Here is a 57,671-nt window from a genome sequence, read left to right on the forward strand (position 1 = left end):
TGGGTTTATTGCCCAGAGAATGTTTAGTCATCGAAGATGCCGAATCTGGCATAGAAGCGGCTTTAGCTGCGGGGATGTGGGTGGTGGGTCTCGGTCCTGGGGATCGCGTAGGACAAGCGCATATTGTGTTACCAAACCTGGAAGGAGTTCACTGGTCAGATTTGCTTTTGGCTATTCAAAGTCTGCGGTGAAAAATACAATAAAATGTAATATATGTCTCTGGGCGGCAATTTAGCATTAGCTGGCGATCGTGCCTTTTACTTGCCCTCATTCCGCTTGAATAAATTGCCCACAGAAGATATTAAATTATTGGACAAAAAAATTATTGGGCAATCTCTGAAAATATTGGCAATATTAGCTCATATATTTTATAATATTTTTGGAGATTGTCCAATTTGTATTTAAGTGTGATTAATTAAATGACATCTAGCATCAAACTACCAGAAAATCGCCCGCCACATCGCTTACTGGTCACGGGAGGCGCCGGGTTTATTGCTTCAAACTTTGTCCATTACTGGTGCCAACATTACCCTAGCGATCGAGTGGTAGTGTTGGACGCTTTAACCTATGCGGGAAATCGTCAGAATTTAGCGGCGTTAGAAGAAAAACCAGAGTTTCGGTTTGTAGAGGGAAATATCTGCGATCGCGCCCTGGTCAGTCGCCTTTTAGCCGAAGAAGCCATTGATACTGTAGCCCACTTTGCCGCCGAATCCCACGTCGATCGCTCCATCCTTGGCCCCGATGCATTTATTCAAACCAATGTGGTAGGAACTTTCACCCTTTTAGAAGCATTCCGGCAGCATTTTGGCAATCTCAATTCACCGGAAAATCTGCGTTTTCTCCACGTTTCCACCGACGAAGTTTACGGCAGTCTTGGCCCAGACGATCCGGCTTTTACGGAAACCACTCCCTACGCCCCAAATAGTCCTTATTCTGCCTCTAAAGCCGGTAGCGATCACCTAGCCCGCGCCTACTATCACACTTACAAACTGCCCACCTTAATTACTAATTGTTCCAATAATTATGGGCCTTATCACTTCCCCGAAAAGCTGATTCCTTTAATGTGTATCAACATTTTACTAGGCAAACCGTTGCCCGTTTATGGCGATGGGCAAAATGTAAGGGATTGGCTGTATGTGGAAGACCATTGTAGTGCTTTAGATCATGTGATTCACCTCGGTAAACCAGGGGAAACTTACAACATTGGCGGCAACAATGAGGTAAAAAATTTAGACTTAGTAAAAATGCTCTGTAAACTGATGGATGAAACGGCAGAAAATTTGCCTGTTAAGCCCAGCGATCAGTTAATTACTTTTGTCACGGATAGACCAGGACATGACCGGCGTTATGCCATGAATGCCACCAAGATTAAAACTGAATTAGGCTGGAGTCCTTCTGTCACCGTTGAAGAAGGTTTACGCAAAACCGTTCAGTGGTTTTTAACCAATCAAGATTGGTGGCAACCCTTGTTATCGGATAAATATCAAGACTATTACAAGCAGGTTTACGATCAATCCTGGACAGCCAAATCAGAGAAATAGGATAGTTGATGGTTGATAATTGATAATTGATAGTGCGATTCGTTCACGCGGAAAGCGGAATGCCAAAGCCTGAAACGTCCGCGTGGTCTAGGTTAGGCCATCTTAAAGAAGGATAACTTTCAGGATGTGTAGGACAGTGCGTAAGACCTGGATTCCAGAGAAGGTAAAACTTCTCTAGGTCAGAGGCACCGCGCCCCACGGGTGAGACTCATTATCTTCCCTTGTGAAGCCGGCCGGAAAGCTAGGTGAGGGTTAGTAGTAGGATTGCCCGGTAAGCAGGCACAGCCAGGAGCTACGTGCCGTGAAAGTGGCACGCTCCGTTCTGAATGGGAGGGGGAGGTTGTGAAGCCTCCTTCGACCCCTACCATTATCAATTATTTTCCGCCGTTGCCCGTTGCCTGTGCAGCGTTGCCTGTGCAGCGTTGCCTGTGCAGCGTTGCCTGTGCAGCGTTGCCCGTTGCCTGTGCAGCGTTGCCCGACACCCGATACCCGACACCCGATACCCGATCGCAGAATTTGGGTCTGTCTCCCTTTTCCGATAAACTGGGGATTACTTTATTGTTGTCTTGTTAATCTGAATTTAACGTCTGTGAGAAAAATTATTCTGGCCGGTAACTGGAAAATGTATAAGACTCAGGCAGAGTCTCTGGAGTTTGTGGACGGATTTATGCCTGAGCTAGAGAATACTCCAACAGAGCGGGAAGTGGTGTTATGTGTTCCTTTCACAAATTTGAGTGTAATGGCGGCGAATTTGCAGGGAACTCGCGTGAAACTGGGGGCCCAAAATGTTCACTGGGAAAATGAAGGCGCTTATACCGGAGAAATTTCGGCTCCAATGCTGACGGAAATTGGCGTGAATTATGTGGTGATTGGTCACAGTGAACGCCGTCAGTATTTTGGTGAAACTGATGAGACGGTGAATCGGCGCATTTTAGCGGCGCAAAAACATGGCCTGACCCCGATTCTCTGTGTGGGTGAAACCAAGCAACAGCGGGATGCTGGAGAAACGGAATCTCATATTTTCAGCCAGTTGAAGCAAGATTTGGTCGGGGTTGACCAAAGTAATTTGGTGATTGCCTACGAACCGATTTGGGCGATCGGCACTGGAGATACTTGTGCCTCCGAGGAAGCTAATCGCGTGATTGGTTTGATTCGCTCCAAGCTGATTAATTCTGATGTACCGATTCAATATGGCGGTTCTGTGAAGCCAGAAAATATTGATGAAATTATGGCTCAGTCAGAAATCGATGGCGTATTGGTCGGGGGTGCCAGCCTGACGCCGAAGAGTTGGTCACGCATTGTGAATTATCAATAAAATTTGTGGTTGGTTATTTGTTATTCGTTATTTGTTCGCAAATTACTCCAATAACGAATAACGAATAACAAGGCAAAAATAGCAAAGAATTATGCACAATCAAAATTCATTTCCTTGGGGCGATCGCACCTATATTATGGGTGTGTTAAATGTCACCCCAGATAGTTTTAGTGATGGGGGTCAATTTAATACCAAATCAGCGGCGATCGCACAGGCAAAATCCCTGATTGCCGGTGGAGCCGATATAATTGATATCGGTGGGCAATCCACTCGACCCGGTGCAGAAATTATCTCCCTTGATGAAGAATTAAACCGGGTTGTGCCCATTGTCCAAGCCTTACGTTGCGGCGACGATGAGAATCCCCCAATTCCCGATCGCATTTTAATTTCTGTGGATACATTTCGCTCTGAAGTAGCCGCCGCTGGGATCAACGCTGGGGCAAATATTGTTAATGATATTACGGGTGGTATAGCCGATCCGCAAATGTTACCGTTAGTCGCAGAATTGGGAGTGCCAGTAATCTTAATGCATACGAGGGGAACCCCGCAAAATATGCAACAGATGACGGATTATCAAGATTTAATTGGAGAAATTTATCAGTTTTTTCAAGCAAGAATTGAATCCGCGATCGCCCGGAGGATAAATCGGGAGCAAATTATCATTGATCCGGGCATTGGTTTTGCCAAAAATTATGAACAAAATTTAGAAATACTCAGACGATTAAGTGAGTTTAAATCCCTGGGATTACCGATTTTAATTGGCGCTTCTCGGAAAAGCTTTATTGGCAAAATATTAGACCAACCTGAACCAAAAAAACGAGTCTGGGGAACCGCTGCCGCTTGTTGTGCCGCGATCGCCAATGGAGCGAATATTGTCCGGGTTCACGACTTACCAGAAATGTGGGATGTTTGTCGGGTGGCTGATGCGATTTGGAAAGAAAAATCACTATAAAATAAATTAAACTAAATTCAACTAAATTATTAGTCTCGATTAATCATAGACCGATAGAAAAGATCGAGCCAGAAATAGGACAGAAATAGGACAGGGTTTAGAAACCGCTGACCTCTGTCTTTAAAAATGGTTACATAAATTTCCCAACACTTACGGGGTGAAAATGATACTTCCATGAACTGATGCCCAGAATTGATGCCCAAGTAAATGACAAACTATAACAAACTATGACAATTTTACCCCGAAGGATAGCCATCCGCGAATTTTGAGGATAAAATTGAACCAGCTTTGATTATTTGCTGGTGTCGGTTAATGGTGGGTAAAACCCCCTAATCTATATTATCGATAAATTTTCGCTTGTTTTCAGTAGTTTTCCAGTAGGTTTTTCAGTAGTTTTACGTAAATCCCCGATCAGTATTACGGATGGCGCCTGTTTATTTTACTTTTCGGTAAACACATCATTCGTAAATTTGCCGAAATTTGCCGATCGCGGTGACAGACCCAGGAACATGGGACAAAAGATCGGGTTCTTTACCTTCTGGACTAAGGAAAGCCGCTGATTGTCCAGCAAAGCAAACCGCTTTCCCGCCCTGACAACAGCAACCGTGGATCCATTCAGGGGCAATTATCTAACGGCATCGGTACATCGTGATTTTTACTGAGAAAAGTCTCAGGTTTTTAAAGCTTTTATAAAGCTGAAACAACTTAATCCAGTAAAACACGGAAAAAACTTAAAGCTTTTGTAAAGATATTCAGCTTTGGGGTGGATTTGTTTTCAATTTAGCTAAAATTAAAGCAATTGAAGATTAAGATAGCCAAATAATCCGTATTTTTTTGGAGTATAACCACCAAATCATCATCCCAAAAAATATCTCCGAATATCTCCGAGTCACTCAGTGGACAAAAAACATCTATTTACCTAAGGAAACCAAGTAATTTAAGGAGGTTTTTTTATGAATAAAGTTAAGATTCTTAATGTATCATTTGACAATTTTTCTAAGATAGAACTTTTAGAAAAGCTCAAGCAGGGTGGATTTGTGATCACTCCGAATGTAGACCACTTAATGAAGCTACAAAAAGATCCGGATTTTTATCACATTTATCAAGAGGCTGATTACTTAGTTTGTGATAGCAAGATTTTAATGTATGCCTCAAAACTATTAGGCAGACCCCTGAAAGAAAAAGTGTCTGGTTCAGATTTATTTCCAGCTTTTTACCAATACTATAAGCATGATGAATCAATCAAAATTTTTCTGTTAGGTGGGGCGGAAGGGGTTGCCCAAAAAGCCCAGGAAAATATTAATAAACGAGTCGGCAGAAAGATGGTGATTGGCGCTTATTCACCATCTTTTGGGTTTGAAAAAAACGATGAAGAATGTGAATATATTATTGATTTAATCAATAAATCCAAAGCCACGGTTTTAGGGATCGGCGTGGGGGCGCCTAAACAAGAAAAGTGGATTGCTAAGTATAAGCATCGACTGCCTCATATTAAAGTGTTTTTGGCCATTGGTGCGACCATTGATTTTGAAGCGGGTTATCGGGCGCGATCGCCTAAATGGATGAGTGAACTCGGCATAGAATGGCTGCATCGGTTGATGTCTGAACCCCAGAGATTGGCCAAACGTTACCTAGTCGAAGATATGCCCTTTTTCTGGCTATTATTGCAGCAAAAACTCAATTGTTATAATTACAAAGTTCCCCTAGGGGTGTATTTGCGACAGGCGGGCTTAATCTCGGATGCACAATTAGAAATCATTATAGAACAGCAACGTAAACGGCCAAATTTGCGTTTAGGAGATTTTTTGACGATGTATGGGTGGCTGAAGCCGGAAACTGTTGATTTCTTTGCCGAACAATTCCCTCAATTACCCCGAATGAACCCACAACCCTTGGGTCAATATCTCAAAGCCGCAGCCTTGTTAGATGATGTACAAATCAGCAGAATTTTAGAAGAACAAAACCAAGTCAATTTACGATTTGGCGAACTGGCAGTCCGCAAAGGATGGGTGAGACAGGAAACTATAGACTTATTCCTTTCATCTTTGAATGCTGAACAAAAATCTTACTCTTCCATCACGGCGGGCGATCGCGATTCGTCCTGGCAGAATCCAGTCCCAAAAAAGGTTAAATTATCCTAGGTAAATCCGTCTCGATAAAAATTAATCAGTTCAGTCCAGTTCAGTCCAAGGAGTGTTGAAGCAAAGAATCAACCTCCTTGTGTCTTTTTAGGGTGGTTTACTGGAACAAAAAAGTGGCCATATGCTGCCTAGAATTCGCCCCACTCACCAGAATGGGAGGCTTGATTGTCAAAAAAACTTGAAGATCGCCGCAATCAAGCGTATATAAGCTGTTTCATCTCCGATGCGAGGGTGCATTTTTCAGCCAAACCCCAGAACGGTCGGCGATCGAGTGGTCAACGGATTAAAAGCCTACAATAATAGTATCAAGGGCTTAAACCTGACTCCACTAGATCAAAATGCCCAGCTTGGATCTGGCTTTTGTCTAGTGCTTATCGCAGTGGCTGACCAACACAGAGGTGACAATGGAAACAAAACAATACAGTGAAAATAAAATCGAACCAGCACAGGATTTTGAGCAACTGTCACCGCTTCAGCCGGTAGCGCCGCAGTTGCCGCCACCATTGCCATATACAGACGATGAGGTGGATGAAGAAAACGCACCCAAGCAGAAAAAAGCCAATATCATCTTCCCACTGGTCAGAATTTTATTAAGAAAAGGGTGGCTAAGTCTGATTCCCACCATCTTATTTGGTGGGCTGGCATTCAAGTTCGTTCCCTCATCCCCTCTGGGATTCACCGGGTCTTTTCAGTTATTAGTGGAACCTTTAACTTCTGAAGGCGCTAAGGCTGAACCCGGTGCCTTAACGGGAACTAATAGAATTGCCGGAGCCACTGGGCTGGATTATGTGACTCAGCTACAAATTTTACAAAGTCCTCAAATATTAGAAGCAATTCTGAAACAAGTTCAAACTAAGTATCCAGATTTTCAAAAATTTCAACTCAGACAAGGTCTGATAGTTCGGCAGGTTGTTGTCGGCAAGAATGCCAGAGAGGGGGCGACAAAATTAATCGAAGTCGTATATCAAGATACACAATTGCCTACGGAAGGTCAGGAAAAAACCCAAGAAAGAGTTTTATTTATTTTAGATGCTATTGCTAATAAATACTTACAATATAGCTTAGATGAACGCCGCAGTCGCATTAGTGAAGGGGTGAAGTTTATTGATGAACAACTGCCCGGATTAGAGGCAGAAATGAATCGCATTCAAAACCAAATTCAAGAACTTCAGCAAAAATATAATTTGACAGATTTGAGTGTTTTAGCCACTGAGTTAGCGGGTCAAAGAAGCACTTTAAATGGTCAACTGTTTGAAGTGAATCAGTTACTCGCTGAACAAAGAACCCTCTATCTAAACTTAAAACAATCCCTGGGAATCACCACCAACAATGAAGCCGTAGAAGAGTTTACCATGCTCCAAAGAACTCGCTATCAAGACCTGTTGGCACGGTTACAAGCTGTAGAAACTCAGATTTCCACGGAGTTGGTGCGTTTTAAAGAGGAGAACCCGGTGATTTCTGTGCTCAGGGAGGAGCAACAAAATATTTTAGCCGCCCTGAGAGCGGAGGCACAGACGGCTTTGGGAGAAAACCTCACAGATACAGAAAATAATCCACAGTTGCTGGGATTGCCGAACGAGATTCGTCAGGGTCGGATTGTTCAGATCGTGGATACATTAACTCAAATTGATATCTTGGAAGTCCGTAAAAGAGTATTAGAGCAAGAACAACTTGTTTTACAACAAAGAACTCGTGACTTTCCCGAAATTTCCCGTCGATATAATCAATTGCAAAATAAATTACAAATTAGCAACCAAACGTTTTATCAACTTTTGGACAATCGTCAGAAACTACTGATTGAGGCAGCCCAAAAAGAAGTTCCTTGGCAAGTAGTTTCTAAACCAGATTTACCTCGATACCCCGATGGTTCGGTGATTCCGGTTTATGGAGAATCTCGAAAAAAACTCTTGATGATGGCAGCGATCGCCGGTCTAGGATTAGGGTTGGGGGTGGTTTTGCTGATCGATATCGCTCGGAATATCTTTTTTACCCCTCAAGATATCGACGATCTGGTTCCATTTCCCATGTTGGGAATTATTCCCCGCGATCGCGGCGTCACAAAATTGACGATATCCTCAGAAGATACCAGTTCTTTATCCTTGACCAATTCTGGCGCCGCATCGGATGCCAATCAACCCGTGGGGGGCTATTCTGACAATCCTGAGTTCCTGGAAGCCTTTAGTTTGCTATTTGCGAAACTGCGGTTTCTCGCGGCGGATTTCCCCATCCGTTCTTTGACCATTGCATCCGCGCAAGTGGGGGATGGTAAGTCTACCGTTGCTTTGCATTTGGCCCAAACTGCCGCCCTGATGGGTCAACGAGTGTTATTAGTCGATGCGAATTTACGCCGACCAGCCCTGCACCAGATGTTAGATATTCCTAACTTCAAAGGACTGAGTGATGTGTTGATTAATAAAATGTCACCCAAAGAGATCATTTCGCGATCGCCTCTAGCGGATAACTTATTTGTGCTGACTGCCGGTGCGCCCACCCCGGTTGCCCCCAAATTACTGGCGTCTCCGCAAATGCGTTATTTAATGGAAGAATTAGAATCAATGTTTGACTTGATCGTCTATGATACTGCTCACCTGCTGGAGTTAGTGGACACGAATTTTCTGGCTGAACATACCGATGGCATTTTAATGGTAGTGGCAGTGAAGAAAACCAAACTTTTGGCGGTGAACCAAGTCATCAATGACCTGAAGAATTTTAATTTGTCGATTTTAGGGACTATTGCCAACGATCTAAGATAAAAACGATCAAAAAATCAGTTATGTTCAAAATTAAAAGCATATGAATAGGCAATTTTCCGTTGATAATCGAATGAGAATCGAAACAGGGTGCTGGCAACAAATACCGCAATAAATTAATTTAGCAAAGGCGATTTATGGCTTGTAAAAAATTTCTTTTTCTGTCGCTACAAAAGAGGGGGCTGGGAATAGGGGTTTGCTTTTTTTTCCCCACAAAGCATCGATACTATCGATGCTTTGGAGACCAACCGCCTACTTCCGTAACGCTATATATTATAAATAGTTAGTAATCAGTAATATTAAAACGTCAAATCCGCAAGTAATTTTCAGCGATCGCACCCCAGAACCCTAAACAAAACCCCGGAAAACTCTAGATATAGAGGGTAAAAATCCATCGCTTGCCTAAATCTGCACCGTAGGTGACAAGCGCTACAATTTTTTTTCGGGAAATGCTCTAGTCATGGATGACAATCCTGCCTAAAATTTGGAAAAAAACCTACCAATTTTGGCAATCACGGATTAGCATATAAGCGTGAGCAATCTTAATTCTCCTTTGAACTCATTGAAACAAGGCCATTGGTTTAAACTGATTTGTGGTGCAAGTTATCAACACCTGCCATCGGTGCGAAATCTGACTTTGGCCTACGCCCTCGCAGGCGCTGACTGTATTGATGTCGCAGCAGATCCGGCGGTGATTGCCTCTGCAAAAGCAGCCCTACAAGTTGCAGAGCAAATTGAGGCGCAAATTGTGGCGCAAATTGTGGCGCAAGGAATTTTCCCCCATGCTGAAGATATTTCCCAGAAAAGAGCGAAATTTTTTGGCCGCACTCCCCTGCTGATGGTGAGCTTAAATGATGGAGAAGACCCTCATTTTAGAAAAGCGGAATTCGATCCAGCATTTTGTCCGCCAAGTTGTCCCCGTCCTTGTGAAAAAATTTGTCCCGCAGAAGCGATCGCCTTCCCCAAATCTCCGACCGATGCCGCCTTTGCTGGGGTGATCGACGCCAAATGCTATGGTTGCGGGCGTTGTGTCCCGGTTTGTCCTCTGGGACTAATTCAAACTCGTTCTTATGTCTCCACCCCCCAAGCGGTGGCGGAATTAGTTTTACCTTGCGGGGTGGATGCGGTAGAAATCCATACCCAAGTTGGTCGCTTAGAAGATTTTAAACGGCTATGGAGTGCGATCGCTCCTTGGGTACATGGACAAGGCGATCGCCCACCCCTCAAACTCATAGCCATCAGTTGTCCCGACGGAGAAAACTTAATTGACTACCTATGGTCAATCCATCAAGTCATCTCTCCCCTCCCCTGTGCCCTGGTTTGGCAAACCGACGGTCGTCCCATGAGTGGCGATATCGGCGCAGGCACCACCCATGCCAGCATCAAACTCGGCCAGAAAGTTCTCAGGGCGGGACTTCCGGGGTACGTTCAACTAGCTGGTGGCACCAATCACCACACAGTTAGCAAACTGCGATCGGTCAACTTGCTGAAAAGCAGCCATCCAGGAAATCACACTGAACCAAAAGATCAAGCAACGGAGCAACCAACCATCGCCGGAATTGCCTATGGCAGCTATGCCCGCGTCTTGTTATCTCCGTTATTAGATCGCCTGGAACAACTCAGTAGCCAAGAACTCCAGAGCAACATTTATCTGGAAAATTACCCCAATTTGCTGGTAGAGGCAGTTAATTTAGCCAACTCCCTTGTTTCTCAACTCAAAATGGGTTTAGAATTACAATGTAGTACACATAATACAAAGCCATGACCAAACCACCACTCACAACCCCTGATTAACCAAAACCTTCTCTCGTTGTCTTTTATTTACTGCCCACTTCTCGACACGACTTATATATGGTGAATTCCAACGGTATGCAAATCGTCCACAAGCAAAATAATCGGCCAGCATCAATGGTTGGGTCGGAAAACGTCGATCTCGGGCGGACTCAGATGACCGACGATCTGGACATTTTGCTGGAGATTTTTCCTGATTCCATTCGGAAACACTTAGAAAAGCATCCGCAGCTTGGCAACTTAGTAGAAGTAGTCATGGATTTGGGACGACTGCCGGAAGCTCGTTTCCCTGGTGGAGCCGAATATCTGTCCCAGACCCCCATCTCCAAAGCGGATTTAGAATACTCGATTTCTCGCGTTGGTAGCTTCAGTGGAGATAACCGAGCCGGAATAGAGAAAACCCTGCATCGGATTAGTGGAATGCGGAATCGCAAAGGCGAGGTAATTGGTTTAACTTGCCGGGTCGGTCGGGCAATTTTTGGCACCATTAACATGATCCAGGACTTAGTGGAAAGTGGCCAATCGATTCTGATGTTGGGCCGTCCTGGGGTTGGCAAAACCACCGCTTTACGGGAAATTGCGCGGGTATTAGCAGATGATTTGCACAAACGGGTGGTGATTATTGACACCTCCAATGAAATTGCCGGAGATGGGGATATTCCACATCCAGCCATTGGTCGAGCCCGTCGGATGCAAGTGGCAACCCCGGAACTTCAGCATAAGGTGATGATTGAAGCGGTGGAAAACCATATGCCAGAAGTCATCGTGATTGATGAAATTGGCACCGAACTGGAAGCCCAGGCCGCCCGAACCATTGCCGAACGGGGGGTACAGTTGGTGGGCACCGCTCACGGGAATCAGATTGAAAACTTGATTAAAAACCCCACCCTGTCCGATTTAGTCGGGGGAATTCAGTCTGTCACCCTGGGAGATGATGAAGCCCGTCGCCGAGGTTGTCAAAAAACCGTGTTAGAACGCAAGGCGCCGCCGACCTTTGCCATTGCGGTGGAGATGTTGGAACGCCAACGGTGGGTCGTCCACGAACAGGTCAGCGAAACCATTGATGCCCTGCTGCGGGGCCGCGAACCTGTGCTGCAAGTGAGAACGGTCAGCGATACGGGTGAGGTGACGATTAGTCAGCAGGGAGGTGCTGAATCCTCTGGGAAAATTCCCGTGCAACCTTTTGGGGTGAGTGGTTGGCGGTCTTCGGGGAAGATGAAGCCATTGCCCAATCAAATGGACTTGAATGTGGGCCGTCAGACTCGTGCCGACCGAGGGAGTGAACCCAAGTCTTTTGAGCAATTGCTGAATGAATCTTTGCCCCCCTCAGACCATCTATTTAATCGGGCTGTTAATCAGGCTGATTTTGATTACGATTCGGTAGAAAATTATGCCGGTCCAAATGGGGAAGATTTGCCGATTCATGTCTATTCTTATGGGATTAGTCATCAAAATTTAGAGCAAGTGGTGAAATCTCTGAATTTACCGATCGCGATTACCAAGGATATTGATAGCGCTGATACGGTTTTAGCGTTGCGATCGCACGTCAAAAACCACTCTAAACTGCGACAAATGGCCAAAAATCGGCAAGTTCCCATCTATACGATTAACTCCAGCAGTATTCCCAAAATCGCTCATTCTTTGCGGCGAATGCTGCACATGGATGACGCAGAAATGACGGAATTAACTGACCTTCAGTTATTCAGTGAAAGTGGCAGCGAACATGAGTTAGAAGCCCTGGAAGAAGCCCGGTTAGCAGTAGAACAAATCGTCATTCCCAAAGGGCAGCCCGTGGAATTATTGCCGCGATCGCCCAAAGTGCGGAAAATGCAGCATGAGTTAGTGGAACATTATCGGTTAAAATCTGCCAGTTTTGGCGATGAACCTAACCGCCGTCTGCGGATTTATCCGGCTTAATTTATTACTTTACTCACTTTACTCACTTTACTCAAAAAAACCCGGTTTCTTGTTTCTTGGTTCCCTGCCAAGTCTTAGGGTGCGTTAGGCGGCCATAATATTTGAGCCAAAACCAGTTATATTTATCCGCCGTAACGCACCTTTATTTAAGCAACTAAGAAACCCGGTTTCTGAGATGAGAATAATATATAACTATCCGTGCAGAATTTGTGAAATTTTCAGATTCCCCTCTCCCATGATCCGCCCCCCGCGAGGCGGCAGGCGTCGGTTAGGGGTGAGGGCAAATTTTAGATTTTGTTTTAGGATTGCTATATATGCGGTCATGTTTCGCCCGTGCAGTATTCTATTAACATGAAACCCGCTGTCACCCCTGTAAATAGAATTATGATATATGATAATATTTCAAGCAACATAATTAATTTGAAGCGTGATTTGAAGCGTGATTTGAAGCTTGAATATACGTGATTCCAGAATTTGATGAAAACGGCAATCTACCACCAGGAGTTCATTTTTGCGAATGGGAGGAGTTTAAAGACCGATTTGCCACAAATTTGACTAGCCAGCGGATGATCGATGGTTTAGAATTGGCAATGACCCAGTTAAAAGCAGCAGGCTGTAGAACTATTTATATTAATGGTAGTTTTGTCACCAGTAAAGAAAAACCTGGTGATTTTGATGCTTCCTGGGACGACAATGGGGTTGATCTTAATTATTTGAAAGCGATCGCTCCTACTTTATATAAGTTTGCTGGACGACGTGCCGAACAAAAAAGCAAATACAGGGGAGAGTTTTTTCCCGCTAACTATCCAGCTAATGAAGACGGGATAACCTACATAGACTTTGTCAATTGGATACAAGAACAAATAACCGCAAAGGAATTATTGCCATAGATTTATCGAGGTGGAACCCATGATTATTAAAAATGAGCAATAATATCAGAAATATCAGAACACTTTAGATTGCTTGAGACGATTTGAAAAGTCTGTAGCGGAATTGGCAGTTAATGAAAGTTTAAAAGCCGAGCCTGTGCGTTGGCAACTTTACCGAGATGCCTATCAAAGTAAAGTTGAAGAATTAAAAGCAGAAATTGCTGAATATGAAATGCTGATTAATTGTCACCAAAATCAGCCGATTTATATTCAAGTTGAAAGCATGAATAAGCTGCCTGATGCTTTAATTAAAGCCAGAATAGCCGCCCAAATGACTCAGCAAGAACTGGCTGATATTTTAGGGATTTCTGAACAGCAAGTTAGGCAGTATGAGGAAACAGATTATCAATGTGCCAGCTTTGGGGAAATTCTGGAAGTGAGTACGGTTTTGGGGGTAGAATTTAAAAGCGCGATCGTGCGGGTAGATTTTGAGGAAATAGCAGCGGTTAAACAAAGTGCAGCTAAATGGCGTCAGGAAAAAGTTAGGATGATGGCTAAACTTTGATAAATTAAACCACTTGCAAAAATTTTTGCTAAAATTACGCGATTAATTTGGGCGTATGTAGGGGCGCTTCGGCTTGCGATCGCGGTGGTCGGTCCTCTTATAGTAGGGTGTGTTAGGCGGCAAACATTGACAGATTTTCACCAAAATTTTATTAACCAAGCTGCCGTAACGCTTATTTTAATAATTTAATAATTTAATATCTTGAGGTTTTGGTGCGTTACGGCGCTGAATTGAACTTAATTATATTCATGCAGAAATTACTCCAGCGCAAAGACATACCCTACTTTTTCTTTCTTTGTGTCTTTGTGGTAAAAAAATATTGTTTGGTGCGTTACGGCGCTGAATTAAAATTAATTGTTTGAGGCAAAAATCACTCCAGCGCAAAGACACACCCTACTGCTGCGTATATGCTTTTAATGCCGCAGCTTTCACCGCGTCCTGGACAATGGGAAAAGTATTCAGAATATGTTGAAATTCCGTTTCGGTGAGTTGATAAAAATGGGCAATCATGCCATCAAGTTCTGCCCGCAGTTTTGCCCGTTCCATTTCATCAGTCACACCGTTTTTATGGGAACCTAAACCCACTTCTGCCGCTAAATCATCAAATTCTGGGGTGGTACAGATCAGTTTGGCTGCCCGTTCCACAATTTCGGTAAAATAAGGGTCTCCTTCCGTGAGTCGAGGGACGGGTAGTTGGTAAATGTAGAACATATTAATATTTGCAGATACCATCGATCTTAGGTAAGCATCTATGACAAATGAGTTTCCCAAACTTAGCATTGCTAACATTTCAAATCCTGAAAGATTTAAATTACAAGTTGATAATACTGAATTACCACAAAAAATATTTGACGGCATCATACTAATAATTAATGTTCGGATATCTGTGTTGCGAGCAATGGCTCTAAATCCTAAACGATAATTTTGATAATCTAATTTTTCACCGATATCTGTACCTTTTTTCCCAATAATTGCTTGTCGTCCTTCTTTTTCATCCACCCAATATCTCGGTTCAGCAAACTGGTGAGTAAACTGATGAATCATCTTCCCTTCATAAAGTGGCAAACGACCTGGCTTCGGTTCCGTTTTAAACAGATGACTATCAGTGGTCATATTAAACTCTTGCTTTAACTTCAAATTCCACTTACCGGGAATTTGTTCGCCCAAGAGGGGAAAACGAGTCATTTTTTCAGCAATTTGAATATCCAACGGATTCTGAAACTCCATCACTGAAATAGAATCCGGTGATAGTTTACGAATTAGCGGCACAGAAATTTCTACTTTTTCACTTTCATCTTTTAAAAAAATATCTAACTGTTCTTTGCGGATGGCTTCGCGTGGATCGATCCGAAAAGCTGCGTTAAATGATTCAGTCTGACCCCCTTTTTCAAAATTCAGTAGGCAAAACTTGAAGCGATGATCCACTTCTTCAAAAATAAACCTTTCATTAGATAAACCAAATAATGTACCAAGGCGACATTGGGAAAACAACATTTACCTTAGCTGCTTGCTGCCTAAATCTGTATAAATTCCACTGGGAATCACCATCCCACATTGCCCACGGGGATGCAGCAAATTAAAACATTGTTCCACAAATAGAGAATATAAATTAATTTTTCTGGCTACAGTCTTGCCATTCATAACAGAATTTTGATTTTTGTACTGTTCGGCTTGTTTAAAATAAGCACTCACATGAGGATATCCACTGCAATAATCTAACCAAGCTTGGGCTATATCTGGATCTTCTAAAAGTTGTTTTTGCTTTTTTTTCCAAGCGTGTATATCCAGTTTTTTCTTTTGAATTAAATTGTCATAATGCTGAAAAAACTCTTTTTCATCAGTTTGAAACACTTCCCAGGGTGGATTAGCAATAATCACATCAAAGCCGCCTTTTTACTGAAGAATTTTATCGAAGTGATAAACCCAGTGAAACGGCTTTAACTGTTCCATATCTGCAATGGATAAAACTCGCTTTTCCCCCTTGCTTTTTAACTGGGCTGCTTCATACTTAATTTCCAACTTTACACTAAACTAATCTAACAATAACTGATTTAATTTAGCCATTGACTCGCGGTTCACATCTTCTATATGATTTCGCAAGATTTGCAGCCGGTTTTCCTGAGAAGTTCCCCCAACTTATCCCAACTGAAAAGCGTGTTGTTTATATAACTCAATACTGCGATTTTTTTCCGCTAAAATAGCTTGATAATCACTCGCAACCAAACCCTGTAGTATATCTAGATTGCCAGCCGTATCAAAACTTTTATCGTCAACCCGAATCAAACCAATCAAAGAATTCCCCGCCATAATATTAAAATCAATATTCGGCAACGGTTCCAACTCTGCCACGGACTGCGCGGAAAAAGCCACAAAAATAACCGTAACTTGGCAATTTTTGTGGCTTTTTCCATAATATCCACCCCATAGAAATTATGGGTAATAATCCGCTTTTTGATAAAATAAATTAAGGACGGATGCTGCTTTTCCGTTTCCTTTAACCACTGCTTTAACTCGCGGCTACCTTTTAGCTGAATTGTGCCAATTACTGCACTATAAATCCCGATCAGAGTCTTCATTGCTGCCACCAAAAACGCCCCCGAACCACAAGCGGGATCTAATATTGATAAATGGGGCAATATTTCCTGAAGTAGCAATTGACAGCGATCGCTATCTAAATTTAGCAATAGGTGATTAATATCTTTAAATAAAAAACTGTGATTATGGGCATTTACCCGATCCAAAATCTACTGATAAATCGTCTTTTTACATAAATATTCGGTAATTTACGGGCGAGTATAATACGCCCCAAATGCTTTCTGGTTAATATATTTTTCAAAAATATAACCCAATACATATGGGTTAATTTCATCATCCCGTTTCCCTGGGGTGTCATTCAGGTTCCAAGAATACCGAGAAAATAAGTCTAAAATTTGCTCAAATGCCGCATCCGCAATATTAATTTGAGGATAATCTTGTTCTATTTTATGCTTGAGAAATAATCCCCCATCCAGATATGTCACCTCACCGACTAAGGCTTTCACCTGTTCATCCCGGTGTTTCTCCGGTTTGGCAAAAGCTTCAAAAAATAGGGTGTGTAAAAATTCTCGATAAAATAAGTCTTTGCCCCGCTGCTGACTGGCTTTTAACTGATTTTGCAGATAGTCCAAATTGCCGCGATCCAAAAATCCCTTACGCTGCAAGAAATAGACAAACATCAAGCGGTTTAACATGACCGAAGTGTACCAACGGCGATCGCTTTCTCGGTCAATTCCCTGGATATAGGCTAAAAAATTATAGTGTTCTTCTTTAAACTCTTGATAAAATTTCTTGGTGACTCGTTCAACATCAAAGCCAGTTTTTAACTTATCGGCAATTTGGATAACTGACGGTTCTCCCAGTTCCCAGTCAGACAACTCAACCACCAGAGAACTTAACTTACTTAAAAATAAATATCCGGGCTGCCCCTTAATATATAGATGGTCGCGAATATATCGTTTTGTCCCGTCCCGCTTCACCCAATACCATAAACTCCGACTGCGATCGCGATCGACAAAAATCAGCAAATTTTCCCGATAAAGCTGTTCAATTTCCTGATAAATTGCCTTGCATAATTTTTTATCAGCAATTTGCTCATTATCTGCGTTAAATTCAAACACTAACACCCCGGAAAATTGGGCAATCATCGAATAAGCATAAGTCTGAGATTCTATTTTTAAAGTTATAGGTTTTGTGGTTGCCGGTTGCGACCAGCCTAATTCTTGAATAAATAGATCGTCAAAGCGAAAATCATTTAGTAAATCGCGGCTTTTTGGGAAAAAGTTTTCACCTAGGGACATAACTTATTGCTTGAATTGGGGTTATGGTTGTTATTATACAATAATATAGTATAAAATCTTATAACATAAGATTATAGTTATCGTAGGGTGCGTTAGGCGGCACAAATTAACAAATTTTCCCCAAAATTTTATTAAAACAGCCGCCGTAACGCTTAATTTAATCGAGAATGAGAAAAATTTGTCGGTGGTTATCTATCGGTGTTTGGTGCGTTACGGCGCTGAATTAAGATTAATTATTTGAGGCAAAAATAACTCCAGCGCAAAGACACACCATACTTTTCTCTTTATTTCTCTTAAATAAAAGTAAATCACATCCGTCGGGGGTTAAAACCCCCGCCTCATAGCGAAAGTCGGTTAAAACCGACTACAAGCATTATATTAAAAGCATTTCAGTCGGTTAAAACCGACTTTCGCTCTCTAGCGGCGGGAAGACGATTCCCAGGCGGTTAAGGTAGTTTATTAACCTAAAAACCGCTATAATATAGTATAAAATATTATAGGGTGCGTTACGCCTAACACACCCTACGGCTATTATTTCATCGGGGTAAATAATCCCAGGGAACAGATAATTTGTGATTGTTGAACTGCGGCATCTTGGTTAATTAAACAGAGGCGATCGCTTTGAAAAAGGCAAATGTTTGATCGCATTTAGCCATTCATCCATTTCAGAGCCTTGAGCAATTATCTCTAAATCTCTGACATACTATCCAATTGTTCCTCCCATTTGATGTCCAAAAATAAAACCAGCAAATTCTCGACCTTGACGTTGCCAATTTTCAGCGAGGGCTTTAAACAGAATATCTTGGGTAAAAATAACTCTACCAAGTGTTCTAACTCGTTCCAGTAATTCTTCATCGGTTAACGTCGCTGATTCATCATCGAGCGCCGTTAAAACATCAACCCCACGACGACGCAACTGATCGGTAATTGCCTGGGGAACATGAACATCCATATAAAGTTTTAGAGAAATTTATCGTAATCCTTTGGCTTGTATCCGAACAAAAAAGGGCGATCGCGGCAACTGGGATTTTGCTTGTTCTGCTTGTTCCCATTCTGTGCGAATTTCTTGGTTAATTTCTTGTTGATGCTCGAAATAGTAGGTCATTGCTGCATGAGCTTCTGATAATTTTAAATATGGATGTTGACGGCAAATTTCCTCAACTGACCATCCATAAGCTAGATAGTCCATCACAATTTGAGCTACAAGCACGCGGGGAATTCTTTGCAATTTTGCGGGTTCGCCAGAAACTTTCTCAATATGAGGATAAGTTACAGTAGAGGTCATAGGATTTTCTCAATAGACCTTATAATAGCGATTTTTCAACCATTGGTGGGGCTATGGATATAACTGGAGCGGATTTTTATCAGACTTCTGGCACAATGCCGGAGCGATCGCCCCAACCCCCCTTAAAAACCTCACTTGGCTTTTCTTTCTTTGTGTTTCTTTGTGTCTTTGTGGTAAAAAAATATTGTTTGGTGCGTTACGGCGCTGAATTAAAGTTAATTATTTCATGTAAAAATAACTCCAGCGCAAAGACACACCCTACTGCCAGAAATCGATTGGAGTCTAGATGAAATAAAAGACATTCTTGCTTTAAAGGATGGGCGATCGCTCACCTGTCAGGCGGTTTGGTTTATGAGCGTCTCAGCAAAAAAGTTATCCCATTTACAAAAATTCATCCCACAGCCCCTAACATTCTTCGGGTGGGTATTTTGCCCACCCTACCATATATGATGGTGGAATGCCTGCCCACCCTACAATATAAATACTCATAAAAAGCCCCAACCAGGGAATCAGGGCATTTAACGTTTGAGTTCAGCAGCGGTAGAGAAACTTGTGTATCCCCTCAATAATCTGTATTCTGCCGCTGCAACAATTTTTTGGGCTGCTGACAGCGATCGCGACCCCCGATCGCTGGCTTCGCAGTGCCAGGGATCTAAGAACCATAGAGCAAAACTTATGCAAACAGAATTTTTTTCTAATTGCTAAATCAATATAACTAATCAGAGTAGTGTAAAGTTAACAACATCCAAACGATAGGGCGAACTTTATGCAAACATAATTTTTTTCTAATTGCTAAATCAATATAACTAATCAGAGTAGTGTAAAGTTAACAACATCCAAATGATTTAACTATCATTACTTAGTTTTTGAAAGCTTGAAGTCGTTAGGCAATCATACTCAATAGTTTGTTGTTGAGTATTTTTTGAGTGCGCGATCGATCGCTGATGCCAGATTCATTTCCCCGCCGATATTTATCGATAGCGGCTCCCGCGTACAGTTCATTGATTATTCTAATATTCCTCATCAGAGGAGACACAAGGAGGTAGGTATTCGTGGATTTTTTGTCGCTTTTTCTAATGGACTTCGTTAAGCAGTTGCAGTCCCCAACCCTGGCCTTTTTGATTGGGGGGATAATCATTGCTGCCCTTGGTAGCGAATTGGTAATTCCAGAGTCGATTTGTACGATCATCGTCTTTATGCTACTCACTAAAGTCGGTCTGACTGGTGGAATGGCGATCCGCAATTCTAATCCGGCGGATGTACTGTTACCTGCATTGTTTGCCGCAATCACAGGGATTGTGATTGTATTCGTCGCCCGCTACACATTAGGCAAGCTGCCCAAGGTCAAAACCGTGGATGCGATCGCGACTGGGGGATTGTTTGGCGCCGTCAGTGGTTCTACGATGGCCGCTGGTCTGACGGTACTGGAAGAACAAAAAATCACATTTGAGGCATGGTCTGCGGCACTTTATCCCTTCATGGATATCCCTGCGCTCGTAACTGCGATTGTTGTGGCCAATATTTACCTTAACAACAAAAAGCGTAAAGAATTAGCCCGCGCTGCTATGGAGGGGTCTTTGACCAAGCAACCCGTTGCCGCAGGGGATTATCCCAGCACTCGGCAGGAGTATCTCAGCCAGCAAAAGGATCCTGATGATAACAAAGTCAAGATCTGGCCGATTATCGAGGAAAGCCTCCGGGGTCCTGCCTTATCGGCAATGCTGCTCGGCCTCGCCCTTGGCCTGTTCACCCAACCAGAAAGTGTGTATAAAAGCTTCTACGATCCCCTCTTTCGTGGCTTGCTTTCGATCTTGATGCTGGTCATGGGGATGGAGGCTTGGTCACGACTTGGGGAACTGCGTAAGGTGGCTCAGTGGTATGTTGTGTATAGTTTAATCGCACCGTTTGTCCATGGGCTGATCGCCTTCGGTCTCGGCATGATTGCCCACTACACCGTGAACTTCAGCATGGGCGGCGTCGTGATCCTGGCCGTTATCGCCTCCTCCAGTTCAGATATCTCAGGTCCGCCCACATTGCGAGCCGGTATCCCGTCGGCCAATCCATCGGCCTATATAGGTGCGTCCACAGCAGTTGGTACGCCAGTGGCGATCGGCTTGTGTATCCCGTTCTTTATCGGTCTTGCCCAAGCGATCGGCGGAATCCAACCCTAGACGGGTCGCGGTCTGTCGGCGCTCCCTTGACCGGGCAGACCAATTAGATTAATGTACTTAATTTAAGGAGATAACCAATATGGCCAAGAAAGCCAACAAGCTCGTCATCGTCACAGAAAAGGTTTTAATGAAAAAGGTCGCCAAGATCATTGATGAATGCGGGGCGACTGGTTATACGGTGGTAGATACTGGCGGTAAAGGCAGTCGCAACGTGCGTTCTACGGGTAAACCCAGCACAGCCGACACTGATTCTAATGTGAAGTTCGAGGTACTCACCGAAAATCGGGAGATGGCTGAGGATATTGCGGATAAGGTCGCAATAAAGTTTTTCACCGATTATGCGGGCATTATCTATATCTGTGAAGCAGAGGTACTGTACGGGAGACATTTCTGTGGACCAGAGGGCTGTTGAGTCGAGACGACGATGGCGGTTCGCCCGCGTCACTCATTGACGACTAGGCTCGTCTCAATCCAGGCAACCGCATCCAAAGCATGACCGTGGTCGATGGGTTGCCTTTTTCATACCCCCCAGTTTTATGAGTTCCTCAAACCCTTAACCTTCATCGCTTTAAACTTATGATTTTGTCCCAAATTCTGCCTCCTTTTAGTGAGGGGATAGCCGCTCTCATGGCTCCGATGCCATTCCTGGCGACCGTTGTTGCTGAGGATTCACCCATTATTCTGTCTGGGGTATTGCTGACGCTGGTGGTGATTTATCTGGCCAGCAAGTTCGGGGCAGAGGTCGCCAGAAGATTGGATTTTCCGCCCGTCCTGGGGGAACTGGTCGCTGGTGTGATTGTCGGCGTTTCGGCGTTGCACCTGGTGATCTTTCCCGAAGGGGGGCTGTCTGCCTCTGACTCGGTGATTATGACGGCGCTGCAAAGATTGAATCAATTAGCACCGGATGCGCTGACCCGGATCTTTGAGTCGCAAAGTGAAGTGATTTCGGTTCTGGCTGAAATCGGCGTGATTATTCTGCTGTTTGAAATTGGACTGGAATCCGATCTGCGGCAACTGAAGCAAGTGGGAATTCAAGCCACGGTTGTCGCCTGTGTCGGAGTCGCGGCACCTTTTGCCGCCGGTACAGCAGGATTGATGTTGGTGTTTCATGTTGCGGCAATTCCAGCAATTTTTGCGGGGGCAGCGTTAACGGCAACGAGTATCGGCATTACTTCTAAAGTGTTGTCAGAGTTAGGTCAACTCAAATCCAAAGAAGGGCAAATCATTGTGGGCGCGGCGGTGATTGATGATGTCCTCGGCATTATTGTCTTGGCAGTGGTGGCAAGTTTAGCCAAAACTGGTGAAATTGATGTCGTCAATGTCATTTACTTGATTGTCAGTGCCACGGCATTTTTGATTGGCTCAATTTTGTTGGGTGGTGTCTTTAACAAGACTTTTGTGGCGATTGTGGATCGGCTCAAAACCCGTGGGAATATCGTTATTCCAGCATTCATCTTCGCTTTCTTTATGGCATTTTTAGGCAACGCCATTCATCTCGAAGCGATTTTGGGTGCCTTTGCAGCGGGTTTGGTGCTGGATGAAACCGATGCCCGGAACGAGTTAGACGAATTAATCAAACCTATCGCCGATTTGCTAGTACCCATCTTCTTTGTGACGGTGGGAGCGCGTGCCGACCTCGGTGTTTTGAACCCGGCTGTACCGGAGAATCGGGCGGGACTATTGATTGCTGTCTTTTTGGTCGGGGTGGCGATCGTTGGCAAACTGGTGACGGGCTGGGGAGTGTTTGGCATACCCGGAATCAACCGCGTCGCGATCGGGGTTGGCATGATCCCTCGCGGTGAGGTGGGTCTAGTGTTTGCGGGGATTGGCTCGGCGAGCGGCATTTTGGATAAGCCCTTGGAGGTGTCGATTATTATCATGGTGATCTTGACCACTTTTCTGGCTCCGCCTTTTTTACGGGTTGCCTTTGGTTCATCGACAAATCCCATCCCAGAATCTAGCACTGCTGAATAAACAGCGAGTGAGTAAAGGTTTTGCCACGGTTCTCACCATTAGACATTTCCATAAATCAGATATAAAGCCTTGATATGGCTTTGTGACGGGCAATTATTGGAAATGTCTATTGTGCTGGGGCGAAGCATTAGCGCCGATAATTTTTTGGTTGATAGTGAAGATTTATCCGCGAATGCTTCGCCCTTATTGGCATATTTACAAAGTCAATGTTTTTAGAAAAAATTATAAATTTACCGTCAACATTTTTTACTAAAATTAAAAGCTATAGTTAAATTGTAGTTATAGTCATTTCAATTGTGCTTGATCCAATGCTGTAGGGGCGAGCAAGCGAATCGCCCCTACAATATCTGTTGATTTGCTTCTTTGGGCGCAATGGTTGCGCCCTTGATGTATTGTCTCAAGTACACTGGAAATAACTATAACTGGGCTTTGCTAGGATGCCCGATCGCCTTTGGAAATGTGAAAATGAGAGTCCCCCTGGATGGATCTGAAACCCTGGAAAACCTTGTTTCACGGTCAGGCATAATTTTAATAATCAAACCCATAACTAAATTAAACATTCAACAGGTAAAAAATAACCACCCTTTGAATTATGCTCAAATTATCACCTTCTCAAGGTTGCATCCATGCAAAATTTCCTAGATAATCCTTCGTCCAAATCTTACGCCTGGTTAAATCGCACCAAGATTGTGCGATTTTTAGAAACCATCCAAGACTTGATCGTTATTTCTTTGTGTCTTGGCTTATTCTGTTTCATGGTGTTGGAGTTGCGAGAAATGTTTTTCTCCCTCTTGCCTCCCATCGAATTTCAAGAGGTAACGGCTGATATTCTGTTTTTATTAATCTTAGTTGAATTATTTCGCCTGCTGATTATTTACTTACAAGAACAGCGGGTTTCAATTGGCGTTGCGGTGGAAGTTTCTATTGTTTCGGTTTTGCGAGAAGTGATTGTGCGAGGAGTTTTAGAAACCCCTTGGGTGCAAATTCTGGCCACAGGATCATTTTTAATAGTTTTGGCCGGATTGCTCTTAGTGCGTGCCTGGATTCCGCCAACTTTTGAAGGGATCGATCCAGAAAGAACGATTGCTAATCGTTACAAAAAAACCGTCAAAAGCTCTACGATGGCAGCAGAAGAATTCCCCCACGAATTAGATTAATTTCAATCCATGCAGAGATAACAGGCATCCGGTTTTTCCTAAAAATCGGGTGCTGATTTTTTTGGCCAAACTGGGAACTCGAAAAATTGCGATCTGTATTTTGCCTGCTTTTAAATAAGCCAGAATTGCTTAAATATAAATAAGTGTGGCAGGGACTTAATCAGATTTCTGCCGAGGCACTGATGAGTAAAGGGCGCGTGTATGGGGGGTGGATCGCGCGAATCATTGACGTAAATTAAAACATTTGTGTCAACGGCGTTCATATAGCATATCTCTTGTAAACTGCGGAGCGTTAGAGGGAATGGGGTTTTGTTGCATTCGCTCAACAAGTAAGGTTAAAAATTTCTGCCTAGTTGCAATATCAGTAATCTTGGGGGGAATGACTTGAGGTGCTTTGACAAAAAGCTCAACCTCAACACCGTAGAGGCAAATCACAGGCTGTTTGAAGGGTAAACGTACCACTATGGTAAATCGCTTTCAGGGCTTGGGGCATAGGGAAAGCTCCATCATAAGAATTAGGGGTGAGATAGTTAATTGCTTACAGTCTAACCTATGTAAAACAATTTCTGTGAGGAACAATGACGAACAATACACATTATTTTGATATAAATTACAAGCGATCGCGATTTTTTTCCCTATTAGTTAGGATCAAAGATCGCCAATAACTTCTCGGAGTTTATCAGCGAAAACCACCATTTTTACTTGCCCAATCTCGATCGACTAGAAACAGAGAACATTAATGGTTTTAAAGGCAACGACTACCAGTGTTTATTTGATGTTGTATCCTAAACTTGATCTTGCCAAAGTGCTTGTAGATAAACCAGAATTGCTGAAAGAAGTGTGGCAGGCACTTAATCATATTTCTGATGAGGCACTGATGAGTGAAGGGCGCGTGTATGGGGGGGATTGCATAAACTGGATCTGAGGGAATTGGGTAATGCTTTGTGCGATCCGATTGTTAAGCTTTCACCGTAAATGCCTGGTTTTGTAATTCTTGAAATATCATCAACTGTAGGGGCGAAGTATATAGCCTTTGGCATGGCTTCGCTTACCGCGCCGACAATTTTTTGGTTGATAGGGAAGATTTATCCGCGAATGCTTCGCCCTTAAGGTTAATTTAGGAACCCGCGCATTAGCGCCGACAATTTTTTAGTTGATAGGGAAGATTTATCCGCGAATGCTTCGCCCTTATTGGCATATTTACAAAATTAGAATTTAATTGTAAAAATTAATATATTTTCCGGCAAAATTTTGTGATAATATCAAAAGTCTTGATTAAATTAAGAGGTGATAAATGCGAAGACCGATCGCGATCGATTTATTCTCAGGCTGTGGGGGAATGTCTCTGGGACTTGAGGCGGCTGGATTTGATATTGCTGCCGCAGTAGAACTGGATCCAATTCATACTCTAGTTCATCATGTTAACTTTCCCTATAGTGTCAGTATTTGCCAAGATATTAATCACTTAAAAACCCAAAAGTTAATGACTCAAATCAAACAGAAAGGGTTTAGCTGTGAAGTGGACTTAATTGCCGGGGGGCCACCGTGCCAAGGCTTTTCTCATATTGGCAAACGGCAGTTAGATGACCCCAGAAATTCTCTGGTATTTCAATATGTCAGAATTATCAAAGACCTCAAACCAAAATATTTTATTTTCGAGAATGTGCCGGGAATAGCATCGGGTCAACATCGGCAATTTTTGGATGAATTAATCAGCGAATTTAAGCGCATTGGTTACGTTATTGCTCAACCGATTAAAATTTTGGATGCCTCCCGGTTTGGCGCTCCCCAAAAAAGAAAACGCTTAATTCTGATTGGCAGTCGTAAAGATGTAAAGCCAGCCCATTATCCTCTAGAAACCCATCAGGAAACCGAGGCAAATATCAATCCGGTTAATACGGTCGGCGATGCTATTGCCGATTTAGCTAATATCCCCGCTTTTGTCCATCAAGATAGAGGCATTGATGCCAGCAAACTAGATTATTCTGGCTTGAGAAAAAGCTTTGCTTTGCATCCATCAGCCGCCTATTATCTTTGTCATAAACGGAAAAACGATGGCCAAGTTTGGGGGCATATTGGCTCTAATCATACCGCCAAATCTACTACCAGATTTTTATTAACTGAACCGGGAACTGTAGAAAAAACCAGTAGATTTTTTAAGCTTTCACCTTCAGGACTTTGTAATACCCTGCGGGCAGGTACAAGCAGCGATCGAGGGGCGCATACTGCCCCTAGACCGATTCATTATCGCGAACCGAGATGTATTACAATTCGAGAAGCTGCGAGACTGCATACATTTCCCGATTGGTTTCAATTTCATCGCACGATTTGGCATGGCTTTAGAGAAATTGGCAATGCGGTAATCCCGATGTTATCTAAATGTTTGGGCGATGAAATTATTGAATGTCTCAATATTGATTTAAATACTCTAGAAATTAAGGACTTGCCAGAAGTAGATAGTCAATATTTGACCTATAATATGGGGCAGGCTTCAGCTTATTGGGATGTCCCAGATGATGTAATTGCTAAAAGAAAAAAAGTGATAAAAAATGTCGCATAATGACTAAGTTAAAAATATAAAATATAGATAATTTAGCAAGTTTAATAAAAGCATATTTTAGTTAAAAATAAAATTAGATCAATGGTCAATGCTATAAGTTTATTTTCCGGTTGCGGGGGTTGCAGTTTGGGACTAAAACAAGCTGGTTTTTTGGTTAACTTGGCGGTAGATATTGATGAAACCGCTTGTGAAACTTATGCCAAAAATATCGGTGGCAATCCTATTTTGACAGTGGATTTGTCTCATGTGAAACCAGCGCAAATATTAGATCGATCGCACCTTTCTCCGGCTGAACTCCACTTAATCGTTGGTGGGCTACCCTGTCAAGGGTTTAGTTCAGCCGGGACTAAGGATTGGGCAGATCCGAGAAATAGTTTATTAAAAAAATTTGTCGAAATTATCATCGACTTAAAGCCAACTTGGTTTATCATGGAAAATGTTGAGGGATTGCTCACCTCTAAAGAAGGCTTTTATCTGATTTCAGCCATCGCAAGTTTCTTGGAATCAGGCTATTGGGTACGCGCTGAAAAAATTTACATGGAACGCTATGGACTACCGCAAAAACGAAAACGCATATTTATTGTGGGAAACTTAGAAGAATGTTACTTTGAATTTCCCCCTTCATTTTGCGCTGATTCTGAGCAAATGTCTCTATTTGCTCAACAGCCTCATTGCTCAATATTAAATGCGATCGGCGATCTGCCAAATCCTCCCGAGTCCGGTGTAGTTTTTTATGACAAATCTGCCCAATGCGATTACCAAGCGCAATTGCGGCAAGCGGAAAATCAACCAATTCGGCAGCACAAAATAAAATCAGTCAATGGGATTACTCAAGAGAGAATTAATCTATTAATTCCAGGGGGAACGATGAAAGATTTACCCTCACATCTTCAACACGCGAGTTATCAAAAACGTGCCCTTAGAAGAGTGATGGATGGAATGCCTACAGAAAAGCGAGGGGGGGCACCCAATGGATTAAAACGTCTTTTATCCGATCAACCCTCATTAACAATTACTTCCGCGTCACCCAATGAATTTATCCACCCTTGGCAAAATCGTCTTTTGACTTTGCGAGAATGTGCGCGAATTCAATCTTTCCCAGACTGGTATGAATTTCAAGGTTCTTGGAGTGAAATCGCGAGTCAGATTGGTAATGCAATTCCACCATTATTTATGAATTTATTAGCCTCCCATATTAAGAAAATAGCGACTTGGCAACGGCGACCAAATTCTCAAGGTCGATGGTTGGGGATTGATGCCACTAAATCAAGCGGAAAAAGTCCCAAATTAGCGAAAATGCTTACTCAACTGGAAAAAATCACCAATTCTTATGCTAGATAAGGAAACTCGTCAACTGATTAATAAAGCCAGAACTTTAGGCAGCACCGGGTTGTCTGTATTTCTGGAAGATGCTGAACTGATTCGACTTAGTTTTAGACTCTAATCCTTCGACAAAATTGGCATATTTAATCGCTGAATACTCTAAATATAATGGTATAGCTTATATTGGAGAGTCAGCCTGGAATCATCTTGAGACAAAAGCTGGAAATGTTATGGGTTATTTTATTAAAAAATATATCAAAATTACCCTAGAAGCAGTTAAAAATACAAATACAAAGTTGGAGCCAATTTATCTAGAATTTAATAACAATAGTGTTGTGGTAAAAATTGCCGATAACCATTTTTTATTTACCCATTATATTGATAAAAAATATCGCAATGTTCACTAATATTGAACATAAAAATAATTACTACCAATCCACCACCTAAACCGCATTTAAAAGCAAAAAGTTGGATTTATTGCGGAATTTATTGCGGTTTAGGTGGTGGAATTTATTGCGGAATTTGTTGCATAATTTACGGAAATTGGTATAACATCAGTCAGGGATGACGAGAATTGCCTGAAAAATCAGCGACGATCGCTCGCGATCGCCCAATAATTGATCTATGAGATAGGATATAAAAAAACCTCATTGTCTTTCACCCTCTGACAAATTTAAGTGACTATGACTGAGAGCAAAACTGCAAAAAACCAGCCTGCAAAAAACCAGCCCGGTTGGACTTTAGACCTGCGCGATGAGCGGGTAATTTTAGATTGGATGCCGATTTGGGAATGGTTTTATCGCTACTATTTTCGGGTGGAAAGCGATGGTTGGCATCATATTCCCAGGACGGGTCAATGTTTGTTTGTGGGTTCCCACAATGGCGGACTGGCTTCTCCAGATACCTCGATGGTGATGTATGATTGGTTTCGGCGGTTTGGAACGAAGCGTCTGGTGTATGGTTTGATGCACCGGAATGCTTGGAAAGTCGATTCTCGGTTGACGACATTGGCGGCCCAAATGGGGGCTGTGATTGCTCATCCGAAAATGGCGATCGCGGCTTTCGAGAAAGGGGCAAGTGTGTTTGTTTATCCCGGTGGGGCGCAAGATGTGTTTCGGCCCCATCATAATCGCGATCGCATTCACTTAGCCGGACGCAAAGGCTTTATTAAACTAGCCCTGCGGCAGGAAGTGCCCATTGTCCCGGTGATTTCCAAAGGGGCTCACGACACTTTAATTGTCTTAGGGGACTTCTACGAACAAATACGGCAACTTCATCAATGGGGGATGCCGTGGTTATTTGATGTTGACCCAGAAGTATTTCCCATTTACTTAGGTTTGCCTTGGATTATTGGCATTGGCCCCCTACCAAATTTCCCCTTACCGATGCAAATTAAAACTCGCATTTGTCGGCCTATTGAATTTGAATATTATGGGGCAGAAATGGCCAAAGACCGGGATTATGTCGATATTTGTTATGAAAAAGTCCGCTATCATATGCAGTTAGAATTAGACCGTTTAATGGTGGATCGACCTGGTTTGTAATTTAAGCTTTAAATAAACCTTAAATACCAGCAGTCAGCGGTCAGTAGCCACGGCTTAAACCCGTGGCGAATTTTTTTTACCTTTAAGCCAGTAAGTCATCATTTCACGTTTACCTTTGACTGGAGTTAAACCTCTGGGTTCAAACTCATAAAATGCTTTTAGCTGTTCATAGATGCTTTCTGTTACTTGAATTTAACCAGTAATTCCCATATATTCCATCCGAGAAGCCACATTTACTGTGTCGCCCCATAAGTCGTAAATAAATTTATTCGACCCAATTACCCCGGCAACCACCAGCCCAGAATTAATGCAAATTCTAATTTGAAAAGGTTCTCCTTGGGGAGTTTGAAATTGAGCGATCGCCTGCTGCATATCCAGGGCCATATCCGCGATCGCGATCAGATGATTCTCGTTGGGAATTGATAAACCTCCGACCACCATATAAGCATCGCCAATGGTTGGCTCTTTAGGACTTACGGTGGTAAGTTTATCTAATCAAGTTATCAAATTTTTAATGTTTTTGAGTGGCTAAATCTGTAATTTATAAGGAGTCTCATCAAAAAGCTGATAAAAGACGTAACCGAAAGTTTTCAAAATTTTTAAATCCATAGCTTTGGCGTTTTATCAGCTTTATCTTTTTGTTAATCTCTTCCATAGTTTCACTGTTAGAATGACTAATAAAGTAATTACAAATAGTTGGCATATGTTCGGTTATACTTTGAATAACTTTGCCATAAATTTTTCGAGCTTTTTGTAACCATTCTTGAAAGCGCTTTTGGCCTGACAAAACGGTTTGACTGGTTTCATAAATCTGGCGAAATTCTTCTTTATATTCATAGGCGGCTTTTCACCGCTTAGATTTAGATGAGGATAAGAGGTTTTCCAGTTCCGTGAGTTCTCCATTATCCAAATCAATTTTGTTTCTCAAAATTAGAGACAGGTTTTCATGTTTTTTAACTCCTAAAGATTTAGCGATTTTTTTTAATTCTTCAATGAGAGGTCTCATCACATGAAATCGGTCTGTCACAATTTGAGCATTGGGGAAAATTTCTTAAATAACTTTTGGAAAGCCATGCCACATATCAACACTAACTTCTTTTACCGCTTTTCTGACTTGAAGCGGAAGTTCTGAAAGCTTTGATATCAAACAATCTTGGGTTCGTCCATCAATGACTTTTATAAGCTTATTTTTATCTAAATCGCAGACCACCGCTTTATAATTTTTATGCCCTTTACGCATAGCAATTTCATCAAGACTTATCCGACTAACTTCGAGCCACTGCTCCTCGGCTATGTTAGAAGTCCGGTGATTAAATATTCCTTGAACTTCATCAAAAGATAGCCCATCAACTAATGAAACTTTAGATATATTTAATGACTTTACGCGCTCAAAAATATTTTTTTCATATCGCAAAGTATGGCGCCGATTCCCCTCTATCCAAGGCAGTTTTTCGGTGAAATACTTTTGACAATGACGAGAATAAAATTGCCGACGGGGGACATGTAAATAATTGACCTTATCAAAACAAGGAAGGTCTCGGACTAGGATGGGACGATTTTGATTGATTTCGGTGGTATAACTTTGACATAAAGGACAGTGTGTTCCTTGGTCAATTTAATCTTTAGGCAAATCCCATCTTCTAGCATGGTAAATTCTCTAACGGTCACTTCAGGTAAGCCCAGTATTACATTGAGATGATTTTCCATAAACCTAAGCTCAAAAATTTTTAGGGTGAAAGGGTGAGTTTCACAAAACAGCTAAATTTTATCAGTTTAGGGCTTAACTTTGAGCCTGGCAACTAAATTTAATGATTTTTTCAGGATTTGGCGGACTTATAAGACTCTTTTTTTTCAACATGAGAAGCTAGAAGCGTTCATGTATATGAATTTCACCTTTTAATTTTATGCAAATACTCATGTTAAATTAGAGAAACTTATCACCATAAGTCCTAAAGAGCCGCACAATAGTCAGATTACTCATGCTATCACCAGTAGCGATTCTCAGTATAATAATTTAACGGTGAATTTAACCGCTAATGTGAGCGACAATGATGATTTAGGAGAGGTTTTTCAAGGTGACGATCGCCCAAATTTGGCCGGAACTAATTTGACCGATCGCCTCCTTGGAACTGTGGAAATGAATATTCTACATGGACGAGAAAGCAATGATTTTATTGATGCTCAAGGGGGGAGCGATCGCCTATATGGTCGGGAGAATGATGACTATATTTTAGGAGGGGATGGCGATGATAAAATTTGGGGCGGTCAGGGCAATGATTATATTGAAGGTAGTGCAGGCAATGATTTAATGTTTGGGGAAAGTGGCAGCGATCACCTGTTAGGAGGAGATGGCAGCGATCGGCTATTGGGTCATAAAGATAATGACTATTTATCGGGGGATTTAGGTGCAGATACCCTCACGGGAGGGCAAGGACGGGATGTATTTGCGATCAGTTTAGGCATGGACGGATTGACATTAGAAGCAGCAGATGTTATTACTGATTTTAATGTGCAGGAAGATTTTATCGATTTAATGGATTCTGCCACCGCAGGGGGCTTAACTTCTGAATCCTTAAATATTACCCAAGGAACGGGAAATTATACTAACGATCTAATCATTCAGCATCAAGCAACCGGGGAATATATAGCCATTTTATTAGGAATTCAGCCAAGTGAAATTAGCTTAATTCAGTTTATTTAAGATATTAACCACAGAGACACAGAGGACACAAGAGAAGAGAAATGAAAAGAAGAATTACTAATTTTGATGGGCGATCGCCCTTTTATCCCTTATTCTTCTTAGTCCTTTTCCTGACCCTAGGAGTTAATAAGGGTCTAGTCTTTGCCCAAACAATTACCCCAGCAACAGACGGGACGGGAACCGTTGTCACTACTGAGGGAAATCAGATTAACATTACCGGGGGTAAAACCTCTGGAGATGGGGCAAATTTATTTCACAATTTCCAAGAATTTGGACTGAGTGATGGACAAATTGCCAACTTTTTATCCCGTCCAGAAATTGTCAATATTCTCGGACAAATTTCTGGGGGTAATCCATCGTTAATTAATGGTTTAATTCAAGTTACTGGTGGAAATTCTCACCTATTTTTGCTCAATCCGGCAGGCATAGTATTTGGTCCAAATGCTGCCTTAAATGTCCTCGGTGATTTTACCGCCACCACTGCCACCAGTTTAGGCTTTGATAACGGAATATTGCAAGTATTCGGCAATAATAATTATACCACATTAGTCGGGAATCCGATTTATTTTTCTTTTGACAATATTCAGCCAGGGAGTCTGATTAATTTTGCCGATTTAGCGGTGCGATCAGGACAATCTTTATCTTTGATTGGCGGAACCATACTCAGTACCGGGTCTCTCGCTGCACCCCAAGGGAATCTGATTATTACTGCGGTTCCAGGGGAAAGTATTTTGCGGATTAGTCAGCCCGGACATTTACTGAGTTTAGAAGTGAGTTTATCCAATTTAAAAACCGAGGCTTTTAATCCACTTTCTCTCCCTGAATTATTAACCGGGGGTGGCAATATTATTGATGCCAACCAGGTGAGATTCAATGAAGCGGGACAAGTAGTTTTATCCGGTTCTGCCTTGGGGATAGGCAATGGGGATGTGGTGATTCAACCCACGAATCAATCAAATCAATCGGCAACAATTATCTCAGGAAATGCTACTTTATCCGCTGCTAATAATTTAACCTTAGTTGCCAGTAATCTTCAAGCCACAGGCGATTTAAATTTATTCGCCGGTAATGGTCTAAAAATTCGCGATTTTATGGATTCCCGCCTTCGCGGGAATGACAGTGATAGCGGCAATGACAGTGATAATCTAGATTATCAGTTGCCGGGAAATAAGAGTTATCAAAACCCATTTTCCGCGATCGCAGGCGGAAATATGAATCTAACTGGACTGCAAAAAATTGATATTTTCGCCCTGAATTCTGTCAACCAAGGCGCAACTTTTCAGGCAGGGGGTGATATTACCTTAATTAGTGGGGGAAATATTGCCACCGATGCTCATTTTGCCACGGAGGGCAATTTCTTCATTCGCAATGTAGCTGGCGATTTCGGTGATTTTATCAGTTATTATGACCCAATTATTAGTGCTGATGGTAATGTGAGTTTTGATGAATATACTGGGGTTTCCTTAAAAGTAGAAGCCACGGGAGGAATTGATGCCGGGAATATCACTATTACTAACCCAGATGTGACTTTATCCGGTTTGCCGGATCCTGATGCGGAAATCTTGGCCAACTCCCCAGCATTAATTTTAAGATCCGGCGTTTCTAGTCTGACTAATCCGGCGAATATTCCCCCGGATTTGACCGTGATAAACACCGCGTTTCTCTCTGACTCCGAGCAACTTAATCGTGATATTTCTGTGAGTCAGATTTCCACTCCAGGGGGGCCGGTGACGATTAACTCAGGCGGCCAATTAATCATTGACCGAATCGTCACCCAAGGAGGAGATATTAATCTTTTTGCCCAGGGTAATATGCAAATTCTGGGCTTGTTAAATTCTAGTGCTGATAATGGCGGCAATGTGACGATTAATGGATTAACAAATGTTGACATATTTGCGATCGATGCTCAAGGACTCGCGAGTGATGGAACTGGCGGCAATGTTAATATTAATGCAGGCAATTTTTTCCAAGCCCGTGGCAGTTTTGTAGATCAAAATAATCGCACCGCCAGCATTTCTACTGCGGGTACAGTCAGTGGTGGGTCAATTAGCATCAGACACGCAGGAGGCAGCGAAACACCATTTATTGTCGGAAATGCCACCACCAATGGCACCGCAGCCGCATTAACTACGGGTTCGGAAACCATTTCACCCACCTTTGAGGTGCCTGTTGATGATGATGGGATTTACACTCAAGGCAATATCACAATTATCACAACGTCTAATCCAGTTTCAGAACCACCAGAAGAAGATATAGCAGTCCCCATTGATTCAGAAACCACAGAAGAAACTCCTACAGAGGAAACCACCGTAGAAACTCCTACAGAGGAAACCACCGTAGAAACTCTGATAGAAGAAACTCCGATAGAAGAAACTCCGATAGAAGAAACTCCGATAGAAGAAACTCCGATAGAAGAAACTCCGATAGAAGAAACTCCTACCCAAGAAATAACATCTCAGGCAGAAGAACCAGAAATAACCACCGTTAATGCGATCGCAGAACCATCGGTCTCAACCGTCCCAGAGAGTACAAATTCACCAACTATCGTAGAGTCAAACCCTGCGATCGAACAAAATAATTCTCAATCTGTCATCTCATCAGATTCATCCACTGAAATTGCTAATGTATTGACTGGAAGTGAAAGTACAGAGAATAGCAGTCAGACGGTTTTAAACTCTAGCAGCGATACCACAGTAGGGGAAATATTGCCGGACAATTCAATCAAAGTTGGACTAAGGAATATTCCTCTAGGGATCAAAACTGAAATCGCTAACCGAATTGATGCCGGTGAAATATCGGAAGCTGTTCCCTTTATCGATCGCGTATTTACGGAAGAAGTCATCGCAGGAAGTCAGGTTGAAACCAGCCAACCTCAGTTAAACTCTTTTGAGTCAATTCAAGAGGAATTAAAAAATATTTCCGTAGCGACTCAGAAAAAATTTGCTCTGGTTTATACGGTGATCCGGGATGAACAACTTGATGTAATTTTAGTACCTATTAATGGCGCTCCCATCTATCGACCAATCAGAGATGCTGGACGAAAGAATATGTTGCCAGTAGTCAAAGATTTTATGGAGAAAATAACCAGCCCTCGATACAGAAGAAACAATCGATATCTAGCATCAGCGCAGCAACTTTATCAATGGATGATTGAACCAATTGAACCTGACCTAGAACAACTCAATATTGACACTTTAGTATTTGTCATGGATGCTCAGTTACGCAGCATTCCTTTAGCAGCTTTACATGATGGAGAAAAGTTTTTAATTGAAAAGTATAGTCTGGGATTAATTCCTAGTGTAAATTTAACAGATACTAGCTATCAAAGTTTAGCCAATGCCAAACTTTTAGCAATGGGTTCTTCTACCTTTAAGGAACATAATCTTTCTGATTTGCCCGGAGTTCCCTTGGAAGTTTCTACTATTACCCAAGCATGGTCTGGTGACTCGTTTCTGAATGAAGCTTTTACCTGGGAAAATCTCCACCACCAAATTAGTCAACATAATTATGGGATTGTCCACTTAGCGACTCATGCGGAATTTGTCCCAGACGCCCCCAGTGATTCTTATATTCAGTTATGGGATCGCAAGTTAAGTTTGAGTGAACTGCGAGAGTTTCTGTTAGAGAGATCATCCCCGATTAATTTAATGATTTTGTCGGCTTGCCATTCTGCTCTTGGTAATGAAACATCAGAATTAGGATTTGCTGGTTTGGCAGTGCAGGCTAAAGTTAAATCCGCCATTGGCAGTATTTGGTATGTGGACGATCGCGCTACCTTGGGATTAATGAGTGAATTGTATCGGCAGATTCGGCTGGCATTTCAAGACAGCGAAAATCCTGGAGAAACTGACAAAAAATCCAAGCTAAAAGCAGAAATATTGCGCGAAGCCCAAATCGCCATGCTGCGGGGAGATGTGCGGATTGAAAATGGTCATTTAATTGCTCTAAATTCTGATGATGATATTCTTTTACCCCCGGAAATTACCGTAGACCAAGAAACTTTTCAGCATCCTTATTATTGGGCTGGATTTACCTTAGTGGGGAGTCCTTGGTAAAAAGATTGATTTCTGAAAAAACCACAATTAACGACAAAAGTATTCTTGTCTTACAGCATAGTTAACCCATACTGCCCAATAATTGCGATCGCCAAAGCATTAATTGATACCAATTTCAAAAATTATTGCTACGATTTTGAGGTTAATTTGGGCGCAAGCATTGCGCCCCTAATGTTGCATCTTTCATTAGAAATAGTACGAGTATAATTACTCAACAATAATTCGCCGATCGCACAAGTCTGAAACAGCATCTAAACGCATCTAATCGTAACAATTCTTAATGTAACCGTAAAGTCAGGATTTAGCCATCAGCAAGCAGGAAAAATCTCAACTTTACCGGATCTCCCAGAATGGGTGAAGTATAATTAGAACTGAGTGCATACTTATAAGTGCATAGTCATAAGTGCATAGTCATAAGTGCATAGTCATAAGTGCATAATCAATGCTCATAGCTAATCGCTGACCACACTCATCAAATAGGATTTAAACTCAAACCATGAGTTCATCAATAGTTCAACTGGTAGATCAACTCCCGCAAGATAATATTACCGTTAAAGTGCTCAAAGCCCTAGACTTTGTTGCCCCTGGAGAATGGCAAAATACCGTTGGTTTTGACCAAACAATTCGGGTTGTCACCGGGGAAAATGACCCCAAGAAGGTACAGCGGATTAAAGAACGTGCCTTGGTACTCTATGAAGACAACAAAACCGGGTATAAATCAGCGATTTCTCTATATCAACTTATTGACAAAGCCGATACAGCAATGGCAACAGCAGCCTTAGCGAATAAAATCGGGGAAAAAATTGAATTTCTCTCATTTCTCAATCGAGTCACTCCTAAAGCTGATGTCGCTCAAACCATTGATTTAGTCTTAAAAATTGTCGTTGAAATTATCGCCTTTTGTAAAATACATGGCATTCCTCAACCCAATCCCCAACTCTTTGTGGAATCTTTAACTAACAACTATACTGACGCATCTTTAATGCGGATGGCAGCTTTAGTTTGCCTAGATGGGATTCTGCCTTTAGGTCCAGATTTCTTACAGAAAATTCACTCGATTATTGATGGTGGGGATGCGGCCATCGTTAAAGATAATCCGGTTTTTGGCTCAATTAGTAACTCATTACCAGGAGATAGTCCGGCGGCTAAATTCGGTTTTATTACCCAAAGTTTCAACGCCGTTCAAGGTTGGATGAATAGTTTAATTAGTAAAACGGGTGTCACCCCAGACACGATTTTACAAAGTATTGGCAGCTTTATCCAAATTGCCGATGATAAGTTAGATTTTGTGGCGGCTTTCCTTGACCAAACGACTAACTATTATGAACATACCGGGATTCAAACGGTAGCCCGCAGCTTAATTTTAGCCGCATACGAATCCGTAAAAAATGAATCAGAAGCATCTACCCCAGATTCCAGTTCTCAAGCTTCTGGTTCTCAAGCTTCTGGTAATGGGGAATTTAAAGTCGGACAATTAGTGGATGTTCTCAGTGAAGATTATTGGTATGCAGGGACGGTTCGGGAACTGCAAGGAAATCTCTGTTTAATCCGTTATCTTTATAATAACGATCCGAGTGATGATGAATGGATCGCACAAACCAATCTTGCTCCCGCTGGCAGTAACTATGAAGTGGGAGATGAAATTGAGGTTCTTTACAGTGATGGGGAATGGTATGAAGCAGAAATCAAAAAAATCAAAGGGGATACCTATTTAGTTGAATATACCGATGAAAATTTTTATGACGATGAGGATGATGAGGAAGAAACTGAATGGGTGGCTTGGCAACGGATTTGTTGCGAAGCTTAAGAAGCTTAATTAAGTAGACGGGCAGAAATAAATGCACCACATACCCCATGAGAAAAAAACTGTCATTCCCGCGAAGGCGGGAATCCACAGCCTATCGGCGGGGAACGAAAAGTGCAGTTAATTATGTTCACCTACTTAGTTAATTAACTAATTAATTTTTACGGGGATATGTTATTAGTTAAAAACCCTAACTTATTCCCGTATTTTTTCGGTTTTTCTTAAAATAAAAATTGTAGAATATAATCCTGTAGGGGCGAAGCATTGCGGCAGATATTTTTTGGATAAAAAGCCAATATTTGTTACCGCAATGCTTCGCCCTTATAGCGGTTTTTATTGAATGAAGTACAGAGTTTTTTGGATTCCCGCCTGCGCGGGAATGACAGGTTTTTTTGTACTTTCTAAGTATGACAATTTCTATATAATCCTGTAGGGGCGAAGCATTGCGGCAGATATTTTATGGATGAAAAGCCAAGATTTGTTACCGCAATGCTTCGCCCTTATTCCGTTATGGATGAAAAGCCCAGATTTGTCACCGGAATGCTTCGCCCTTATTCCGTTATGGATGAAAAGCCAAGATTTGTTATCTAAATGCGAAAGCCCTTACTCAGTGATTATGCGGCTTTGGGGAAAAAATGGGTATTCCGGGGTTTGACAAATACTTTTTGACCCACTTCTAAATTTAGCGGGGCAAATTTTTCTCGACTCAGGTGGGAAATGACTTCAAGGCGATCGCTTAACATTAACTCCACTTGAATTTCCCAACCTAAATGGGTAATTCGCCGGACAACGGCCATTGTGCTATTTCCATTCTCAACCCGATGAATTTCTAGTTCGTGGGGACGAATAAAAGCGTAAGTATTGGGGTTTGAATTATGGATATTTACTAAATTAGTATGACTGGGTAAAACATTCACTTCTCCGACAAAACTCATCACAAACGGGGAGGCGGGATGATCGTAAATTTCGGTCGAGGTGCCCACTTGTTCAATTTTGCCTTGATTCATTACCACGATCTGATCGGCAACTTCCATTGCTTCTTCTTGGTCATGGGTGACAAAAACACTGGTGACATGAACCTCATCATGTAAGCGTCGCAACCAAGCCCGTAATTCTTTCCGCACTTTGGCATCCAAAGCGCCAAAGGGTTCATCGAGGAGTAAAACTTGAGGACGAACCGCTAGAGCTCTTGCGAGGGCAACTCGTTGCCGTTGTCCTCCAGAGAGTTGGTTGGGGTAGCGATTTCCTAATCCTTGGAGTTGAATTAATTCTAATAACTCTTCAGTGCGTTCTTTAATTAACTTAGCCGGAGTTTTGCGAATTTCTAATCCAAAGGCAATATTTTGCCGGACGGTGAGATGTTTAAATAGGGCGTAATGTTGGAAAACAAAGCCAATATTCCGTTCTTTGACATCTAAATAAGTGGTGTCTTGACCGTTGATCCAAATGGAGCCAGTGTCAGGAGTTTCTAACCCAGCGATCGCCCGTAATAAGGTAGATTTTCCCGAACCTGATGGCCCTAATAAAGCCACTAATGACCCGTCTTTAATCTCTAAATTAATATTATCTAAGGCTTGAAAGTCACCAAAGAGTTTAGAAACTTGTTGAATGTTAATACTCATGTTAGTTGTTCTCCAATTTATATAGGGTGTAGGGTGTAGGGTGTAGGGTTTGGGGTGTAGGGTGTAGGGTGTCGGGTTTGGGTGTAGGGGCGAAGCATTCGCGTATAAATTTGATTATGTAAACCGAAATATTTATGCGCGAATGCTTCGCCCTATTCCCGTAGACATAAGATTGTTTAAACCGAAATTTAAACCGAAATATTTATGCGCGAATGCTTCGCCCTGATTATTCGCGTAGACATTAGACAAGAATGCTTTCATACTGATCTCTATCACCCCAACCCCCCTTAAAAAGGGGGGCTTTACCGAAATGTCTACGCGAGTGCTTTGCCCTTACCAGTTAAGAGTTAAGATTCCAGCTTATGTCCAGTTTTTCGTTCTAAAATTTCTTTTAAAACCAAAGTCACTACGGCAAGTAAACCCAAAATTACGGCGGCACTAAAAGCGGCTTCGGTTTGATAATTTTTATAGGCTTGTTCCACAAAAAGCGGCAGGGTTGAAGTCTGACCAATAATGCTCCCGGATACCACAGAAACCGCCCCAAATTCTCCCATTGCCCGTGCATTAGTTAATAGCACTCCGTATAGTAATCCCCAGCGGATATTCGGGAGAGTAACTCGCCAAAAAACTTGCCAATCTTTTGCCCCTAGAGTCCGGGCGGCTTCTTCTTCTTCTTCTCCCATTTCTTCCATCACGGGAATGACTTCTCTAGCGACAAAAGGTAGGGTGACAAATAGGGTGGCTAAGACCATTCCCGGTAGGGCAAAAATAATTTTGATGCCCATTGCGTCGAATATTCCGCCGAGCCAGCCGTTCTTACCATATAATAGGACTAACATTAACCCGGCAACCACTGGAGATATAGAAAATGGCAGGTCAATAATACTCATTAATAAGGTACGACCGGGAAATTGATGGCGGGCGATCGCCCATGCGGTACAAAGGCCAAAAACTGTATTCAGAGGAACCGCGATCGCGGTAATAATAATAGTTAAAAAAACAGCGGATTGAAAAGCTCGACTGGCGATCGCTTCTCCTAGGGCATTAAATCCTTGGTGAAAGGCTTCATAAAACACAGTGACAGCGGGAATAAACAGAATCAGCGCTAGATAGCCTACAGCTAAGAAAATAAGGATTAATTTATAATATTGATTTGAAGGTTTAGCGGACTGCATAACGACGCCCCCACTGTTGCAAGAAATTAATCACCAATAGCAGCACCAGTGACACAATTAAGAGTACCGCACCGATCACCGTTGCCCCGGCATAGTCATATTGTTCTAGTCTTTGAAACACTAAAACTGGGGCAATTAAATCGCGGAAAGGGATATTAGACGAGACAATTACTACAGAGCCATATTCTCCCACAGCGCGGGAAAAACCTAGGGCAATTCCGGTTAAAATTGGCGGAATTAATGGGGGCAGAATCACTCGGCGAAAGGTTTGCCATTGCGAGGCACCTAACGACCAGGCGGCTTCTTCGATTTCCTGTTCCATTTCCTGTAACACCGGCTGTAAGGTGCGAACCACAAAGGGCAAGGAAATAAACAGCATGGCCACAAATACCCCTAAGCGGGTAAAGGCGATTTTGATGCCAAATGGGGCAAAGAGTTGTCCAATCCAACCGCGATCGCTGTACACTGTTGCTAACACTAAACCGGCCACAGAAGTGGGTAAGGCAAAGGGTAAATCAACTGCCGCATCAATAATTTTTTTGCCGGGAAAATTATAGCGGACTAATACCCAAGCCACCAGGGTGCCCATGAACCCATTAATGATGCCTGCCGCTAATGCAGTAATAAATGTTACTTCATAAGCAGATAAGGCGATCGGCTGGGTGGCAATGCGCCAAAATTCACCGATTCCTAATGTTAGTGATTTGGTGACTAAAGCGGCGATCGGTAGCAACAGCATCAGCACTAAATAACTCAGCATAACTACCCAAGGTAGGGAAATTTTGGGCAGTTTACCGAAAATTCGCTTTAATCCATTGAATAAATTATCGTACACGGGGTAATTCAATTTTTCTATCATTTTTTGACTTTGTAGACATAAAATCTCTACTTACTCCTTGACTACCAACCGTCAGTTTCGCGATCGCTGCGACTGAGAATCTCAACATTCAAATCAGAAAGATAAATCAAAGCACTATCAATTTGGGCGGATTTCCCACTTAATTGCAGATCAAACCAGCCATCTCCCTGGGCTTGAGCGCCTAACATTGCGCCTAAAATGTTCACATCTAAACGATACTGAGACGCCAAATTACTAATCACCGGATCGTGATGATAATCTTTAGGTATTCTCACGATTAATCTAACTTGAGTAGAGCGAGGTGCAGAAGCCACATCATGGGTTACAGAATTGGTTTTATCCATGTTTATATCCTTTCCGTAAAGGTAATAAATGATTCACTGATTGATTGTTGCAGTCCAATCGGACATCACGGATCAAATCAAGGGATTAAGGTATTTAGTAATTAAGATTTGCCTGCTTGGGTTAAGATTTTGTCAAAAGTTGCCCCATCATCAAAAAATTGCTTTTGGACTGCATCCCAACCGCCTAAATCTTTGACCGTAAATAACTTATCAATTTTGGGATATAGGCTGGTAAATTCTGTCGCCACATTAGGATCTACGGGACGAAATCCCACTTGAGCAAATTCCCTCTGGGCTTCGGGAGTAAAGAGAAATGCCACAAACGCTTCAGCGGCTTTTCTGGTGCCATGTTTGTCAACATTTTTATCTACAACTGCCACCGGACTATCAATAGAAATATTGTAATCTGTTGGCACAAAATAAGGTTGTTTTTCTCCTTTTTGTTGGGCTAAAATTAACTCATTTTCATAATTAATCAGGATATTCCCTTGTCCTTGTTTGTAGAAAACATCGCTGGCTTCCCGGGCATCTTTCGGTAACAGGGGCACGTTTTTAAAGACGGTTTCTACAAAGGTTTCCGCTTCTTGGGCAGTTCCTCCCGCTTGGGTCACAGCACCCCAAAGGGCGAGAAAGTTCCACCGGGCGCCCCCAGAGGTTTTGGGGTTGGCGGTAATCACTTGGATCTGGTCGCTGGCTAAATCAGACCACTTGCTGACTTGGACGTTTTCATCCCGTTTGACGATCGCCGCTACAGATTTATGCACAATCGACTCATTGGGGAATTCTTGCTCCCATCCGGGGTCAATCAGTCCGGCTTTTTCAATTTTCTGCGTATCCATAGCTAACGCGAGAGCCACCACATCCGCTTCTAAGCCATCAATCACTGCCCTAGTTTGAGAACCGGATCCGCCGTAGCTTTGATTAAACTCAACTTTCTGTCCGGTTTCCGCTTCCCACTTTTGGGCGAATTTGGGAATGATTTTTTCATAAGCACTTTGAGTCACCGCGTAGGAAACCAGGGTGATGGTCACGGGTTTGGCGGTATTGCCGGTGTCTTGGGTGGCTTGTTGCCCGGAGTTACTGCAAGCAGCGATCGCACCACTAGCCAATAACCCGACTAAGACCCAACTGGTAAAGCGTAAGTATTTCTGCATGGTTGTTTCTCTGCTGACAGGTCACGGATGTTTGTCCGTAGGGGTTTGCTTGCCAAATCCCTAGCTTATATTTAAATTATATATCAAGTTCAAATGTTTTGCAATACATTTTGAAAGTGATTTAAGAAATTTTTAAGAAAAAATGTAATGGATCGGGCTTTATGCCATGATGGAAGGGAGATTCAGCAAGGTTGCAGGGATGGCAAAACGAGCCAAACAGCAAGAACCCAATCTGTTGGAGCAGATGATCCAGCACAACTTTTTATTTCGAGGCTTAGATGAAGCGTGGCTGAGAGACTATCTGCCGCCGGAAAGCCTGAAAATCGAGAAATTATTTTCTAACCGTCCGGTTTACACGGCTTACTTGCCCGATGAATATCTGGATGTGTTGTATGTGATTCTGGATGAGGGGCTGGTGATTACCCGCAGCACCCCGCTTGACCGGATTATTGCCATTAGCTATCCGGGGGGATGCTTTGGCATGAGAAATTTACCCTTTAGTTATGGGATGGCGTACCGGGCTTTTCCCAGTCTGGTGGAAGCGTACAAAACCACTCAAGTGATCAAAATTCCCCTGGAGACTGTGCAGCGGATTTATCAGGAAAGCGAGACTTTCCGCGATCGCTACCATCTGCTTTTTGAACTGCGGACGAAATTTCAGTATCATATGCTCAACTGTAGTAGCTACCCCCCGCAAGCAGTAGCGGCCCTCCTGCGTGGCCTGATTTACCAAGAACGAGAACTGGGCAACCAACCCACCCCCAATCAGACATATACTTTTGATCTGCCGGTGGATGTGATCGCCCGCGCTTGTCAACTGAATCAGCGGACCGTGGAACAAGTGTTAAAAGGGATGCAGCAGATTGGTCTATTAAAAGCGATCAAAGATAGTGATGCATCCGGGGATTTAGTCGAAGTGATGGATCCAGAAGCGTTAAAAGCCGTCTATAGTGCCACGAGAGATAAAGTTTCCTGGTGGCCATTAAAATAGCCATTAAAATAATTTCTCGTGACGGCAAAAAGCTAAGTAGGTGGGCAGAAATAAATGCACTACAGACCCCACGAGAAGAAAGGCTGTCATTCCCGCGAAGGCGGGAATCCAAAGCCTATTGGCGGGGAACGAAAAGTGCAATTAATTATGTTCACCTACTTAGAATAAATCTATTAAATCTTTAGCCGGAAATAACCATGACCGCAGGTGCTAGGGCGAATCAATCGGGTAATGTATTAGAAAATACTGTCGCTGCCGTGCTCGACGGTCATGGTTATGTCCCCATTTGTCCTAATCTGCCCAAAAAACAGCGATTAACTTGGTTGCTGAATAGCCATGAAAACCCCAAACGATATGCCCAGCAGGTTTATATCGGATTGGGCATTTATCACACGGATATTTTTGTGGATTTTTATCTGATTGATGCAGAGAAATACCCGAAAGGATTGATTATTGAATGTAAGTGGCAGCAAAGTGGCGGATCGGTGGATGAAAAGCTGCCTTATGTGAATTTAAATATTGAAAAATGTTATTCAGCCCCAGCCATAGTTTTGATTGATGGGGGCGGGATGAAACCAGGGGCGATCGCCTGGTTAAAAGAACAAGTTCCCTCCAACCCCAATCTCTTCGCGGTCTATGACCTGTCATCATTTATGGTTTGGGCGAATAATCATCTTTAATAGGGTGTAGGGTGTAGGGTGTAGGGTGTAGGGGAAGAGGATGCATAGGATGCATAGGATGCATAGGATGCATAGGATGCATAGGATGCATAGGAAAATTCTCTATTCTCTTTTCTCTATTCTCTTTTCTCTCTTCCCCCTACACCCTACACCCCGTTTCCCGTTCCCTTAAGCAACAACAAACATTAATAAGAAGTAATTAAAACTTCTGAGATTTTACCGCGTTTTTTGCCATGAGAATTAATCGCCCTAGATGCGGATATTTTATGAATTTTAAATTCAGCATAAATTTCTCTAATCAAGTCACAGTCAGAATTTGATAGCATTACTTTGACCCCGGTTTCTGCTAATTGTTTAAAGGTATCTCGCAGTTGAATTTGTTCTGGTTCATTGAAGGCATAACGACTATAAGCGGTGAAATTACTGGTGGTGCTGATGGGATGATAAGGTGGGTCAAAATAGACAAAATCATCGGCGATCGCTCTTGCCAAAACTGCCGTAAATGGGGCAACTTCCAGGGTAGCATTCTGCAATCTATCCGATACGGCTATTAATGCTTCGCGATCGCAGATTTTCGGATTTTTATAGCGACCCATTGGCACATTAAACTTTCCCTGAGAATTCACCCGATATAACCCATTAAAGCAAGTTTTATTCAGATAAATAAATCGAGCAGCGCGTTTCAAATTATCCCTCGGATGAGATTCGCGGATTTTATAATAATACTCATGGGAGCATTTTTCATGCTTTTCCTGATGATTTGACAACAGAGAAATTAACTCCTCTACATTATCCCGTACACAACAATAAGTATTAATCAATTCTTCATTAAGATCCGTTAAAACCGCTGGATGTGGTAATAAATGAAAAAACATCGCTCCTCCACCCAAAAAAGGCTCATAATAGGTGCCAAAAGTTTGGGGGATGTAGCGCTCATATTGGGGAATCAACTGTCTTTTACCCCCAGCCCATTTGAGAAAAGGACGGGCAGAAACGCGATCGGACGTGCGAGTAACCATGTATCCTAAGAAAAAGTAATTCAGGCATTGTGAATCATCAGAATAGCACGATCGCTTCCTGATTGCCGTAGCTAATTGTGGATATTTATAGTTGTTTAAATTAAAATTAATACAATTATCTAGGGCCGCAAGCATTGGCAGAAGCGCAAGCATTGCCAGGGGCGCAATCCTTGCGCCCCTACAATATATGTTGATTTGCTGTAGGGGCGCAATCCTTGCGCCCCTACATAATTGTACTAATCTTAATTGAAATAACTACATTTTTATGTTATTTGCGTCTTTTAGGGTGAAAAAAACAAATAAAAATATCAAAATTTTACTCGTTTTCCCAAACAATACCTTCATACAAAAGCTCAATGGGCAAATCTAATTTACAACAGGATAAATTCATCACATTCCCCGGCAGATAATGATAATAAAGCCACATTCTCCCTTCCCCGCGAGAGTAACCCTCAACGGAGACTTTTTCCGAATCAATTAAAAGATAATCTTGTAAACTGGTAATTGTCAAGTAATTGGTGAATTTTTCTCCCCGATCTCTGGCGCTGGTACTTTCAGAAAGCACTTCCGCAATCAGTTTAGGGTATTGAATAAATTCACGAGCACTTTGGTCTTGGGACGCACAACTAACCACCACATCAGGATAATAATAACGGCCTTGATCATTGACTTGTACTTTCACGTCGAACACATTTGCCCGACAACCCCGCGATCGCATATGAGGGGGCAACGCACTATATAAATTTAAGGCAATATCATTATGAGGAATTGTCCCTCCAGTCATCGCAAAGACTTCGCCATTAACATATTCATAGCGCTGGTATTGTTGGGTTTCCCACTGGAAATATTCCTCCACGGTCATTTTTGCCGGTTGTTGGGGAATAGCGATCATAATTCACTTCTCATAATAACTTCACTTTAATTATAGTTAATTATAGCATTTATCTGCTGTATTCTATGTCATTCCCGCATATAGCGCTGACGCGCATGCTTCGCTAACGCGGGAATGACAGGTTTTTTGTACTTCATCACTCTGACAAGTGCTATATAACCATAGACTGATTTATTTACGGTGATATCATATAAAAATAGTTGATTTTTTTCTACTCAACAATGACAAATAAATGGTAGAATACCTAGTAAATTTAAATATCGGAAATATCTGAAATATTGCACCAGTCGCCACAACCGGCGGGGATTAAAATCAATTCCTAACACATCAAGTCGGTTGAAACCGACTAAAATGCTTTTAATATCAGCTTCCTAGTCGGTTTTAACCGCCTGTAGGGGTCAACGGCCGTTGACCCCTACGGGGATTTTAATCCCCGCCGGATCGCGGGGATTTCAAAGGCTGGTTGAGCTATCTGTAGGGTGTTGTTCCGAGCAGTAACGCACCAATACCCCAGATATAGAGTCGTTGCCTAAATCCTATTGTAGAATTTATCCATATAATTTGCTAACTTAATAGATTAATAGCATTTATGTCACTTTTTATGAGAACATAGCTATGGATGGGTTTAGTCATTTGTATCCGGGAACTAACTGAAAAATCGAGTAAATCAACGCAAAATATAGGCTTTCATCCGGTAAGACTTGCTAAAAGCCCGGTTTCTATGGTCTGTTTGCCAGTCAGCAGTAAGAATAGCCTAGATACAGCTTTACTAATACTTTCTCTGCTCCTAATATTCCCTTGCATAAGCTCTCAAAGGCTTTATAAAAATGGCTATCTATCAACAACGATAACGAAAAATTTATTGCTCTGATAGATACCAGTAGTTTTGGGTTTACAGGAGGAATTGCATTTACTGATGACAGAATTATCTGGAACAATAAATCTATTAATATTAATTACCAGTATTTAGCCACATTTGTCAAGACAGAAAAACAATTAGGTGTTCTGTTTGCTGACAAAAAAAACAATAATAATTATCTCATTTGAGCCAGGTAATTGACATTTGATATGACGATAAGTACAAAAGTAATTTACGGAAGATCCAAAAATTAGTCAAGATTACCGATGCTCAACCGAAGTTAGGCGATTTGGTTTCCGATCAAATCAACAAAGGTCAATTGTCTAAGCTAAAAGATGCTCTAGTTGTTTTAACTAACAATCAGTCAATTCAGAAATTTCCCCAATTAAAGAATCTCCTGGAACTATGGTCTAATAATCCTGATTTAGTCCGTTTTTTCCCAGAAAAATTAGTGTCACAGCTATCTGATGAGCAATTTAAGCAGGACTTATTCAAGATGGCAGATTTAGTCAAAATGTTAAGCAATGAATCAGAGCAGGATAGTCTGACTAAATTACTGCGAGAACTGGGTCAACAATATTCCCCAGCTTAAGCATCCATTCATTTCCATATTTAACAACAGAGAAGACACAAAGGAAATCTCCCTTTGTGTCCTCTGTGTCTCTGTGGTAAATTTTCTCGGTAACTTTTCTCATAGTTTCCCGGTTCATACCTACCAAAAAAATAAGGAGCGATCGCCCATGTCCGCTCCCTAGTTTAGGAATCCATTAGTTTCGATATTTAACCACAAAGGACAAAGAGTAAAATCTTTCTTTGTGTCCGACAGAGTTCTGTGGTAAATAAATTTTATGCTGATTATTTTCCGACTGAGTGAGGCGAGATCGCCCTCATGCTTAATTACTGAATTACGCTCGGAAAAAATTAAGCGCCAGTTAGGAAAAAATTACTGGGATAAAGGGGTTTAATCAGTAGATAGGTGGTCATTTATCCTTTGCCTTTCACATGAATTATACCCCGCTTTTTAAATAATAATTTATCTTTTAAAATATCATAAGTTTCCTGGGTGACTTGAATCGATCCTGGGATGCCATGAGATTCCATACGACTGGCAATATTTACGGTATCTCCCCATAAATCGTAAGTAAACTTTTTTAAGCCAATGACTCCGGCAACCACAGGCCAACTATTGATGCCAATTCTAATGCTAAAGGGTTCGCCCGGCGCTAAATTGGTTAATTTCTTGCTGCATATCTAAAGCCATGAGCGCGATATCCTCCGGATGATCCGAGCGATGTACCGGCAGCCCCCCAACCACCATATAAGCATCGCCAATGGTTTTAATTTTCTCGATGCCATGTCTTTCTTTTTAAGGGGGGGAGCAATTTCAAGCCCCCCCTTTTTAAGCTTATCCTTACTCACATATTTCTGAACATAATTATGCTTGACATCCGCAGTTAGACCACCCGCTTGACACTTATCGCTGGCAGTGTGACATAATCGGCTTCCCCGTCAAACACCATGACTTTGGGAACTAAACTGACCCCCCGATTCATTGGGGGACTGGGGGGATGCGGAACCCCAGTGGCTTCTATAATCTGGCTGTCACCTGGTCAGAGAAAGGAGAGCATCGCAGGCAACTTTGACGCCATCTTCTGCCCTGGCTTCGTGACTTAATTGCGCCGCACGCGCTGCATAGCTGGGGTCAGACAAGAGCCGATGGATTTCGGCTGCCACAGTTGCCGCACTGTAGCGATCGCGTGAGAGCGTGCGCCCTACACCCAAACGCACAACGCGCTCGGCATTGTCGGGCTGGTCGTAGTTGTGGGGGACGACGAGCATGGGGCGACCCGATCGCAGGGCTTGCCCAGTGGTTCCTACGCCGCCGTGATGCACTATGGCGGCAGCGCGGGGAAAGATTTGGCCGTGGGGGGCGTACTCAAAGGCGGCTACCCCCTCTGGCAGCAGGTTGGGCGGGATGTGGCGCGCTCCCTCTCCCATAAGCAAGACGGCGCGGTAGCCAAGCTGTTGGGCGGCTGTAGCTCCTTCTGCATAAAAGTTCCCCGGCGTCCACACCACTGTCGAGCCGAGGGTGAACACAATTGGGGGCGGTCCGGAATTCAAAAAGTTCTCCAGTTCGGGAGGGAGCCGCTCATCTGTAAGGGAGGTGCCGGTGTTTAGCTCTGGGAAGGGAAAGCCCGTGACCAGCGTCTGGGGCGGCCAATCAGGTTGAGGAGCCGCCAGGGTGCGGGAAAACAAAGCTAGGAGCAAGTTGGGGGAGTGCTGGCTTTCAAACAGCGGGTCACCACTGGGCTTCATGCCGAGTTTGGCCCGCAGTTGCCGCACGGGAGCGCTCCACAAGCGTGCCTGCCAGCGGAAGTTGCGCAAGGCGGTATCTTTTGCCACGGCGGCGATCGCCCGTTCGTAAAAGGAGGCGGCAGCGGCAGCGGAAGGCAAATCGTAGGCGGACACCAACGAAGCCGGTGAGAGGACGCTCGACACCCAAGGAATGCCGGTTTTCTCGGCGACGAGGGCTGCCACAAAGGTGAGCGGGTGCGTCAGCAGCAGGTCTGCGCCTTCACAGGCGGCCATCAGGTCGCTGTAGCTAGCGTGCAGGTGCGGCATCAACAGGTAGCTAATCAGGTATTCCATACCCCTCTGGCTGTCGGAAAGCATTGTGAAAAACTCCCAGTCCTGTTGGAGTTTGGCGACACTCTCCGGTCTGACGGGATGGAATTCAACCCCCCTGGCTTCAATGTAGCGGCGGTGGCAGGAGCAGGTGGCGATCGTCGCTCGATGACCCCGCGCCTGCAATTCCTGCGCGATCATCATGTAGGGTAACAAGTCACCCAGGGAGCCAAATGTTGTCAATACAATGTGTTTGCCTTTACTGTTAAGGGTTTCGATTTCGGTGGTGGCATTTGCTTTGCCTGCGATTTGATTTTCCATCTCACCTCGCGCTCAATCAACCTTTCTTGGATTTCCACAATATTACCAGACTTCCCCCAGATATCTGCTCAATTTTTGGCGTTGCACATTCGTAGTATGCTAAGGATTAACATTAAAACAAAAAATGGCGATGATTTGTCCTGTATGCCAATCTACAAACATTAAGAAAAACGGCCATAAAAGAGGAAAACAAAATCATTATTGTAAATTGTAAGGATTGTGGGCGTCAATTTATTGATAGCTATTCTCCGAAAGGCTATCCAGATCATGTCAAGGAACATTGCCTTCATCTTTATGCTGAGGGAAATGGTCTTCGTCCCATAGAACGATTAACAGGTGTTTGTCATAACACAGTTATTAATTGGATAAAAGCCGCCGCATTAAGCTTGCCAGAACAACCCGATTATCAGGAAATTTCCGAAGTGACTCAAATAGATGAATTACAGACTTATATAGGTAAAAAAAATCAAATATGGCTGAGGAATGCGGTAAACAAAGGGTTGGCCGTAATTTTAGCTTATGTAATAGGCGATCGTTCGGCGGCAACATTTAAACCATTGTGGAAAATTATTAAAGGATGGCAATCATTTTTTGATGTGACATAATATGGTTATGTTGTTTATCCCCAATTTATTGACGAGACCGCTCATATTATTAGTAAAACATACATGAATCGTGTGGAAGGAGAAAATACAAGACTAAGACATTACAAGCGATCGGTTACATAGAAAAACCCTTTGTTATTCTAAATCTCTCTTAATGTTGCAACTATCAGTCAGATTAGTGATTTATTATTTAAGGCATAAAAATGTACCTATTCCATTGACTTACTCTGGAGAGCCATTGCCAACCCTGTCTCTATAGCATACCACCAGTGTGCAACGCCCAATTTTTAACTTTTGTCAATTCGTCGGGCAATAGCCCGTCCTGATTTTATCAATACCAGTAGGGGCTCGCCGGACATCTCTGCCACACAACGCCGGACGTAAATCAATCCGCATCAACGGCATTTTATTCAATTTTTGAGGGATTTTTTTATTGACAACCTGTTGAGATAGCGCTATATTTGCCATCGGTGACAAACCCTGCGGCCCGAATACAGCATCTCAGCAGGACATTCATATAAATGGTAGTAATCCCCGCACCGTGGAATACGCCAAGAGACAGAAGAGTTATAGGGACAGGCAAGATCTGGTCTATAAAATTTCTTGTGTGCCTCTGGACTAAGTTATCTTGAGTAAGAGCCAAAATATTTCAGGGTAGTAAACATCGCAAATTCTCAACTTAAAGTCTGGAATTGGGTGCAGGCAGAATGGGCAGGGATTTAGGTGTTGCCAATGACAGACCCGGTGCGTTGGGGATAGCCAAAAGTATGACCGAACCAGCCAAAAGCCGACAGGAAACTGGTCTCCAACTCCTGTTTGTGTTGTCGGGAGAGCTTCGGGAAAAATCCCAGGGCAAACAGACATAGCAGATAACTAACAACTGAAGGAAAACCAAAGCCTATGACAGCATTAGATGGCCAAATTCAAGTTCCCGGTACGTCGGAAGCTGGCATCGAATTTACCAACACCCAAACCACAGAAGTCGCTTACACATTTACTCCGAGCGGCAATTGGACGCCAAACGTCAACAATCCCAGTCTGTCAGGATGTACGGCTGCCGGTGTCAAAGGTTATCCTCCGGAAATTCAGCAAGGGATTCTGGATGTTGTCCCGGGCGGGCTGGGACAGTACATGAGATATGCTAACCATACCCCCTTTGCCCTGCTGGCAATCAATAAAGCAACGGGTGCTGTGGTGGGGGAAGTGTCGCAAGCCACAACCATTCCTGTCAAACCGGGTGAAACTTTAGTTTTTGTCCTCAATGATATGTGGGGGGGCTACTCGGATAACAGCGGTTCCATCACAGTCAACTGGTCGGGGGTGAGCGCCTCCGCTCTAAAAATTCAATCCGGCACCACCTACAACGGCGCCTATCAAGATAGCACTTGGAAGCTGCACGAAGAGCCAGTGGGAGAGCGGGTTTTCAACCGACCCGTACAATTTGAGTCCAAATTCACAAAACCTCCCAAGATTTTCCTGGATCTGAGCGGACTGGATGTGAATGAAAGCAAAAATACTCGCGTGCAAGTGACGGCTAAAAACATCACCGAATCCGGCTTCGATCTGGAATACAAAACCTGGTATGATACGATTCTTTACTCGGTCTGGACTAACTGGATGGCATTCGGAGAATAGACCGCAAAACATCATCGCTTTCTGCCGCCCCAAATGTATCGTTATAACCAGTTTTTGGTGATGATTGGGGCATATGTATGATTTTCACAAACCAAGAGGTATTAAACTATGAAGCTGCAATCCGGCAACACCTACAACGGCTCCTATCAAGATAATACTTGGAAGCTCAATCAAGGGCCTGTGGGAGAGCGAATTTTCACGCGGGCTGTGACCTTTGAGTCGAAATTCGCGCAGCCGCCCAAAGTTGTGATTGGACTGAGTGGGCTAGATGTGGATGGAACTAAGAATAATCGCGTGCAAGTGACGGCTAAGAATATAACGGAAAGCGGGTTTGTAGTGGAATACAAAACCTGGTATGATACGGTTCTGTATTCGGTCTGGACTAATTGGGTAGCTTACGGAGAGTAGGATACCTTTTCGCCAAGTAGAGCGATCGGCCAAGGTTCAAAATATTTGAGTAGCCAAATATTTTGAACTAGCCAGCCCAACGCCTACAGGAAACCTTTCTGCAACATCTGCTTTGGCCGTCGGGATGGCTTCGGGAAAAATCCCAGGGAAAGAAGAGAAAGACCGCCAGGGATTTTAATCCCTGGCGAATAGCGCAAGTCGGTTAAAACCGACTGTTATGAAGCATAAAAAATCGAATTTTCAGTCGGTTTCAACCGACTTTAGCTATGAGGCCGCCAACGTTTAAACCCCCGCCTTCTATTGGGCGGCGTTTACTTTAATTGGTGAAGCGAAATAAGGAGGATGGGGAGGATAGGGAGGATGGGGGAATGTTTGATGAATTGGGTATTATGTTTTGGTAATTTTTTGTCAGTGAAACCTTAACAGTTTACTGTTGACGGTTCACAGTAAACTGTTAAGGGTTCACTGTTAACAGTTTACGGTGAACCGTCAACAGTAAACAAAATCATTTTAATGATTATGATTCTGTTTTAGGCAGTTTGATATTTTTGGCTAGACCCACTGCACTAAGCAACTGAATTGTCATCCAGGTGATGTCAATTTCCCACCATTGCATACCATGACGGGCAGAGTATTGAAAAGCATGGTGATTGTTATGCCAACCTTCGCCGTAAGTGGTCAAAGCCACCCACCAGCAATTGGTGGATAAATCCCCAGCATCATAAGTTTGATAACCAAATTTATGGGTAGCGCTATTGACAAACCAAGTGCAGTGATAAACCAGCACTAAACGCACGAAAATTCCCCAAACCACAAAAGACCATCCGAGTCCTGGTGAATAAGCTTCTCCGACAAAATAGAGCAGCACACCCAAGACAATTTGGATTGGTAGCATATAGGATTGACAAAATTGATAAAAACGGTCATCCGCAATATCTTTGGTGAACCGAGGGATATCTTTTGAACCTGGATTTTTATAAAATAGCCAGCCGATATGACTCCACCAAAATCCTTTGTTGGCATCATGGGGATCGTTGGCTTGGTCTGAATATAAATGGTGCATCCGGTGCAGTCCTACCCAGTCAATGGGCCCGCCTTGACAGGTGAGGGTGCCGAATAAAACCAGAAAATACTCCAACCATTTGGGCGCTTCAAAACTGCGGTGAGTAATCAGGCGATGAAATCCTAGGGTAATGCCCAAACCGCCAGTCACCCAGTGCAGAAATAAAGCTAACCCGACCCCAGCCCAGCTAAAAGTACCAGGAATGAAAGCTAAAAGCACACCGGCATGAACGATGAGCATAAAGATGATGATCGGCCAGTTGTAAGCTAAAGGTTCTGGGGTAGTCTGTTTTTCTGGGTTTGTTGCAGGAGCAATTGTCATTAAATTAACCTTTCCACGAATAACTCGAAGATAATCAACCCGGAAAGACCTAGAGATTTCACCTCGGACTGTCACTATCTCGTGTACAATCCTTTTTGATCGTTTCCAAGGAAGAATTATCAACCGAAATGAATAGCTCCGAAAAGCTGCGAGAAGCAGAGAAAGAGCTCTTACCTATTTTCTCTAGAATTGATGCTCAGGTCAAGCAAAATCTCAAACGAGTGCTGGATGCTTTGCGGCGTCATCGTGTGGGAGTCCACCATTTTGCTAGTGTTTCCGGCTATGGCCATGATGATTTGGGCCGCGATACTTTGGACCAAGTGTTTGCTGAGGTGATGGGGGCTGAAGCGGCAGCAGTCCGCGTCCAGTTTGTGTCCGGTACTCATGCGATCGCCTCTGCTTTGTTTGGGGTATTGCGTCCTGGGGATGAAATGCTGGCGGTAGCTGGTGCCCCCTACGATACTTTAGAGGAAGTGATTGGTTTGCGGGAACAAGGGCAAGGTTCCCTGATGGAATTTGGGATTCAATATCGACAACTGGAGTTAACAGATACGGGAGAAATTGACTGGGAAGGGTTAAAAACCGCCGTCCGGTCAAATACTCGGTTGGTGTTGATTCAACGGTCTTGCGGTTATTCTTGGCGGAGTTCTTTGTCGATCGCCGATATTGAAAAAATTGTCCAAATTGTCAAAGCCCAAAATTCCCAGACTATTTGTTTTGTGGATAACTGCTATGGAGAATTTATTGAAGACCGGGAACCGCCCGCAGTGGGGGCGGATTTAATTGCCGGTTCTTTGATTAAAAATCCCGGTGGAACAATTGTCACGGCTGGGGGCTATGTGGCAGGACGGGCTGATTTAGTCGAAGCGGCGGCTTGTCGGTTAACGGCGCCGGGAATTGGCAGTAGTGGGGGGGCAACTTTGGATCAAAATCGGCTATTATTTCAAGGCTTATTTTTAGCCCCCCAAATGGTAGGAGAAGCCATGAAGGGTACTCATTTAACTGCTTATGTGTTTGACCAGTTAGGCTATCCGGTAAAACCCGATCCTTTTGCCCCTCGGCGTGATGTGATTCAGGCGATTAAATTAGGTTCTCCAGATAAGTTAATTGCCTTTTGTCGGGCGATTCAAAAGTATTCGCCGATTGGTTCTTATTTAGATCCAATTCCCGCCCCCATGCCCGGATATGAGAGTGAGTTGGTGATGGCTGGAGGGACGTTTATTGATGGCAGTACGTCGGAGTTTTCTGCGGATGGGCCATTGCGTGAACCTTATGTGGTGTTTTGCCAAGGGGGCACTCATTGGACTCACGTCGCGATCGCTTTAGAAGCGGCGATTTCGGCGATCGGTTTTGCGTAACCAAAGCTAGAAACCGGGTTTCTTGTTCTCATTCAACAACAGAAACCCGGTTTTTTTTCTGAGGATAGGTTATTGAATTATTTAGAAAAGGTTAGTTCTTTAACCCCAGTAAAATCAGTGACAAATCCTCCGTGAAGTTCGCCCAAGTATCCTAAAGCGGCGGCAAATGCTTCGGCATTTTGGTGGCGATCGATCTGCGCGGATCTAGGATTACCGAAATCGTCCTCATAAACTAAAGTGATCGCCCCTTCTGCTTTCCATTCCAAGGCACGAATTTTATCTTTATTAATTTGAATTAAATCGTCCCCATTCTTGACTAATATTGAATCCAAAATCAGCTTAGGGGCGTCGGAAGCGATCGCAATTTCTCCCCATTCTCCGATCAGGTGATATGTGCCATCATCAGCCAGAAAAAATTCATCAATATTGCCCCAATCAATGCTACCATCTGGATTGGGAATAGGATTCATCGGATTAGGAATTAAATGATAGCGTTGCGATCGGGGAAATTGGATTTTCATCCGTCGATAACAATAGACTTCCCCTGGTAATGGCTGACTATATAACGGATGCTTTTCCGTAATCACCGCTTCAATAAAGATTTCTACCGTGGCTTTTTTCGCCTCACAACCGAGAACATAGCTATCTTCTAAATAAATATTTTCAAATCCCGGAAACTGCCAATAATTTAAGTGTTGCATGGTTAAATATCCCAATTAATCGGAGTATGATTAGCTATAGTCTGGAAACAAGATTTGCTTGTGGATCGATGCGCTGATTTTTAGCATTTCTTAGTTCAACATGGGGATGATGGCTTCCAGGTGTTCGCTGACTTCCTTGTTTTAAAGTTAATCTGGTGACTCTATTTTGATCAACATATTTTAAAGGTCTGTTCGGGGTTTGAGTTGGCTGCCAGCCTTTTTGCGATTCAGCCCAAATGATAAAGTCACTGGCTTTTGGCTGATTACCTATAATCACAGCTTGCATGATGCGTTCCCATGCTTGCCTCCCGGCTAAACTTGCCATATCCAAATATTCATCTCAATATTATATCCCAAAAATTTTACCATTAGCGATCGCCTGTGAATGAACCTAGAAACCGGGTTTTTTTTCATCCCACAGATAACTGTTGATATTCACAGAAGAAACCCGGTTTATTTTTTGGGGCCAGAACGAGATTTTAGAAATAGTTCCACCGCCCAGAGAATTAAAGAAATAACCTGAACCAGTAGCCACACCCCTTGAACTACCACTTCCCATACCGCCCTTAACATCACCTGCAATTGCCACAAAAACATCTTAATTTTTTTCTTTTTCACCTCTTTTTTTAGGACAATTAATCCGGATTTAATTCTAGTTTTAATTTCAGATATCGCCCAAATTAATAGTTCTAAAAAGTTATAAACTTTGGATGATTAACCAAAAGGTTAAAACCAGCATTTATTTTCTCCTAATAATAGCCATTGGAGAACATTAACAAATGCAGAAA

49 protein-coding genes and 4 pseudogenes (1 of these 53 only partly in view) are annotated in these 57,671 nt (G+C 42.9%); 31 read left to right on the top strand and 22 right to left on the bottom strand.

Features of this window, described 5'->3' with window-relative positions:
• From pgmB to ABWT76_RS28580, 12 genes are all read left to right on the top strand, one after another.
• Positions 1-191, top strand: partial view of a beta-phosphoglucomutase gene (pgmB, locus tag ABWT76_RS28525; RefSeq protein WP_082348875.1) — the 3' portion only. 535 nt of this gene lie to the left of the window's left edge; only the last 191 of its 726 coding nucleotides appear in the window; its start codon lies off the left edge, out of view; it ends in the stop codon at positions 189-191.
• A 228-nt stretch (positions 192-419) separates the two neighbouring features.
• Positions 420-1,541: a dTDP-glucose 4,6-dehydratase gene (gene rfbB, locus ABWT76_RS28530; RefSeq protein ID WP_190880381.1), complete on the top strand. Its 1,122-nt coding sequence runs from the start codon at positions 420-422 to the stop codon at positions 1,539-1,541.
• A gap of 342 nt (positions 1,542-1,883) precedes the next feature.
• Positions 1,884-2,114 (top strand): hypothetical protein, encoded by a 231-nt coding sequence (locus ABWT76_RS28535; RefSeq protein WP_156331747.1) that lies wholly within the window; start codon positions 1,884-1,886, stop codon positions 2,112-2,114.
• A gap of 16 nt (positions 2,115-2,130) precedes the next feature.
• Positions 2,131-2,856, top strand: a complete 726-nt coding sequence (tpiA, locus tag ABWT76_RS28540) for a triose-phosphate isomerase (RefSeq protein WP_054466617.1) — start codon at positions 2,131-2,133, stop codon at positions 2,854-2,856.
• A 91-nt stretch (positions 2,857-2,947) separates the two neighbouring features.
• Positions 2,948-3,808: a dihydropteroate synthase gene (gene folP / locus ABWT76_RS28545; RefSeq protein WP_190880377.1), complete on the top strand. Its 861-nt coding sequence runs from the start codon at positions 2,948-2,950 to the stop codon at positions 3,806-3,808.
• Between the two features lie 953 nt (positions 3,809-4,761).
• Positions 4,762-5,949, top strand: coding sequence for a WecB/TagA/CpsF family glycosyltransferase (locus ABWT76_RS28550; protein ID WP_072160765.1), 1,188 nt, complete (start codon positions 4,762-4,764; stop codon positions 5,947-5,949).
• 165 nt (positions 5,950-6,114) lie between these two features.
• On the top strand, positions 6,115-6,249 hold the full coding sequence (locus ABWT76_RS28555) for a hypothetical protein (RefSeq protein WP_255353195.1): 135 nt from the start codon (positions 6,115-6,117) through the stop codon (positions 6,247-6,249).
• 104 nt (positions 6,250-6,353) lie between these two features.
• Positions 6,354-8,702, top strand: a complete 2,349-nt coding sequence (locus tag ABWT76_RS28560) for a polysaccharide biosynthesis tyrosine autokinase (protein ID WP_354635321.1) — start codon at positions 6,354-6,356, stop codon at positions 8,700-8,702.
• 529 nt (positions 8,703-9,231) lie between these two features.
• Positions 9,232-10,464, top strand: a complete 1,233-nt coding sequence (gene ldpA / locus ABWT76_RS28565; protein WP_354635322.1) for a circadian clock protein LdpA — start codon at positions 9,232-9,234, stop codon at positions 10,462-10,464.
• A gap of 143 nt (positions 10,465-10,607) precedes the next feature.
• Positions 10,608-12,407: a R3H domain-containing nucleic acid-binding protein gene (locus ABWT76_RS28570; protein ID WP_242049667.1), complete on the top strand. Its 1,800-nt coding sequence runs from the start codon at positions 10,608-10,610 to the stop codon at positions 12,405-12,407.
• A gap of 461 nt (positions 12,408-12,868) precedes the next feature.
• Positions 12,869-13,297 (top strand): DUF6932 family protein, encoded by a 429-nt coding sequence (locus ABWT76_RS28575; protein WP_231636788.1) that lies wholly within the window; start codon positions 12,869-12,871, stop codon positions 13,295-13,297.
• A gap of 73 nt (positions 13,298-13,370) precedes the next feature.
• Complete coding sequence (locus ABWT76_RS28580; protein ID WP_231636787.1) at positions 13,371-13,841, top strand: helix-turn-helix domain-containing protein; 471 nt, start codon at positions 13,371-13,373, stop codon at positions 13,839-13,841.
• Positions 13,842-14,234: 393 nt separating this feature from the next.
• On the opposite strand, the gene ABWT76_RS28585 is transcribed toward ABWT76_RS28580, so the two are convergent.
• The 7 genes from ABWT76_RS28585 to ABWT76_RS28615 form a co-directional block, all read right to left on the bottom strand.
• A complete protein-coding gene (locus tag ABWT76_RS28585; RefSeq protein WP_354635323.1) occupies positions 14,235-15,335 on the bottom strand; it encodes a hypothetical protein in 1,101 nt (366 codons plus the stop codon).
• Complete coding sequence (locus ABWT76_RS28590; protein ID WP_354635324.1) at positions 15,336-15,719, bottom strand: Eco57I restriction-modification methylase domain-containing protein; 384 nt, start codon at positions 15,717-15,719, stop codon at positions 15,336-15,338. It lies immediately after the preceding gene.
• A 258-nt stretch (positions 15,720-15,977) separates the two neighbouring features.
• Positions 15,978-16,133 (bottom strand): hypothetical protein, encoded by a 156-nt coding sequence (locus tag ABWT76_RS28595; RefSeq protein ID WP_354635325.1) that lies wholly within the window; start codon positions 16,131-16,133, stop codon positions 15,978-15,980.
• Positions 16,130-16,582, bottom strand: coding sequence for a DNA methyltransferase (locus ABWT76_RS28600; RefSeq protein ID WP_354635326.1), 453 nt, complete (start codon positions 16,580-16,582; stop codon positions 16,130-16,132). Before ABWT76_RS28600 ends, ABWT76_RS28595 begins: the two co-directional genes overlap by 4 nt.
• A gap of 42 nt (positions 16,583-16,624) precedes the next feature.
• A complete protein-coding gene (locus tag ABWT76_RS28605) occupies positions 16,625-17,677 on the bottom strand; it encodes a hypothetical protein (RefSeq protein WP_354635327.1) in 1,053 nt (350 codons plus the stop codon).
• Between the two features lie 703 nt (positions 17,678-18,380).
• A complete protein-coding gene (locus ABWT76_RS28610; RefSeq protein WP_199317203.1) occupies positions 18,381-18,629 on the bottom strand; it encodes a DUF5615 family PIN-like protein in 249 nt (82 codons plus the stop codon).
• 18 nt (positions 18,630-18,647) lie between these two features.
• Entirely contained in the window at positions 18,648-18,962 is a 315-nt protein-coding gene (locus ABWT76_RS28615) for a DUF433 domain-containing protein (protein WP_190876893.1), read from the bottom strand.
• 1,052 nt (positions 18,963-20,014) lie between these two features.
• On the opposite strand from ABWT76_RS28615, the gene ABWT76_RS28620 reads away from it, so the two are divergent.
• The 9 genes from ABWT76_RS28620 (at position 20,015) to ABWT76_RS28660 (ending at position 29,691) form a co-directional block, all read left to right on the top strand.
• Positions 20,015-21,133, top strand: coding sequence for a sodium-dependent bicarbonate transport family permease (locus ABWT76_RS28620; RefSeq protein ID WP_354635328.1), 1,119 nt, complete (start codon positions 20,015-20,017; stop codon positions 21,131-21,133).
• 79 nt (positions 21,134-21,212) lie between these two features.
• On the top strand, positions 21,213-21,545 hold the full coding sequence (locus tag ABWT76_RS28625; protein WP_054466629.1) for a P-II family nitrogen regulator: 333 nt from the start codon (positions 21,213-21,215) through the stop codon (positions 21,543-21,545).
• Between the two features lie 215 nt (positions 21,546-21,760).
• Entirely contained in the window at positions 21,761-23,107 is a 1,347-nt protein-coding gene (locus ABWT76_RS28630; protein ID WP_354635329.1) for a cation:proton antiporter, read from the top strand.
• 626 nt (positions 23,108-23,733) lie between these two features.
• The gene (locus ABWT76_RS28635; RefSeq protein ID WP_354635330.1) at positions 23,734-24,264 is read left to right on the top strand and encodes a phosphate-starvation-inducible PsiE family protein; all 531 of its coding nucleotides are present in this window, start codon (positions 23,734-23,736) and stop codon (positions 24,262-24,264) included.
• Between the two features lie 739 nt (positions 24,265-25,003).
• The gene (locus ABWT76_RS28640; protein WP_354635331.1) at positions 25,004-25,189 is read left to right on the top strand and encodes a hypothetical protein; all 186 of its coding nucleotides are present in this window, start codon (positions 25,004-25,006) and stop codon (positions 25,187-25,189) included.
• Positions 25,190-25,558: 369 nt separating this feature from the next.
• On the top strand, positions 25,559-26,824 hold the full coding sequence (gene dcm, locus ABWT76_RS28645; RefSeq protein WP_354635332.1) for a DNA cytosine methyltransferase: 1,266 nt from the start codon (positions 25,559-25,561) through the stop codon (positions 26,822-26,824).
• A gap of 81 nt (positions 26,825-26,905) precedes the next feature.
• Complete coding sequence (locus ABWT76_RS28650; protein ID WP_354635333.1) at positions 26,906-28,165, top strand: DNA cytosine methyltransferase; 1,260 nt, start codon at positions 26,906-26,908, stop codon at positions 28,163-28,165.
• Positions 28,166-28,281: 116 nt separating this feature from the next.
• A complete protein-coding gene (locus tag ABWT76_RS28655) occupies positions 28,282-28,554 on the top strand; it encodes a hypothetical protein (protein ID WP_354635334.1) in 273 nt (90 codons plus the stop codon).
• A 276-nt stretch (positions 28,555-28,830) separates the two neighbouring features.
• On the top strand, positions 28,831-29,691 hold the full coding sequence (locus ABWT76_RS28660; protein WP_054466605.1) for a lysophospholipid acyltransferase family protein: 861 nt from the start codon (positions 28,831-28,833) through the stop codon (positions 29,689-29,691).
• Between the two features lie 54 nt (positions 29,692-29,745).
• On the opposite strand, the pseudogene ABWT76_RS28665 reads toward ABWT76_RS28660, so the two are convergent.
• Positions 29,746-30,159: pseudogene (locus tag ABWT76_RS28665) on the bottom strand (adenylate/guanylate cyclase domain-containing protein); the annotation flags it as partial.
• An 88-nt stretch (positions 30,160-30,247) separates the two neighbouring features.
• Positions 30,248-31,306, bottom strand: a pseudogene (locus ABWT76_RS28670) (ISL3 family transposase).
• Positions 31,307-31,711: 405 nt separating this feature from the next.
• Between ABWT76_RS28670 and ABWT76_RS28675 the strand changes: the two are divergent.
• From ABWT76_RS28675 to ABWT76_RS28685, 3 genes are all read left to right on the top strand, one after another.
• Positions 31,712-32,392: a calcium-binding protein gene (locus ABWT76_RS28675; RefSeq protein WP_354635335.1), complete on the top strand. Its 681-nt coding sequence runs from the start codon at positions 31,712-31,714 to the stop codon at positions 32,390-32,392.
• Positions 32,393-32,433: 41 nt separating this feature from the next.
• Positions 32,434-36,447, top strand: coding sequence for a CHAT domain-containing protein (locus ABWT76_RS28680; RefSeq protein WP_354635336.1), 4,014 nt, complete (start codon positions 32,434-32,436; stop codon positions 36,445-36,447).
• A 496-nt stretch (positions 36,448-36,943) separates the two neighbouring features.
• Entirely contained in the window at positions 36,944-38,254 is a 1,311-nt protein-coding gene (locus ABWT76_RS28685) for an agenet domain-containing protein (RefSeq protein WP_190876869.1), read from the top strand.
• Between the two features lie 611 nt (positions 38,255-38,865).
• On the opposite strand, the gene ABWT76_RS28690 is transcribed toward ABWT76_RS28685, so the two are convergent.
• The 5 genes from ABWT76_RS28690 to ABWT76_RS28710 form a co-directional block, all read right to left on the bottom strand.
• Positions 38,866-39,873 carry a sulfate/molybdate ABC transporter ATP-binding protein gene (locus ABWT76_RS28690; RefSeq protein ID WP_054466599.1) on the bottom strand — a complete coding sequence of 336 codons (1,008 nt, stop codon included), beginning with the start codon at positions 39,871-39,873 and terminating at the stop codon, positions 38,866-38,868.
• Between the two features lie 347 nt (positions 39,874-40,220).
• Positions 40,221-41,048 carry a sulfate ABC transporter permease subunit CysW gene (cysW, locus tag ABWT76_RS28695; protein ID WP_054466598.1) on the bottom strand — a complete coding sequence of 276 codons (828 nt, stop codon included), beginning with the start codon at positions 41,046-41,048 and terminating at the stop codon, positions 40,221-40,223.
• Positions 41,035-41,907 (bottom strand): sulfate ABC transporter permease subunit CysT, encoded by an 873-nt coding sequence (gene cysT, locus ABWT76_RS28700; RefSeq protein ID WP_354635337.1) that lies wholly within the window; start codon positions 41,905-41,907, stop codon positions 41,035-41,037. The genes cysW and cysT overlap by 14 nt, the downstream gene beginning before the upstream one ends.
• A 41-nt stretch (positions 41,908-41,948) precedes the next feature.
• A complete protein-coding gene (locus tag ABWT76_RS28705) occupies positions 41,949-42,251 on the bottom strand; it encodes an NIL domain-containing protein (protein WP_054466597.1) in 303 nt (100 codons plus the stop codon).
• A gap of 101 nt (positions 42,252-42,352) precedes the next feature.
• Positions 42,353-43,405, bottom strand: coding sequence for a sulfate ABC transporter substrate-binding protein (locus ABWT76_RS28710; RefSeq protein ID WP_054466596.1), 1,053 nt, complete (start codon positions 43,403-43,405; stop codon positions 42,353-42,355).
• 199 nt (positions 43,406-43,604) lie between these two features.
• Here ABWT76_RS28710 and ABWT76_RS28715 point away from each other — a divergent pair, with 199 nt between their 5' ends.
• Together ABWT76_RS28715 and ABWT76_RS28720 are read left to right on the top strand one after the other, a co-directional pair.
• On the top strand, positions 43,605-44,396 hold the full coding sequence (locus ABWT76_RS28715; RefSeq protein ID WP_054466595.1) for a Crp/Fnr family transcriptional regulator: 792 nt from the start codon (positions 43,605-43,607) through the stop codon (positions 44,394-44,396).
• A 197-nt stretch (positions 44,397-44,593) separates the two neighbouring features.
• Entirely contained in the window at positions 44,594-45,076 is a 483-nt protein-coding gene (locus ABWT76_RS28720) for a PD-(D/E)XK nuclease superfamily protein (protein ID WP_054466594.1), read from the top strand.
• A gap of 185 nt (positions 45,077-45,261) precedes the next feature.
• Here the strand turns inward: ABWT76_RS28720 and ABWT76_RS28725 are convergent, their stop codons facing one another.
• On the bottom strand, positions 45,262-46,095 hold the full coding sequence (locus ABWT76_RS28725) for a DNA adenine methylase (RefSeq protein WP_354635338.1): 834 nt from the start codon (positions 46,093-46,095) through the stop codon (positions 45,262-45,264).
• 316 nt (positions 46,096-46,411) lie between these two features.
• A complete protein-coding gene (locus ABWT76_RS28730) occupies positions 46,412-46,987 on the bottom strand; it encodes a Uma2 family endonuclease (RefSeq protein WP_354635339.1) in 576 nt (191 codons plus the stop codon).
• Between the two features lie 1,148 nt (positions 46,988-48,135).
• On the opposite strand from ABWT76_RS28730, the gene ABWT76_RS28735 reads away from it, so the two are divergent.
• Positions 48,136-48,438, top strand: coding sequence for a hypothetical protein (locus ABWT76_RS28735; RefSeq protein ID WP_054466591.1), 303 nt, complete (start codon positions 48,136-48,138; stop codon positions 48,436-48,438).
• 392 nt (positions 48,439-48,830) lie between these two features.
• Here the strand turns inward: ABWT76_RS28735 and ABWT76_RS28740 are convergent.
• Positions 48,831-49,209 (bottom strand): annotated as a pseudogene (locus ABWT76_RS28740) (adenylate/guanylate cyclase domain-containing protein); the annotation flags it as partial.
• Between the two features lie 239 nt (positions 49,210-49,448).
• Positions 49,449-50,792, bottom strand: a complete 1,344-nt coding sequence (locus ABWT76_RS28745) for a glycosyltransferase (RefSeq protein WP_354635340.1) — start codon at positions 50,790-50,792, stop codon at positions 49,449-49,451.
• 130 nt (positions 50,793-50,922) lie between these two features.
• On the opposite strand from ABWT76_RS28745, the pseudogene ABWT76_RS28750 reads away from it, so the two are divergent.
• The 3 genes and pseudogenes from ABWT76_RS28750 (at position 50,923) to ABWT76_RS28760 (ending at position 53,440) form a co-directional block, all read left to right on the top strand.
• Positions 50,923-51,656: pseudogene (locus tag ABWT76_RS28750) on the top strand (IS1 family transposase).
• A 641-nt stretch (positions 51,657-52,297) separates the two neighbouring features.
• A complete protein-coding gene (locus ABWT76_RS28755) occupies positions 52,298-53,032 on the top strand; it encodes an H-type lectin domain-containing protein (protein WP_054466588.1) in 735 nt (244 codons plus the stop codon).
• Positions 53,033-53,140: 108 nt separating this feature from the next.
• A complete protein-coding gene (locus ABWT76_RS28760) occupies positions 53,141-53,440 on the top strand; it encodes an H-type lectin domain-containing protein (protein WP_054466587.1) in 300 nt (99 codons plus the stop codon).
• A gap of 517 nt (positions 53,441-53,957) precedes the next feature.
• On the opposite strand, the gene ABWT76_RS28765 is transcribed toward ABWT76_RS28760, so the two are convergent.
• Positions 53,958-54,824, bottom strand: a complete 867-nt coding sequence (locus ABWT76_RS28765) for an acyl-CoA desaturase (RefSeq protein WP_354635341.1) — start codon at positions 54,822-54,824, stop codon at positions 53,958-53,960.
• Positions 54,825-54,952: 128 nt separating this feature from the next.
• On the opposite strand from ABWT76_RS28765, the gene ABWT76_RS28770 reads away from it, so the two are divergent.
• A complete protein-coding gene (locus ABWT76_RS28770; RefSeq protein WP_354635342.1) occupies positions 54,953-56,182 on the top strand; it encodes a methionine gamma-lyase family protein in 1,230 nt (409 codons plus the stop codon).
• 77 nt (positions 56,183-56,259) lie between these two features.
• Here the strand turns inward: ABWT76_RS28770 and ABWT76_RS28775 are convergent, their stop codons facing one another.
• The 3 genes from ABWT76_RS28775 to ABWT76_RS28785 all read right to left on the bottom strand — a co-directional run bounded on the left by ABWT76_RS28775 (position 56,260) and on the right by ABWT76_RS28785 (position 57,472).
• Positions 56,260-56,883 carry a hypothetical protein gene (locus tag ABWT76_RS28775; protein WP_354635343.1) on the bottom strand — a complete coding sequence of 208 codons (624 nt, stop codon included), beginning with the start codon at positions 56,881-56,883 and terminating at the stop codon, positions 56,260-56,262.
• A 34-nt stretch (positions 56,884-56,917) separates the two neighbouring features.
• The gene (locus ABWT76_RS28780; protein ID WP_354635344.1) at positions 56,918-57,208 is read right to left on the bottom strand and encodes a hypothetical protein; all 291 of its coding nucleotides are present in this window, start codon (positions 57,206-57,208) and stop codon (positions 56,918-56,920) included.
• Between the two features lie 66 nt (positions 57,209-57,274).
• Complete coding sequence (locus ABWT76_RS28785) at positions 57,275-57,472, bottom strand: hypothetical protein (protein ID WP_156331743.1); 198 nt, start codon at positions 57,470-57,472, stop codon at positions 57,275-57,277.
• Positions 57,473-57,671: the final 199 nt, after the last annotated feature.

This window comes from Planktothricoides raciborskii GIHE-MW2 (assembly GCF_040564635.1).
In the GTDB taxonomy this organism is placed as follows: Bacteria; Cyanobacteriota; Cyanobacteriia; order Cyanobacteriales; family Laspinemataceae; genus Planktothricoides; species Planktothricoides raciborskii.

Coding starts and splice junctions, on each gene's coding strand:
- ABWT76_RS28705 (WP_054466597.1), bottom strand. CDS start 42,251: ATGGATAAAACCAATTCTGTAACCCATGATGTGGCTTCTGCACCTCGC.
- ABWT76_RS28775 (WP_354635343.1), bottom strand. CDS start 56,883: ATGCAACACTTAAATTATTGGCAGTTTCCGGGATTTGAAAATATTTAT.
- ABWT76_RS28685 (WP_190876869.1), top strand. CDS start 36,944: ATGAGTTCATCAATAGTTCAACTGGTAGATCAACTCCCGCAAGATAAT.
- ABWT76_RS28715 (WP_054466595.1), top strand. CDS start 43,605: ATGGCAAAACGAGCCAAACAGCAAGAACCCAATCTGTTGGAGCAGATG.
- ABWT76_RS28725 (WP_354635338.1), bottom strand. CDS start 46,095: ATGGTTACTCGCACGTCCGATCGCGTTTCTGCCCGTCCTTTTCTCAAA.
- ABWT76_RS28760 (WP_054466587.1), top strand. CDS start 53,141: ATGAAGCTGCAATCCGGCAACACCTACAACGGCTCCTATCAAGATAAT.
- ABWT76_RS28635 (WP_354635330.1), top strand. CDS start 23,734: ATGCAAAATTTCCTAGATAATCCTTCGTCCAAATCTTACGCCTGGTTA.
- dcm (WP_354635332.1), top strand. CDS start 25,559: ATGCGAAGACCGATCGCGATCGATTTATTCTCAGGCTGTGGGGGAATG.
- ABWT76_RS28630 (WP_354635329.1), top strand. CDS start 21,761: ATGGCTCCGATGCCATTCCTGGCGACCGTTGTTGCTGAGGATTCACCC.
- cysT (WP_354635337.1), bottom strand. CDS start 41,907: ATGATAGAAAAATTGAATTACCCCGTGTACGATAATTTATTCAATGGA.
- ABWT76_RS28615 (WP_190876893.1), bottom strand. CDS start 18,962: ATGACCTCTACTGTAACTTATCCTCATATTGAGAAAGTTTCTGGCGAA.
- ABWT76_RS28585 (WP_354635323.1), bottom strand. CDS start 15,335: ATGTTGTTTTCCCAATGTCGCCTTGGTACATTATTTGGTTTATCTAAT.
- ABWT76_RS28570 (WP_242049667.1), top strand. CDS start 10,608: ATGGTTGGGTCGGAAAACGTCGATCTCGGGCGGACTCAGATGACCGAC.
- ABWT76_RS28625 (WP_054466629.1), top strand. CDS start 21,213: ATGGCCAAGAAAGCCAACAAGCTCGTCATCGTCACAGAAAAGGTTTTA.
- ABWT76_RS28755 (WP_054466588.1), top strand. CDS start 52,298: ATGACAGCATTAGATGGCCAAATTCAAGTTCCCGGTACGTCGGAAGCT.
- ABWT76_RS28610 (WP_199317203.1), bottom strand. CDS start 18,629: ATGGATGTTCATGTTCCCCAGGCAATTACCGATCAGTTGCGTCGTCGT.
- folP (WP_190880377.1), top strand. CDS start 2,948: ATGCACAATCAAAATTCATTTCCTTGGGGCGATCGCACCTATATTATG.
- ABWT76_RS28560 (WP_354635321.1), top strand. CDS start 6,354: ATGGAAACAAAACAATACAGTGAAAATAAAATCGAACCAGCACAGGAT.
- ABWT76_RS28720 (WP_054466594.1), top strand. CDS start 44,594: ATGACCGCAGGTGCTAGGGCGAATCAATCGGGTAATGTATTAGAAAAT.
- ABWT76_RS28605 (WP_354635327.1), bottom strand. CDS start 17,677: ATGTCCCTAGGTGAAAACTTTTTCCCAAAAAGCCGCGATTTACTAAAT.
- ABWT76_RS28550 (WP_072160765.1), top strand. CDS start 4,762: ATGAATAAAGTTAAGATTCTTAATGTATCATTTGACAATTTTTCTAAG.
- ABWT76_RS28640 (WP_354635331.1), top strand. CDS start 25,004: ATGGTTTTAAAGGCAACGACTACCAGTGTTTATTTGATGTTGTATCCT.
- ABWT76_RS28730 (WP_354635339.1), bottom strand. CDS start 46,987: ATGATCGCTATTCCCCAACAACCGGCAAAAATGACCGTGGAGGAATAT.
- ABWT76_RS28770 (WP_354635342.1), top strand. CDS start 54,953: ATGAATAGCTCCGAAAAGCTGCGAGAAGCAGAGAAAGAGCTCTTACCT.
- ABWT76_RS28690 (WP_054466599.1), bottom strand. CDS start 39,873: ATGAGTATTAACATTCAACAAGTTTCTAAACTCTTTGGTGACTTTCAA.
- ABWT76_RS28680 (WP_354635336.1), top strand. CDS start 32,434: ATGAAAAGAAGAATTACTAATTTTGATGGGCGATCGCCCTTTTATCCC.
- ABWT76_RS28660 (WP_054466605.1), top strand. CDS start 28,831: ATGACTGAGAGCAAAACTGCAAAAAACCAGCCTGCAAAAAACCAGCCC.
- ABWT76_RS28780 (WP_354635344.1), bottom strand. CDS start 57,208: ATGGCAAGTTTAGCCGGGAGGCAAGCATGGGAACGCATCATGCAAGCT.
- ABWT76_RS28745 (WP_354635340.1), bottom strand. CDS start 50,792: ATGGAAAATCAAATCGCAGGCAAAGCAAATGCCACCACCGAAATCGAA.
- rfbB (WP_190880381.1), top strand. CDS start 420: ATGACATCTAGCATCAAACTACCAGAAAATCGCCCGCCACATCGCTTA.
- ABWT76_RS28710 (WP_054466596.1), bottom strand. CDS start 43,405: ATGCAGAAATACTTACGCTTTACCAGTTGGGTCTTAGTCGGGTTATTG.
- cysW (WP_054466598.1), bottom strand. CDS start 41,048: ATGCAGTCCGCTAAACCTTCAAATCAATATTATAAATTAATCCTTATT.
- ABWT76_RS28650 (WP_354635333.1), top strand. CDS start 26,906: ATGGTCAATGCTATAAGTTTATTTTCCGGTTGCGGGGGTTGCAGTTTG.
- ABWT76_RS28765 (WP_354635341.1), bottom strand. CDS start 54,824: ATGACAATTGCTCCTGCAACAAACCCAGAAAAACAGACTACCCCAGAA.